The organism is Undibacterium sp. FW305-107 (assembly GCF_058788535.1).
The window spans coordinates 57,672-106,615 of record NZ_JBYTAV010000016.1; the positions used below are offsets into that span (position 1 = coordinate 57,672).

Annotated in this window: 45 protein-coding genes and 1 riboswitch (1 of these 46 only partly in view); of the genes, 24 read left to right on the forward strand and 21 right to left on the reverse strand. The window is 50.8% G+C overall.

Annotated elements, in window-relative coordinates; translation table 11 throughout:
- The 6 genes from tkt to AC3WQT_RS26690 all read left to right on the forward strand — a co-directional run.
- Window positions 1-1,302, forward strand: the 3' portion of a protein-coding gene (gene tkt, locus AC3WQT_RS26665) for a transketolase (protein WP_492708713.1). It extends 702 nt beyond the left edge of the window; only the last 1,302 of its 2,004 coding nucleotides appear in the window; the start codon falls outside the window, past its left edge; the stop codon is at window positions 1,300-1,302.
- Between the two features lie 34 nt (window positions 1,303-1,336).
- Window positions 1,337-1,936, forward strand: coding sequence for a GNAT family N-acetyltransferase (locus tag AC3WQT_RS26670; RefSeq protein WP_492708715.1), 600 nt, complete (start codon window positions 1,337-1,339; stop codon window positions 1,934-1,936).
- Window positions 1,937-2,009: 73 nt separating this feature from the next.
- On the forward strand, window positions 2,010-3,023 hold the full coding sequence (gene gap / locus AC3WQT_RS26675) for a type I glyceraldehyde-3-phosphate dehydrogenase (protein WP_422639180.1): 1,014 nt from the start codon (window positions 2,010-2,012) through the stop codon (window positions 3,021-3,023).
- A gap of 126 nt (window positions 3,024-3,149) precedes the next feature.
- The gene (gene lepB, locus AC3WQT_RS26680) at window positions 3,150-3,830 is read left to right on the forward strand and encodes a signal peptidase I (RefSeq protein ID WP_492708718.1); all 681 of its coding nucleotides are present in this window, start codon (window positions 3,150-3,152) and stop codon (window positions 3,828-3,830) included.
- A gap of 181 nt (window positions 3,831-4,011) precedes the next feature.
- Window positions 4,012-4,443, forward strand: coding sequence for a BON domain-containing protein (locus AC3WQT_RS26685; RefSeq protein WP_492708720.1), 432 nt, complete (start codon window positions 4,012-4,014; stop codon window positions 4,441-4,443).
- Window positions 4,444-4,612: 169 nt separating this feature from the next.
- Entirely contained in the window at window positions 4,613-5,074 is a 462-nt protein-coding gene (locus AC3WQT_RS26690) for a cache domain-containing protein (RefSeq protein WP_492708721.1), read from the forward strand.
- Between the two features lie 77 nt (window positions 5,075-5,151).
- Here AC3WQT_RS26690 and AC3WQT_RS26695 read toward each other — a convergent pair whose 3' ends face one another.
- Window positions 5,152-5,931 carry an IclR family transcriptional regulator gene (locus AC3WQT_RS26695; protein WP_492708723.1) on the reverse strand — a complete coding sequence of 260 codons (780 nt, stop codon included), beginning with the start codon at window positions 5,929-5,931 and terminating at the stop codon, window positions 5,152-5,154.
- A 252-nt stretch (window positions 5,932-6,183) separates the two neighbouring features.
- Between AC3WQT_RS26695 and AC3WQT_RS26700 the strand changes: the two genes are divergently transcribed.
- From AC3WQT_RS26700 to AC3WQT_RS26775, 16 genes are all read left to right on the forward strand, one after another.
- Window positions 6,184-6,582, forward strand: coding sequence for a diacylglycerol kinase (locus tag AC3WQT_RS26700; protein WP_492708725.1), 399 nt, complete (start codon window positions 6,184-6,186; stop codon window positions 6,580-6,582).
- Window positions 6,583-6,591: 9 nt separating this feature from the next.
- On the forward strand, window positions 6,592-7,629 hold the full coding sequence (gene cobT, locus AC3WQT_RS26705; RefSeq protein WP_492708727.1) for a nicotinate-nucleotide--dimethylbenzimidazole phosphoribosyltransferase: 1,038 nt from the start codon (window positions 6,592-6,594) through the stop codon (window positions 7,627-7,629).
- Between the two features lie 27 nt (window positions 7,630-7,656).
- Window positions 7,657-8,424 carry an adenosylcobinamide-GDP ribazoletransferase gene (locus AC3WQT_RS26710; protein ID WP_492708729.1) on the forward strand — a complete coding sequence of 256 codons (768 nt, stop codon included), beginning with the start codon at window positions 7,657-7,659 and terminating at the stop codon, window positions 8,422-8,424.
- 1 nt (window position 8,425) lies between these two features.
- Window positions 8,426-8,974: a histidine phosphatase family protein gene (locus AC3WQT_RS26715; RefSeq protein WP_492708731.1), complete on the forward strand. Its 549-nt coding sequence runs from the start codon at window positions 8,426-8,428 to the stop codon at window positions 8,972-8,974.
- A gap of 56 nt (window positions 8,975-9,030) precedes the next feature.
- A complete protein-coding gene (locus tag AC3WQT_RS26720) occupies window positions 9,031-9,375 on the forward strand; it encodes a PilZ domain-containing protein (protein WP_186954230.1) in 345 nt (114 codons plus the stop codon).
- Window positions 9,376-9,480: 105 nt separating this feature from the next.
- Window positions 9,481-9,718: riboswitch (cobalamin riboswitch) on the forward strand.
- A gap of 178 nt (window positions 9,719-9,896) precedes the next feature.
- Window positions 9,897-11,753, forward strand: a complete 1,857-nt coding sequence (locus tag AC3WQT_RS26725; protein ID WP_492708734.1) for a TonB-dependent receptor domain-containing protein — start codon at window positions 9,897-9,899, stop codon at window positions 11,751-11,753.
- A gap of 131 nt (window positions 11,754-11,884) precedes the next feature.
- Window positions 11,885-12,940 carry a FecCD family ABC transporter permease gene (locus tag AC3WQT_RS26730; protein WP_492708789.1) on the forward strand — a complete coding sequence of 352 codons (1,056 nt, stop codon included), beginning with the start codon at window positions 11,885-11,887 and terminating at the stop codon, window positions 12,938-12,940.
- Entirely contained in the window at window positions 12,940-13,713 is a 774-nt protein-coding gene (locus tag AC3WQT_RS26735) for an ABC transporter ATP-binding protein (protein WP_492708736.1), read from the forward strand. Before AC3WQT_RS26730 ends, AC3WQT_RS26735 begins: the two co-directional genes overlap by 1 nt.
- 22 nt (window positions 13,714-13,735) lie before the next feature.
- Window positions 13,736-14,374, forward strand: coding sequence for a cob(I)yrinic acid a,c-diamide adenosyltransferase (gene cobO, locus AC3WQT_RS26740; protein ID WP_492708738.1), 639 nt, complete (start codon window positions 13,736-13,738; stop codon window positions 14,372-14,374).
- Complete coding sequence (locus AC3WQT_RS26745; protein WP_492708740.1) at window positions 14,368-15,693, forward strand: cobyrinic acid a,c-diamide synthase CobB; 1,326 nt, start codon at window positions 14,368-14,370, stop codon at window positions 15,691-15,693. The genes cobO and AC3WQT_RS26745 overlap by 7 nt, the downstream gene beginning before the upstream one ends.
- Window positions 15,694-15,701: 8 nt before the next feature.
- Window positions 15,702-16,280: a bifunctional adenosylcobinamide kinase/adenosylcobinamide-phosphate guanylyltransferase gene (cobU, locus tag AC3WQT_RS26750; RefSeq protein ID WP_492708742.1), complete on the forward strand. Its 579-nt coding sequence runs from the start codon at window positions 15,702-15,704 to the stop codon at window positions 16,278-16,280.
- Window positions 16,274-17,227, forward strand: coding sequence for an adenosylcobinamide-phosphate synthase CbiB (cbiB, locus tag AC3WQT_RS26755; protein WP_492708744.1), 954 nt, complete (start codon window positions 16,274-16,276; stop codon window positions 17,225-17,227). The genes cobU and cbiB overlap by 7 nt, the downstream gene beginning before the upstream one ends.
- Complete coding sequence (gene cobD, locus AC3WQT_RS26760) at window positions 17,220-18,272, forward strand: threonine-phosphate decarboxylase CobD (RefSeq protein WP_492708746.1); 1,053 nt, start codon at window positions 17,220-17,222, stop codon at window positions 18,270-18,272. Before cbiB ends, cobD begins: the two co-directional genes overlap by 8 nt.
- 161 nt (window positions 18,273-18,433) lie before the next feature.
- Entirely contained in the window at window positions 18,434-19,309 is an 876-nt protein-coding gene (locus AC3WQT_RS26765) for a cobalamin-binding protein (protein ID WP_492708748.1), read from the forward strand.
- Window positions 19,306-20,115, forward strand: coding sequence for a cobalamin-binding protein (locus tag AC3WQT_RS26770; RefSeq protein ID WP_492708750.1), 810 nt, complete (start codon window positions 19,306-19,308; stop codon window positions 20,113-20,115). Before AC3WQT_RS26765 ends, AC3WQT_RS26770 begins: the two co-directional genes overlap by 4 nt.
- A gap of 34 nt (window positions 20,116-20,149) precedes the next feature.
- Entirely contained in the window at window positions 20,150-21,571 is a 1,422-nt protein-coding gene (locus tag AC3WQT_RS26775; protein WP_492708791.1) for a cobyric acid synthase, read from the forward strand.
- Here the strand turns inward: AC3WQT_RS26775 and AC3WQT_RS26780 are convergent.
- The 5 genes from AC3WQT_RS26780 to AC3WQT_RS26800 all read right to left on the reverse strand — a co-directional run bounded on the left by AC3WQT_RS26780 (window position 21,568) and on the right by AC3WQT_RS26800 (window position 26,258).
- Window positions 21,568-21,975, reverse strand: a complete 408-nt coding sequence (locus tag AC3WQT_RS26780; protein ID WP_492708752.1) for a hypothetical protein — start codon at window positions 21,973-21,975, stop codon at window positions 21,568-21,570. The genes AC3WQT_RS26775 and AC3WQT_RS26780 overlap by 4 nt on opposite strands.
- Window positions 21,976-22,051: 76 nt before the next feature.
- Window positions 22,052-23,647 (reverse strand): PepSY-associated TM helix domain-containing protein, encoded by a 1,596-nt coding sequence (locus AC3WQT_RS26785; RefSeq protein ID WP_492708754.1) that lies wholly within the window; start codon window positions 23,645-23,647, stop codon window positions 22,052-22,054.
- A gap of 11 nt (window positions 23,648-23,658) precedes the next feature.
- Entirely contained in the window at window positions 23,659-23,952 is a 294-nt protein-coding gene (locus AC3WQT_RS26790; protein WP_492708756.1) for a hypothetical protein, read from the reverse strand.
- On the reverse strand, window positions 23,942-24,208 hold the full coding sequence (locus AC3WQT_RS26795; RefSeq protein ID WP_492708758.1) for a hypothetical protein: 267 nt from the start codon (window positions 24,206-24,208) through the stop codon (window positions 23,942-23,944). Before AC3WQT_RS26795 ends, AC3WQT_RS26790 begins: the two co-directional genes overlap by 11 nt.
- A gap of 97 nt (window positions 24,209-24,305) precedes the next feature.
- Window positions 24,306-26,258: a TonB-dependent receptor domain-containing protein gene (locus tag AC3WQT_RS26800; protein ID WP_492708759.1), complete on the reverse strand. Its 1,953-nt coding sequence runs from the start codon at window positions 26,256-26,258 to the stop codon at window positions 24,306-24,308.
- A gap of 309 nt (window positions 26,259-26,567) precedes the next feature.
- Between AC3WQT_RS26800 and AC3WQT_RS26805 the strand changes: the two genes are divergently transcribed.
- Window positions 26,568-28,202 carry a flagellar assembly protein A gene (locus AC3WQT_RS26805; RefSeq protein ID WP_492708760.1) on the forward strand — a complete coding sequence of 545 codons (1,635 nt, stop codon included), beginning with the start codon at window positions 26,568-26,570 and terminating at the stop codon, window positions 28,200-28,202.
- 51 nt (window positions 28,203-28,253) lie between these two features.
- On the opposite strand, the gene AC3WQT_RS26810 is transcribed toward AC3WQT_RS26805, so the two are convergent.
- The 15 genes from AC3WQT_RS26810 to AC3WQT_RS26880 form a co-directional block, all read right to left on the reverse strand.
- A complete protein-coding gene (locus AC3WQT_RS26810) occupies window positions 28,254-28,946 on the reverse strand; it encodes a tetratricopeptide repeat protein (RefSeq protein ID WP_492708762.1) in 693 nt (230 codons plus the stop codon).
- Between the two features lie 38 nt (window positions 28,947-28,984).
- The gene (locus AC3WQT_RS26815; protein ID WP_492708764.1) at window positions 28,985-29,671 is read right to left on the reverse strand and encodes a hypothetical protein; all 687 of its coding nucleotides are present in this window, start codon (window positions 29,669-29,671) and stop codon (window positions 28,985-28,987) included.
- A 2-nt stretch (window positions 29,672-29,673) separates the two neighbouring features.
- A complete protein-coding gene (locus AC3WQT_RS26820) occupies window positions 29,674-30,312 on the reverse strand; it encodes a CatA-like O-acetyltransferase (RefSeq protein ID WP_492708766.1) in 639 nt (212 codons plus the stop codon).
- Window positions 30,313-30,384: 72 nt separating this feature from the next.
- A complete protein-coding gene (tal, locus tag AC3WQT_RS26825; protein WP_492708768.1) occupies window positions 30,385-31,320 on the reverse strand; it encodes a transaldolase in 936 nt (311 codons plus the stop codon).
- Between the two features lie 33 nt (window positions 31,321-31,353).
- Window positions 31,354-32,412 carry a selenide, water dikinase SelD gene (gene selD / locus AC3WQT_RS26830; RefSeq protein ID WP_492708770.1) on the reverse strand — a complete coding sequence of 353 codons (1,059 nt, stop codon included), beginning with the start codon at window positions 32,410-32,412 and terminating at the stop codon, window positions 31,354-31,356.
- A gap of 155 nt (window positions 32,413-32,567) precedes the next feature.
- Window positions 32,568-34,019, reverse strand: a complete 1,452-nt coding sequence (locus tag AC3WQT_RS26835; RefSeq protein WP_492708793.1) for a DEAD/DEAH box helicase — start codon at window positions 34,017-34,019, stop codon at window positions 32,568-32,570.
- Window positions 34,020-34,437: 418 nt separating this feature from the next.
- Window positions 34,438-35,631 (reverse strand): cellulose synthase complex periplasmic endoglucanase BcsZ, encoded by a 1,194-nt coding sequence (gene bcsZ, locus AC3WQT_RS26840; RefSeq protein ID WP_492708772.1) that lies wholly within the window; start codon window positions 35,629-35,631, stop codon window positions 34,438-34,440.
- A 69-nt stretch (window positions 35,632-35,700) separates the two neighbouring features.
- Entirely contained in the window at window positions 35,701-36,495 is a 795-nt protein-coding gene (gene fabI / locus AC3WQT_RS26845; protein WP_110257315.1) for an enoyl-ACP reductase FabI, read from the reverse strand.
- A gap of 333 nt (window positions 36,496-36,828) precedes the next feature.
- Complete coding sequence (locus AC3WQT_RS26850) at window positions 36,829-38,151, reverse strand: metallopeptidase TldD-related protein (RefSeq protein ID WP_492708774.1); 1,323 nt, start codon at window positions 38,149-38,151, stop codon at window positions 36,829-36,831.
- Window positions 38,151-39,524, reverse strand: a complete 1,374-nt coding sequence (locus AC3WQT_RS26855) for a TldD/PmbA family protein (protein WP_492708776.1) — start codon at window positions 39,522-39,524, stop codon at window positions 38,151-38,153. Before AC3WQT_RS26855 ends, AC3WQT_RS26850 begins: the two co-directional genes overlap by 1 nt.
- A gap of 234 nt (window positions 39,525-39,758) precedes the next feature.
- On the reverse strand, window positions 39,759-41,459 hold the full coding sequence (locus tag AC3WQT_RS26860; protein WP_492708778.1) for an ABC transporter ATP-binding protein: 1,701 nt from the start codon (window positions 41,457-41,459) through the stop codon (window positions 39,759-39,761).
- Between the two features lie 9 nt (window positions 41,460-41,468).
- A complete protein-coding gene (locus AC3WQT_RS26865; RefSeq protein ID WP_492708780.1) occupies window positions 41,469-42,584 on the reverse strand; it encodes an ABC transporter permease in 1,116 nt (371 codons plus the stop codon).
- 9 nt (window positions 42,585-42,593) lie between these two features.
- Window positions 42,594-43,532 (reverse strand): ABC transporter permease, encoded by a 939-nt coding sequence (locus AC3WQT_RS26870; protein WP_423008417.1) that lies wholly within the window; start codon window positions 43,530-43,532, stop codon window positions 42,594-42,596.
- A 51-nt stretch (window positions 43,533-43,583) separates the two neighbouring features.
- Window positions 43,584-45,416: an ABC transporter substrate-binding protein gene (locus AC3WQT_RS26875; protein WP_492708781.1), complete on the reverse strand. Its 1,833-nt coding sequence runs from the start codon at window positions 45,414-45,416 to the stop codon at window positions 43,584-43,586.
- A gap of 76 nt (window positions 45,417-45,492) precedes the next feature.
- Complete coding sequence (locus AC3WQT_RS26880) at window positions 45,493-47,277, reverse strand: ABC transporter substrate-binding protein (RefSeq protein ID WP_492708783.1); 1,785 nt, start codon at window positions 47,275-47,277, stop codon at window positions 45,493-45,495.
- A gap of 1,092 nt (window positions 47,278-48,369) precedes the next feature.
- Here AC3WQT_RS26880 and AC3WQT_RS26885 point away from each other — a divergent pair.
- Window positions 48,370-48,944, forward strand: a 575-nt coding sequence (locus tag AC3WQT_RS26885; protein ID WP_492708785.1) for an energy transducer TonB, incomplete at its 3' end; no start/stop codon positions are given.

A 48,944-nucleotide genomic window follows, 5' to 3' on the forward strand; every position in this document is an offset into this window, starting at 1 on the left:
GCTGCTGCCAAAACATCTGACAAACCTACCTTGATCTGCTGCAAAACAGTAATCGGCAAGGGTTCACCAAATATGGAAGGCACGCACAATGTGCACGGTGCCGCCCTGGGCGACAAGGAAATTGCCGCCGTACGCGCGCACATCGGTTGGGAATACCCGCCATTTGAAGTACCGGCTGACGTTTATGAAGCCTGGGATGCCAAGGCAGATGGCGCCAAAGCCGAAGCTGAATGGAATGTACAATTTGCAGCCTACACTGCCCAGTTCCCACAAAAAGCGGCTGAACTGACACGCCGCATGAATGGCGACTTGCCAGCCAACTTCGATGAAGTGGTGGCGAATGCAATTGGATCCTGTGTAGAGAAAAAAGAAAACATCGCTACCCGCAAGGCTAGCCAGAATGCGATCCAGGCATTTGCACCATCGCTGCCAGAATTCCTCGGTGGTTCTGCTGACTTGACAGGCTCCAACCTGACGAACTGGAAAGAATGCGTGGCAGTTCGTGGCAATCAGGCCGGTAACCACATCAATTATGGTGTGCGTGAATTCGGCATGAGCGCGATGATGAATGGTATCGCCCTGCATGGCGGTTATATTCCGTTTGGCGCAACCTTCCTGACTTTCTCTGATTACAGCCGCAATGCCATCCGCATGGCTGCGTTGATGAAGATCCGTACCCTGTTTGTATTCACCCATGACTCGATTGGCCTGGGTGAAGATGGTCCTACGCATCAATCTGTCGAGCACGTATCCAGCATGCGCCTGATCCCTAACCTGGATAACTGGCGTCCATGCGACACGGTGGAATCTGCCGCTGCCTGGGCACATGCAGTCAAACGCAATGACGGCCCATCGACCTTGATTTTCTCTCGTCAGAACCTGCCTTATCAAGAGCGCAGTGCCCAACAAATCGCTGACATCCAGCGTGGTGGCTATGTCTTGCAAGACGCGGCTGATGCCAAGGCTGTATTGATTGCCACCGGCTCGGAAATTGAACTGGCTGTCAAATCTGCGGCTGAGCTGGCACAGCAAGGCATTGCCGTGCGCGTGGTGTCCATGCCATCGACCGATGTGTTTGACCGCCAGGACTCTGCTTATAAGGCTGCTGTTTTGGGCAAGGGCTTGCCACGTATTGCCATCGAAGCCGGTGTCACAGACTTCTGGTATAAATATGTAGGTTTGGAAGGCGCGGTTGTTGGTATCGATACTTTCGGTGAGTCAGCACCGGCAGGCGTCCTGTTCAAGCATTTTGGCTTCACTGTTGACAATGTCGTTGCCAAAGTAAAAGCGACACTGGCTTAAATAAGATTAAGTAAGATTCAGCAGGAAGACGGAATTGACAGACATTACTGTGAGCAGCATCAAAGAGGTCAGCCTGCGTCGTGCTACTGTAGACGACGCAGAGGCGATTGCTGCTGTACGTGTGGAAAGCTGGCAAGCTACTTACCGGGGCATGATCCCGGATAATTATCTGGATGAAATGCGCGTGGAAGACAGCATGCTGCAATGGCGGCAAATCCTGCAAGCCATGTCGCAGGCAGAAGACCGCATCTGCGTGTATGTGGCTGAGAGCGAAGGCCATATCATCGGCTTCGCTTCCGGTATGATGCTGCCTGAACCCAAGCTGGGCATGCAGGCTGATCTGACTGCAGTATATCTGCGACCAGCCTGGCAGCGGTCCGGCATAGGCCGCCGCATGGTACAGAAAGTTGCGCGCACCTTGCAGGCGCAAGGCGCAGAGAGTTTGCTGGTGTGGGTCATCTCCGGCAATTCCATCGCCCGCAATTTTTATGAAGAGCTGGGTGGTGCGCTATTGATAGAACAGGCATTTAGCTGGGATGGTATGGATTTGATGGAAGTGGGTTACGGCTGGCGCGATTTGTCGGTGCTGATGGCATCTGTCAATGCCATGCGTACTCCTTCTTCACTGCACTGATTGTCTCTGTGGTGAGAGGTTTACAGTTTTTTTATTTGTATTTATTGTTGTTTAGTCCTTTGGAGATAAAACCATGACGATTCGCGTCGCAATCAACGGCTATGGCCGTATCGGCCGCAACATCCTTCGCGCTCATTACGAAGGTGGCAAGTTCAAGAACGAGATCCAGATCGTTGCGATCAATGACCTCGGCAATGCAGAATCCAATGCCCACCTGACCCGTTACGACACAGCCCACGGCAAGTTCCCAGGTACAGTCACGGTCGAAGGCGACACCATGATCGTCAATGGTGACAAGATCAAGGTATTTGCAGAACGCAATCCAGCCAATATCCCTTGGGGTGAATTGAATGTCGATGTCGTGCTGGAATGCACAGGCTTCTTCACGACAAAAGAAAAAGCTTCTGCCCATCTGGCTGGCGGCGCGAAAAAAGTCATTATCTCTGCCCCAGGTGGTAAAGATGTAGATGCAACCATCGTCTACGGTGTTAATCACAATGTATTGAAAGCCACTGACACAGTGATTTCCAATGCATCCTGCACGACCAACTGCCTGGCACCTCTGGCCAAGCCTTTGAATGATGCTATCGGTATCGTCAACGGTTTGATGACGACTATCCATGCCTACACTAATGACCAGGTATTGACAGACGTCATGCATGAAGACTTGCGTCGCGCCCGTTCTGCCACCATGAGCATGATCCCGACCAAAACTGGCGCTGCTGCTGCCGTTGGCCTGGTCTTGCCAGAACTGAATGGCAAACTGGATGGTTACGCCATGCGCGTACCAACCATCAATGTATCTGTCGTTGACCTGACTTTTGTTGCTGCCCGTGACACGACAGTGGCAGAAATCAACCAGGTCTTGAAAGATGCATCCGAAGGCGCCCTGAAAGGTATCCTGGATTACAACACGGCACCTCTGGTTTCTGTGGATTTCAACCACAATCCAGCTTCCAGTACCTATGATGAAACATTGACAAAAGTTTCTGGCCGTCTGGTTAAAGTATCGAGCTGGTATGACAACGAATGGGGCTTCTCCAACCGTATGCTGGACACCACTGTTGCACTGATGCATGCAAAATAATCTGCTGGCCAGATAGTTTTTGCATCACAACTAAAAATACCCCGAACTTTCGGGGTATTTTTTTGTCTATACAGGGCAAGGGTAATTTATTGATTTATATTTTTTGCTTGTCATTGGGAGATTGCTGTGAAGCTCAAGAAACTGTTAGCCGACAATAAAGGTTTCATCGTACTCATGCTGGGCATGGTTTTTGTGCGCAGTGCCCTGGCTGATTACTATATCGTGCCTACCAGTTCCATGTATCCGACCCTGCTGGAAGGGGATCGTGTCATTTGTGACCGTCTGGCCTATGATGTCAAGTTACCATTCACCGATGTCATCCTCGCACATGTCTCTGATCCACAACGCGGAGATGTGGTGACCTTTACTTCGCCAGCAGATGGTGTGCGCCTGATCAAACGCCTGGTTGCCGTGCCGGGTGATGTGGTGGAAATGCGCGAAGAAAAGCTGTTCATTAACGGTGTTGCCGCCAGCTATGAGCCTATAGCGCCGCGTAGTGACGACCATCTGACACCAAAACGCGAATACAAAGGCCAGCAACTAGTTTACAAAGAACGCCTGGGCAGCCTGCAACATGACATGATCGTCATGCCAGAGCGCGAAGCACTGCGCTCTTTCGCTCCCGTCAAAGTCCCGGAAGGTGAATATATGATGCTGGGAGATAACCGCGACAATAGCCAGGACTCCCGCTACATCGGCCTGGTCAAACGTGAGTTGATCACCGGACAGGTAAAACGCCTGATGTACTCACTGAATGGGGATCAATATTATTCGCCACGGTTTGATCGCTTTGGGGCAAAAATCTAGTACCTTATCAATTAAGTTGGAAAGCCAGTGCTGTGTAAAGTACTGGCTTTTTTTATGTGGCAAGCACATCCAATAAAAATTAGTTAATATGCAAATGCCTGTTCAGACAGTTTTGCATAAGGTACACACTAATGGGGGGATTTGCATGTGGCTAAAAGAATCTAAACACCGCCTTGTACTTATGGCTGTACTTGCTCTGTGCGCCAATCCAGCGATGTCTGATGAAGCACGAAGCAACTACTTCAACGATCCTTTCCTCAAAGTTACCCAATTCATCAGCGATTGTGCTGTGCCCGAAGGTCCTTTATTGACCGAGGCGCAAGCCAGGTCAGAAGCGCATTCCAGAATAGAACGCGGCACCAGTTGCTATCAATCAGGTCAATGCCGCCTGCCCAATTCCTATTTGTACGATCAGGAAATTATTCCCAGGGTAAAACGTGCAATAGAAGCGGATGGTCGTTTTGCTGAAACCAGTATCTGGATAGAGGGGCAGCGTCGCTTCGTCACCTTGAAAGGCTGCGTGCAAACAGCTGGTCAGGCAAAAGAACTGGAAAAACTGGTGCGCCGCCTGGACGATGTGGAAGGTGTTGTAAATTTGCTTAGCTATAAATAGCCGTATTGCACTATGCTGTAGTGGCACTGATTGCAAAGAAAGGCAAATTTATTGCGCCGCACAGTGACTATTACTGGACTGGATAGCGCAAGTCATGAATGATTGGTTCTGCAAAGCAATAATTACCACGCGCCGATATAAACGGCTCTATAAAACAAGGAGATGAGTCATGAAATTGATAAGCAAACTGTTTCTGCTGGCAGTAATGGGTTTCTTTATGGCCGGGTCTGTGATGGCCAGTGATGAGCGCGGCACCACTGCGCAAGCGCAAGCCATGGTAAAAAAAGGAATTGCCCATATCAAGAAAAATGGCAAGGAAAAAGCTTTTGCAGACTTCAATGATGCATCCAACAAAGATTTTCACGACCGTGACCTGTACTTGTTTGTATATGACATGAATGGCGTCAACTTGTCACATGGTGCCAATCCCAAGATGATAGGCAAGAATTTGATAGATTTGAAGGTAGAGGGTAAGCCTATTATCAAGGACATGGTGACAGCGCTGAAAACCAAGAATGACGGCTGGATAGATTATCAATGGCCAAATCCTGTGACCAAAGCTTTGGAAACCAAATCCAGCTATTTTGAAAAGATCGACGACTATTTTGTCGGCAGCGGTGCTTACAAATAAGACTCGAAGCAGTTGAATTGCAGATAAAAACCAGTGCTGTGAAAAGCACTGGTTTTTTATTTGGATAATGCTTCTATTCAGAATGTGCCGGTATAACCCAGGGTGAGTGAAATTTGTCTGGCTGTGTCGGTCAGGTTGCTCAGCCATTCTTCTTGCAAGCGGTCTGCTGGTGCTGAGATAGACAAGCCTGCAATCATTTTGCCGCTGTCGTCATGTATGCCTGCTGCCATGCAGCGCACGCCCAGCTCCAGTTCTTCATTGTCCCTGGCATAACCGTTTTCACGCACAGCCGACAATTCTTTTTCCAGTTTGGCGAGGTCAGTAATCGAATTTTTATTGTGACCAGCCAGGCCGGTGCGTGTTGCATAAGCGCGTATGGCTTTGGGCTCATCCAGCGACAAAAACAATTTACCGGTTGAAGTCAGGTGCAATGGGGCACGACCACCTATCGCACGGACCACCTGCATGCCTGAGCGCTCAGAAAAGGCACGGTCTATGTAGACGATTTCATCGCCCTGGCGTACCGACAGATTGATAGTCTGGTTGGTCTGGCGATGTAAGGCACGCATGAATTCCAGCGCCGCTTCGCGTACGTTCAAACGGCTTTTTACTATATTCCCCAACTCCAGCAAACGCATGCCGAGGCGATAAGATCCTGTGTCTGCACGGTCAACAAAGCGGGTAAGCACCATATCGTTGAGAATGCGGTGAGCAGTGGAGGGATGTAAACCAGTGACAATGGCCAGTTCCTTCAGGCTGACCGGGTCCTGGTAACGTGACAGGGCATCCAGCAAGGACACCATGCGTTCTATTACCTGGATGGAAGTTTTATCAGAGGCGGGCGTATCGTTTTTCATATTATGGTTGGTGCGCTGCAATATATAAGTTATACCATAATGTGAAATGAACGTCACGGCTTCGTCGTCAAAATACAAAATATGCCCCAAGATGGTGTGTCGGCGCGCTGTCAGCATGCAAGAAATTGATTTGCAATAAGTAAATCTGCTTGTTCCTGACTTGGAGTCCTGTAAAATTCGCCAGCTGAGTGAAAGCTAGCTGGCTGGCCTTCATCTGTAATACTGTTTAAGTGTGTGGTTTAAGGAAGAAAAATGTCTGAAAAAGAACAAGAAGTCAGTGAATTTAAAAGCAAAAGTGGCTTGCGCCGCATATTTTCGGCCTTCCTTTATTCCATAGATGGCCTGTGTTCAGCCTGGAAAAACGAACACGCCTTTCGTCAGGAACTGGTACTGGTCGTTACCGGTTCCATCATCGCCCTGTTTTTACCAGTTTCAGCCTTTGAAAAACTGATGATGATTGCTGTACTGATACTGATCTTGATCGTAGAGTTGATTAACTCAGCAATTGAAGCCGTGGTTGATCGCGTTTCGCTTGAGCGCCACACCTTGTCCAAAAACGCCAAGGACTTTGGCAGTGCCGCTGTCTTGCTGACGGTGCTGATCGCACTGGCTACCTGGGTAGTGATTTTGCTTGATCGTTTTTATTATTGATCGCCTGACATGCTCAATTCAAACATAGTCGCAACCGCTAATTCTGCTCTTGAAGCAGAACTCACTTCCGCCATCAATAATAAGACCAAGCCTCTGGGTAGTCTTGGTCGTCTCGAACACCTGGCTGCCCAGATAGGTTTGATACAGCAAACTGCACAACCAGAATTGCGCGAACCCGCCATTGTCGTGTTTGCGGGTGATCATGGTGTGGTGGCAGAGGGCATATCTGCTTTCCCTCAGGACGTGACCTGGCAAATGGTAGAGAATTTTTTGGGCAATGGAGCCGCGATCAATGTCTTTGCGAGACAGAATGGAATCGCTCTGCATGTGGTGGATACTGGCGTCAACCATGAATTTGGCCCGCGTGAAAAACTGCTGAGCATGAAAGTCGCCAATGGCACGCGTAATTTTGCCAAAGAGCCGGCAATGACTGCTGCTCAATGCCAGATCGCGATGAAAAATGGTGCTGAACTGGTGGTCGGCCTGTCTGGCAATGTGCTGGGATTTGGCGAGATGGGTATAGGCAACACCACTGCGGCGGCTGCCCTCATGCACAAGCTGACGGGGGTTCCTGTCGCGGAGTGCGTAGGTGCAGGCACAGGTTTGTCTGCCGAAGGCATACGCCATAAACAGGCTGTCATTGAAGCAGCCGTGACCTTGCATGCAAATGTAGACGAGCCTGCAGATGTGCTGGCTACCTTTGGTGGTTTTGAAATTGCCACCATGGTCGGCGCCATGCTTGCAGCGGCAGAGCGCCGCATGGTCTTGCTGATAGATGGTTTCATCGTCAGCAGTGCCTTGCTCGTCGCTGCCAGGATGCAGCCAGCCATACTCGATTACTGTGTGTTTTCACATCAGTCGGATGAAAGTGGCCATGCCCGCATGTTGCAGGCCCTGGAGGTCAAACCTGTGCTGCAACTGGACTTGCGTCTGGGCGAGGGTACGGGGGCAGCGCTGGTGTATCCTATGGTGCAGGCTGCGGTCAACTTCCTGAACCAGATGGCGACTTTTGCGTCAGCACAGGTTAGCGAAAAAAGTAGCGACTAAAAAATCACCAACACTGCGGGAGCTGGCTTGCATCAACTACGCTTATTCTTCATTGCCCTGCAGTTTTTTACCCGTATTCCTGTACCCGACTGGGTAGGGTTTGAGCCTGACTGGTTGCGGCAGTCTTCACGCTATTTCCCGGCAACAGGCTGGATTGTGGGGGCAGTGTGTGCAAGTGTCTATGCAGCCGCTGCACAATTGTGGCCACATGCGGTGGCGGTGGTGCTATCTACTATTGCAGGCATCTTGTTGACAGGCGCTTTTCATGAAGACGGTTTTGCCGACGTCTGTGATGGTTTTGGCGGTGGCATGACGCCAGAGCGCGTGCTGGAAATCATGAAGGATTCACGCGTTGGTGCCTATGGTGCCATTGGTATTTTACTGATGCTCGTCCTGAAGCTGGCTTTACTCATCAGCTTGCCTGTTTCGATAGCTGTACCTGCCTTGCTGCTCGCACATCCCTTGTCGAGGCTGGCTTCATGCAGCCTGATCTGGCTTATGTCGTATGCGCGACATGAAGGCAAAGCCAAGCCTCTGGCGCAGGAAATGCATTCCGGTGAATTTCTCGTCGCCTGCCTGACTGTGCTTTTGCCGGGTGCAGCACTAATGTACTTCTTTCCCTTCCCATTGCATTCGCTGTTATTGTCGCTGTGCCTGATGTTATTGCTGACCTGGCGCATGGCGCGGCTGTTCCAGCGCAGGATAGGCGGCTTCACCGGTGATTGTCTGGGGGCAACCCAGCAAGTGGCAGAAGTGGCTATCTACCTTGGTTTGCTGGCTTTTCAGGTGAACTGATATGCGCCTGCATTTACTCCGGCACACCAAACCGCGGATAGCAGAAGGTCTGTGCTATGGGCAAACAGATGTCGATGTCAACGAAGCGGACTGTGCTGCACTGGTGCGAAAGGCATGCAGTCAGTTGCAGCCAGGTTTACCGGTATTTTCCAGTCCTTTGCAGCGTTGCACACGTCTGGCCAAACTATTGCACGCCCAGCCCCAGTTTGATGATCGCTTGAAAGAACTCAATTTCGGTGCATGGGAAATGCAAGCCTGGGATACCATTCCAAGACATGAAATCGATGCCTGGGCAGCAGACCCTGCCAGCTATCAGCCCGGTGGTAAAGAGTCTGCCATAGACCTGGCGCAACGCGTCATAAGCTGGTTGGATGATAAGCGCGCATCTGGCTTGCCGGAAGCCATCGTCGTTACCCATGCGGGCGTCATGCGCATGTTGCTGGCCTGGCAGGACACTATGGTGGCTGAAGAGTTGGCAAACGTGGTATGTGCACAAAACCTCAGCCTTGCCTTTGGTGAATATAAGGAAGTGCTGGTATTTCACACTTAATACAGATAGTATTTACGCAAGACTGACAAGAAAACCATGTTTCCCATGGTCATCGAATGATAGAACTCAGGAGATCCCCGCGTATTACCGTGACCTGGCGTGCAGGTGTCAAATTGCCTGACGGTAAATTGGTTCTTGCCAAACTGGTCAACATCTCGGCCGAGGGTGTACTCATACACACAACCGAAAACCTGATTCCGCAACGTAGTTATCCCATGCTGATAGAAATTCCTGGCATCTTTCAGGAATCCCAGATTTATAAGGTCAGTTGCAAAGGTACTGTCAGGCATGCCATCCTCAGTGGAGAGGTCTATCATGTAGGCATACAACTCTCAGAAATGTCGCAATTGCACACTGAACTGGTGACTGCCTGGATTTCCAAGACTGCCCATCTGAGCTGAATCGGGGCCCTTATTGACATAAATCTGCTTTGTTTTCAATAAGTTAATAAACTGAGCTGCGTCAGCTTTTAAACCTTCCAAACTTGCGGCTACCCCCATCTGTCTATAGAATGGCGGGGTTTTGGTGCTCGCGGGTATATTCATATCCGCGGTTAAACGGGAAACACTAAGCTATTGCAAAAGTGTGCTGCCCCCGCAACGGTGTACAAGTTGCTGCGAATTTAGAAGACTTATGTCGTTCACACGCAGCCAGCCATTTTCCAATACCACTGTGCTATGTGCATGGGAAGGTCAGATGGTGATACTTGTCAGCCCGGATACCGGCCAGAATAAGTGAAGCAATACGGACGGGGAAGTTTCGTGAAACAGAAACGCATTCATTGCCTGGTATGGTGGGGTGCGAAATCCTGACAGTGCAGGCTGCCTGTATGGCCCTGTAGCTGACGTCAGTGTCCTTATTGCTTTGTTCAAAGTAGCCTGCGGGGACGTCGGCCACTTGCTCCATTTTTTTCTGAATTATCATGACATCTGTATTCAAACCGCTCGCCCTCAGCCTGGCTATTGCCGCTGCATTCCCATCCACTATTGCTTTTGCACAAACCGCTGCTGTAGGTACTGCTTCCAGCGTGATCATTACTGCGGGCCGCCAGACACAAGCTGCCAAAGACGTACTGGCTGACAACGTCGTCATCACGGCAGAAGACATCGCCAAATCTGGTGCTGCTTCTATCGTTGATCTGCTGCAGCAACAGCGCGGCATAGAAATCGCCCGCAACGGTGGTCCTGGCACGACAGCTTCCGTCTTCATGCGTGGTGGTAATAATGCGCAAAACGTAGTGTTGATTGATGGCGTACGCATAGGCTCGTCCACTACCGGTGGCGCTACCTGGTCTTCCATCCCATTGTCACAGATAGACCGTATTGAAGTCGTGTATGGCCCGCTGTCCAGTCTGTATGGCGCAGATGCCATGGGTGGTGTAATACAGATATTCACTAAAAAGGGTACTGGTGTTCTCTCTCCTACCGTGTCGGCTGGTTTGGGTAGCTACGGCACTCGTAAGTTGCAGGCAGGTATTACTGGCTCTGTTGCCAGTAACCTTAGCCTTAGTCTGAATGCTGCGCACGAAGAGAGCGATGGCTTTTCTGCCAGCAAACCGGGCGCAGGCACATTCACTTATAACCCGGATAAAGACGGTTACAAGATGGATAGCTTCAATGGTCGCCTGGTGTGGGAAATCAGCAAAGGCTATGAACTGGGGGCCAGTGTTTTACATAGCCGCAATAATGCACAGTTTGATGCAGGCACGGCACAAGATGACCGTAATATCTCGACCTTGAAAACCATCGCCGTTTTTGGCCGTGGCAAGTTCACTGATTACTGGTCCGCTTCCCTGCAATATGCAAAAACTGCTGACAAGGGATATACCGACGCATCCTACGGCAAGAGCCAGATTGATACTCGCCAGGACAGCCTGAGCTTCCAGAATGATATCCGTATCGGTAAAGACGTATTGCAACTGATCGCTGAAACACGTGACGAAAACGTTGAAACCACCACTTTGGCTGTCAACGGCAAGCGCACGACGAATTCTTTCGCAGCATCTTATGTATTCAAGCAAGATGCCCATCTGGCCAGCGCCAGCATTCGCAATGACCGCAGTTCACAATATGGCTCCAATACCACAGGCAGCGTAGCATATGGTTACCGCTTCACTGACGCCCTGCGTGTCAATGCCAGCTACGGCACCAGCTTCCGTGCGCCGACTTTCAATGAGTTGTATTACCCAGGTTATGGCGTCGCGAGCAACAAGCCAGAAAAAGCAAAGAATGCAGAAATCGGCGTGTATTTTGAGCAGGGCGATACACAGTTGAGCGCGGTGTATTACCAAAACAAGGCAACGGATTTGCTGGTCAGTACCAATGTCTGCCCTATAGAAAAAGCGACTCATCAATTCGGCTGTGCCTATAACGTCAATAAGGCAACTTTGTCTGGTTTGACAGTGGGCGGTACAACTCGTTTTGCTGACCTGACACTGCGTGCTTCCATCGATATTCAGGATCCTAAAGATGATACGACAGGTAAACGCCTGGCTCGCCGCGCTAAACAGCATGGCACTTTGGCGGCAGAATATGCCTTTTCGAATGCAAGAATTGGCGTAGAAACTATCTACTCTGGTGACCGCTTTGATGATGCCAACAATACGAGAGTATTGGGTTCTTATAATTTGCTGAATTTGTATGCGACATACGAAGTAGCAAAAAATACGACTGTGCTGGCACGTTGGAATAATGCCTTGAACAAGGACTATGAACTGGCAAGAAATTATTCTACCGCCGGTTCCAATGTATTTGTTGGCGTGAACTACGGCTTTAAGTAAGCTTGACAGCGATATGATGAGCATTGCTGGATAACTCATCACATCGCAAGCTGATTGCATGATGTGCAGGCCATGGCATTTTCCATGGCGCTGAGCATCAAAACCTGTTTTACCTTTGGACCAGACCGATGATGGCGTCTTTTTTTTCTGCACGACAGCGCAAGCAATCCCCCAGGATGGCGGTCGCTCAACGTGCTGGCCTGGTTCTCCCGATTTTATTGGCTGCTGCTTTAGGCAGTGTATTGATTGCCTGCGCCTGCGGCTCAGTATCCCTGAGTTTTGCCGAGCTTTGGCAGGCCTTGCTGGAATTATTACGCGGCCCGCCAACCACCTTGCCCGGCAGCTTGCTGGATTTGCGCCTGGGTCGTGCGCTGACCGGGTTTGTTACAGGTGCCACGCTGGCGCTTGCTGGCGTCATGATGCAGGCGCTATTGCGCAACCCGCTGGCTGACCCTTATGTGTTGGGCATATCTGGTGGCGCATCTGTTGGTGCGCTGGCGACCATCTTGTTTTTCGGTGCATTCTGGCTGGTAGATGTGGCTGCTTTTGCCGGTGCGATTACCGTTGCGCTCTTGTTATTTGGCCTGGCTTACCGCGACCTGCGCGGTGCGGGTAGTACCGATGGCAGCGCGCCTATCCTGTTACTGACCGGCGTCATCGTTGCTACTGGTTGTGGTGCCATCATCACTCTTATGCTGTCGGTTGCGCCAGATAGCCGTTTGCGCGGAATGGTGTTCTGGATGATAGGTGATCTCTCGAATACCCAGTCACGCTATCTGCCCTGGTTGATACTCGGTGCCATCTTGCTGTTCGTCATGCGCAATGCGCGTTCGATTAATGTCGCAGCCATGTATGCCGATAATGCCAGTACTCTGGGTGTCAATATTGGCCGTCTGCGGCAACTACTGTTTTTATGTTCTGCCTTGCTGACCGCCAGCGCAGTCAGTAATGCAGGCAGTATAGGTTTTGTCGGTCTCATCATGCCGCATATCTGCCGCTTTGCCTGGGGGCCGGATCACCGCTTGCTGGCACCTGCTGCGACCCTGGCTGGCGGCTGTTTCCTGGTGTTGGCAGATACAGTGGCCCGTACCGTGGTCGCACCACAGCAGTTGCCGGTTGGCGTCATTACTGCACTGGTAGGTGTGCCGATGTTCCTGCTGCAATTGCATCAGTTGCGGAGGCGTTGATGGATATCCGCAACCTGAATTTATCGGTAGGCAAGCGCGTGCTGGTGCGTGAACTCAACTGGCAAATACAGCCAGGTGAATGCTGGTGCATCATAGGCCGCAATGGTGCTGGCAAAAGTACCTTGCTACGCACGCTTGCCGGTTTGCGCCCGATAGAAAGTGGACAGATTTACCTGCGTGACAAACCACTGCAAGACTGGTCATTGACAACCCTGGCCCGTCAGCGTTCTTTCTTGCCGCAGGGCAGGGTAGATGCCTTTGGCTATTCTGCACTGGATACTGTGCTCAGTGCCCGTCATCCTTACCAGGATGCACATTACTGGGAAAACAATGACGACATGGATCTTGCCATGGTTTCCCTGCGTGAAATGGATGTCGCTGACCTGGCAGAGCGTGATGTGCGCAGTCTGTCTGGTGGCGAAAGACAGCGCGTCGCGATTGCTGCTTTGCTGGCCCAGGATGCGAAGTGGATGCTGCTGGATGAACCAGCGAGTGCACTTGATCTTGGACACCAGGTCAGCGTCATGCAATTGTTTGCCAGCTTGTGCAGTAAAGCAGATGCACAACAAAACAAGGCTGTCGTCATGGTCAGCCATGACCTCAACATGGCTTACCGGATTGCCACTCATGCCCTGTTGTTGATGGGTGATGGTGGCTGGCAAGCCGGGCCTGCTGACGACATATTCAGTGCTTCCCAACTCAGTATCTGTCTGGGACACCCGATAGAACGCTTCACACATGGCGGGCAAACCATATTCCTGCCGAAAAACTGAAAAATAAAGACAGACAATCATCATGACAAGTTCAATGCCACCAAAGCCGGACACAGAGACTGACAATATCAATACCCGTCATGAACGCCGCATGCAGCGAAAAAAAGCGATGATGGATGAAAAGATAGAAAAGGCACAGCGCAAGACCGGTGTCTTGCTGGTACATACCGGCAATGGGAAAGGTAAAAGTTCCAGCGCCTTTGGTATGGTCATGCGTGCCATGGGACATGGCATGAAGGTAGGTGTCGTCCAGTTCATCAAAGGGGCGATGTCCACCGGCGAAGAAATTTTCTTGCGCCGCTTTCCGGATGAAGTCGAATTCCATGCCATGGGCGAAGGCTATACCTGGGTCACACAAAACCGTGAACGCGATATGGAAAAAGCCGCCGCAGCATGGGAGCAGGCAAAACGCTTTCTGAATGACCCGACGATAGGCCTGGTGGTGCTGGACGAACTCAATATCGCCCTCAAATACCATTACCTCGATTTGCAGATGGTCATTGATGATCTTGATGGCAGGCCGGAAATGCAGCACGTCGCCGTCACTGGTCGCGGTGCCTTGCCAGAGATTATTGCGATTGCCGATACCGTCACAGAAATGAATGTCATCAAACATGCTTTCAAAGAAGGCATCGTGGCACAGGCGGGCGTGGAATGGTAAGGCCCAGCGCCAAGGTTGTACTGATCTCGGCCATCGCATCAGGCCAGGGCAAGACCACGACTACCGCAGCACTGGCACGCAAGCTGGTGAAGCTGGGCAAGACAGTACGCGTATTTAAAACCGGACCGGACTTTATCGACCCCATGATGCTGGAACGCGCTTGTGGCTCAGCCGTGCATTCACTGGATTTGTGGATGGTAGGGCAGGCAGATTCTGAAGGCATGCTGGCACGCGCTGCGCTGGATGCTGACGTCATCCTCATCGAAGGTGTCATGGGCCTGTATGACGGCAATCCCTCATCGGCTGACCTGGCGCGCGCCTTTGGCGTGCCTGTTGTGGCGGTACTCGATGCCTCTGCCATGGCGCAGACTGTCGGTGCACTGGCCATGGGACTGCGTGATTTCGGTCCTGTGCATCTGGCTGGCGTCATCGCCAACCGCATCGCCTCTGAAGGGCATGCCAACATGGTGGCGGCGGCCATGCGTGATATACCCTTGCTGGGCAGCCTGCACCGTCAAGAGCAAGCCTTACCAGAGCGCCATCTGGGCTTGGTCTTACCACAAGAAGTGGATAGCATTGAAGCCATACTTGATACCATGGCCTACAGCCTGGACCTAGACATGCAAGCCTGGGATGCTTTGCCGGATACCAGTTTTGAATTGCAGGACCACCGATCACTGCATATCTCTCAGCATGTATCTCAATCAGCCACCAACCTGGCAGGCAAGACCATCGCCATCGCGCGTGATGCCGCATTTGCCTTTATCTATCCAGCCAATATTGAATGCCTGATAGGACTGGGTGCAGAGCTGGTTTTCTTTTCACCTTTGGCAGATGAAGCAATACCGCCGCAAGCAGATGCCCTGTATCTGCCTGGCGGTTACCCTGAATTGCATGCAGAGACGCTGACGCAGGCCAGCAACTGGCTCACATCGCTGCACGCCGCCCATGCGCAAGGCATGCCTATATTGGCAGAGTGCGGCGGCATGATGGCGATCACCGAAGGCCTGGTGGATCAACAGGAACAAAGCTGGTCCATGGCGGGTATCTTGCCAGGTAAAGTCATCATGCAAAAACGGCTGGCAGCGCTGGGTGCGCAAGCCCTGGCTACACCGCAGGGTGAATTGCGCGGGCACACCTTTCATTACTCGCGTTTTGAAACTACATTGACTGCCAATAGCCATACCATCAAGCATTCCACCCAGCAGCAGGGTGAAGCTATTTACAAGCTCGGCAATGTGTGCGCTTCTTATTTTCATGCCTACTTTGCTTCCAATCCTGCGGCAACGGCAGCATTGTTCTCAGTTGAAACATCATGAGATGCGATATGAAACCCGCACACTGTACCAGCCTGATTTTTGGTGGTGCGCGTTCGGGCAAGAGTGCGTTTGCCGAACAACTGGCAAGCAGACTCAGTGACGGTAAACAACAGGTGCTTTACCTGGCAACTGCCAGGGCAGGCGATACGGAAATGCAGGAGCGTATTGCCCATCACCGTGCACGCCGCCCTAGAGACTGGGGCACGCTGGAACAAAGCCTGGAGCTGGGTGCGACCATCATGGAGCATAGCCGGGCAGACAATATCATCCTGGTCGATTGCCTGACGGTGTGGTTATCGAATCTGCTGTTTTCAGAAGAGGCAGATTTTCCTGAGATAGGTCACATCACGCCGCCGCCACAGTTTGCCTTGCAACGCCAGGCTTTGCTGGATGCACTGGTACAAGCACCGGGGCAAATTATCCTGGTATCGAATGAAGTGGGCATGGGTATTGTTCCCATGGGTGCGGTTTCGCGCTGGTTTGTCGATGAAGCAGGGCGCTTGAACCAGGCAGTAGCTGCCGTCGCAAACAATGTAGTCTGGGTGGCTGCCGGTTTGCCACTGCATTTGAAAGGCCAGCCATGCTGATGCAAGAGGGCCTGGTCATGGTGTTATGCCTGCTGCTGGGTATTTTGCTGGACCTGGCGCTGGGCGAAGTGCGTCAATTTCATCCTCTGGTGGGTTTTGGTAGTCTGGCTAATGCCATAGAGCGGCGATTGAACAAGCCAGCAGTCAGCCGCTGGACCGGTGCTTTGGCATGGTGTCTGGCGGTTTTGCCACTGCTTGCATTAAGTGTGCTGGTACTGCTGTTGGCCCAATATTTCAACGATTGGCTGGCTGCTATATTGCACATCGTATTGCTGTATTTTTGCCTTGGTTTGCGCAGTCTGCATGAGCATAACGCTGCCATCGCTACTGCTTTACAGGTGGGTGATTTGCCAGAAGCGAGAAAGCGCACTTCCTATATCGTCAGTCGCGATACAGAGGAAGCGGACGAGGCTTATCTGGCCAAGGCCAGTGTCGAATCCGTACTCGAAAATGGCTGCGATGCTGTCTTTGCCACCTTGTTCTGGTTCATCTTGCTGGGTGGCCCCGGTGCAGTCTTATACCGCCTCGTAAATACTCTCGATGCCATGTGGGGTTATCGCTCCACGCGCTTTCTGCGCTTTGGTTGTGTTGCGGCACGCATTGACGACATCATGAACTGGATACCCGCGCGTCTGACTGCATGCACCTATGCCGCATTGGGCAAGACCCGTCTGGCCTGGCAATGCTGGCAGCGTCAGGCACCCGGCTGGCCCAGCCCTAATGCTGGCCCTGTGATGGCCTCCGGTGCTGGTGCGCTTGGCCTGGCGCTGGGTGGTGCGGCCAGTTATGACGGTGTGGCAGAAGTTCGTCCACCGCTGGGTGAAGGTGATACAGCAAAGGCCACAGATATTTTGCGTGCCCTGCGTCTGGTAGAGACTGGTGCTGCATTGTGGTGTGGCATAGCCTTGCTGGCAGTCTTATTTTTGAGTGGAGTCATCCATGCTTGAACACGGTGGCAATCTGCGCGATGCCGTGCGCCATTTTGGCCGTCCGCTCGAAGACTGGCTGGACTTATCGACAGGCATTAATCCTCATTTTTACCCGGTACCGCAACTGGCAGCGAATGCCTGGCACCGCTTGCCTGAGTATTCTGATGCACTGGTGCAAGCGGCGCAGACTTATTATCGCGCACCACAGATGCTCGCCGTGGCGGGATCACAGGCGGTGATACAGGCCCTACCACGCTTGCGCCCGGCGGCGCGGGTCGTCGTATCGGCTCCAAGCTATGCTGAACATGCTTACCAATGGCGGCAAACTGCTCATGCGGTGACAGAATGCAGATACGCAGAACTGGACGCAGCCGTCGAACAGGCAGATGTTGTGGTGTTGTGTAATCCAAATAATCCTACCGGTGAATTTATTCCGGCAGATCAGCTTTTGCGCTGGGCTGCACAACTGGCGGCACGCGGTGGCTGGCTGGTGGTTGATGAAGCTTTTGCTGATACCGTACCCGATATCAGTGTCGCTATTCATGCAGACCAGCCTGGTCTGATCGTCTTGCGATCAGTTGGCAAGTTTTTTGGCCTGGCTGGTATTCGCCTTGGCTTTGTGGCTGCTGAAAAAAATCTGTTACAGCAATTGGCAAATTATCTTGGCCCCTGGAGTGTCAGCGGACCTGCCCAGCAAATTGCCATCGCCGCCTTGAATGATCAGCAATGGCAGGTGCAGACAGCGCAACGCTTGCAACTAGAAGGTGGACGATTGCGCCAACTATTGAAGTTGCATGATATACGTTCATCAGGCACTGACTTGTTCCAGTGGTGCAGTCATCAAGACCTGAACAATAAATCAGAACAATTGTGGCAATTCATGGCTGAACGTGGCATCTGGCTGCGCTGGTTTGCGCAAGGGTCACACAGGCCGCACGGTTTGCGTTTTGGCTTGCCGGGGAGCGAGGCGGGGTGGTTGCGGCTTGAGACCGATCTGGATGATTGGTCGAAAATTCAAAACCACTCACCACAGAGGTACGGAGGAATGAAAGAATCCTCTTAGGAAATCTTCGTTTCGCAGGCGAATGGCATGTCACCCTACGCGGGCCGCTCGAATTCCCTGCTACACCACAGAGTATGCACAGAGGAAGTGCATAAGACAGTGCGTTTTATCTTTGAGATTGGAGTGATATGTTCAGGCTTTTGAGTTTTGTAGTCATTACGATGACCACAGTTCATGCGCAGGCTGCCATTACGGTGACTGACGATATGGGTAATCAGGTTACTCTGGCCAAGCCTGCACAGCGGATTATCAGTTTGTCGCCGCATGTGACAGAAATGATCTATGTCGCAGGTGCGGGGGACAGGATTATTGGTACGGTCAAGTACAGTGATTACCCAACTGCGGCAAAAAATATCCCGCGGGTTGGGGACAATCGTCAACTGGATATTGAACGCATACTGGCGATGAAACCGGATTTGTTGATCGTCTGGATGCACGGTGCCTATGAACGCCAGTTGGAGATACTGCACAACTCTGGTATCCCTTATTTTTTCAGCGAGCCGCATAAACTCGATAATGTGGCGGAAACCCTGGTCAAATTTGGCAGTCTGTTTGGTACTGAGAAGCAGGCACAGGTTGCCGCCACAGAGTTCAGGCAGCAGGTGCAACAACTGAACAGTCAGTACCAGAATAAAAGCAAGGTCAAGGTCTTTTATCAGGTATGGGGCAAGCCACTCTATACACTCAATGACAGCCACATCGTCAGTGACGCAATCCGTAACTGTGGTGGGGAGAATATATTTGGCAAGTTACCGACTACCGCACCCGTGGTAGGCACAGAAGCAGTCTTGCAGGAAAATCCTGAAGTCATCATCACTGGCGACAGCAAAACCCAGGCGGTGAGCGGTATCGAGCAATGGAAGACTTTCCCTACCTTGCTGGCAACAAAAAACAATAATCTGATATCGATAGAAGGTGATCTCGTCAACCGCTCTGGCCCGCGCATTATCGAAGGTGCCAAGTTGATTTGCCAGGGACTTGAGCAAGCCAGACAGAAGCGCGATAAAACTGTAGCACCACCACAAGGGAAGAAATGAATTCAGCCAGCCTGTATCAACGTATAGCCTGCCTGTCTACCGAGGCGGTAGAAGTCTTGTATGCCCTGGGGGCAGAAGACTATGTGGTTGGCATCTCCGGCTACACCACCAGGCCGGCCCGCGCACGCGATGAGAAACCCAAGGTCAGTGGTTTTTCGTCTGCACAGATAGATCGCATCCTGGCTGTCAGACCTGATCTTGTGATTGCCTATTCAAATATGCAGTCAGAACTTTCGCGTGAACTGATCAGTGCGGGTATAGAAGTACATGCCTTCAATCAGCGTGATGTTGCCGGTATTTTGCATATGATCAAAGTATTGGCGAACCTGGTCGGCAAGCAGGAGCAGGGGGTTGTGCTGATCGCAGAACTGGAATCGCAAATTGCGACTATCAAACAGCAAAGCGCAGGCTGGACACGCAGACCAAAAATTTATTTTGAAGAATGGAATGATCCTCTGATGTCCTGCATAGGCTGGGTATCAGAACTGATCCATATTGCTGGTGGTGAAGATGCTTTTGCTGACCTGGCTCAGCACCATAGTGCCAAAGAGCGCATTATTGCCGACCCGGTAGAAATCATACGGCGTGCACCAGATATCATCATCGGTTCCTGGTGTGGCAAAAAGTTCCGGCCTGATAGCGTGATTGCCCGCGAAGGCTGGGATCATATTCCCGCGGTGCGAAATGGCAGGGTACTGGAAATAAAATCGGCAGACATACTTTCTCCAGGCCCATCCGCGATACAGCATGGACTGGTGCAATTGCATATACTGATTGCTGAATGGCAGTCCGCGCAAAACTCTTGAACAAGAATTTTATTCCATGAAAATATCCACGCTAATGGTGCAAGGCACGACTTCTGACGCTGGCAAAAGCACGGTGGTCGCAGCCCTGTGCCGTCTGTTGTATCGCCAGGGCGTCCGCGTTGTTCCCATGAAACCGCAAAACATGGCATTGAATAGTGCCGTCACGGTAGACGGTGGCGAGATCGGGCGTGCCCAGGCCTTGCAGGCGCTGGCTGCGGGTTTGCCTGCGCATACAGACATGAACCCGGTCTTGCTGAAGCCTTCTTCCGATACCGGCGCGCAAGTCATCATCCATGGCAAGGTCAGGGCAGACATGGATGCGCGTGATTATCATCAATACAAAACTATTGCCATGGGTGCGGTGCTGGAGTCTTATGGTCGCCTGCAACAGCAATATGAGGCGATTATCGTTGAAGGTGCTGGCAGCCCGGCAGAAGTGAACTTGCGTGACCGCGATATCGCGAATATGGGTTTTGCTGAAGCCGTAGATTGTCCCGTCATCCTGGTGGCCGATATAGACCGCGGTGGCGTGTTTGCCCATTTCGTTGGTACCCTGGATTGTCTGTCTGAGTCAGAACAAAAACGCATCATAGGCTTTGTCATCAACCGCTTTCGCGGCGATATCCGTTTGCTGGAACCTGGTCTTGAATGGCTGGAGAAAAAGACCGGCAAACCTGTATTGGCTGTCCTGCCTTACCTGCATGGTCTCCAACTTGATGCTGAAGATGCGATGCAGTCCAGCCAGGGCAATGCTGGCAAGTTCCGCATCATCGTGCCTGCCATACCACGCATATCTAACCATACTGATTTTGATGCACTACGTGCTCATCCCGATGTTGATCTGCAATTCATAGGCCCGGACAGGGCGATCCCACCTGCCGACCTGATTATCCTGCCTGGCAGCAAAAACACCCGCGCCGACCTGGCATTTTTGCAGGCGCAAGGCTGGCAACCAGTGCTGGAAAAGCATTTGCGCTATGGCGGTAAGGTCATAGGCATTTGTGGTGGCTATCAAATGCTGGGGCAAATCATCAGCGACCCGCATGGTGTAGAGGGGCAGGCCGGTGATTCTGATGGACTGGGCCTGCTGGACATCAGCACCGAGCTGACGCAAGAAAAACGTCTGCAACAAGTAACAGGTGTCTGCGCATTCAATGCCAGCAATGCACAAGTCAGCGGCTACGAAATCCATATGGGCATCACCTATGCCAGTAATGAAACGCAACCAGTATTCAAGATCAATGGCGAAGACGAAGGCGCACGTTCACCCGATGACCTGATACTCGGCACCTACCTGCACGGCTTGTTCGACCACCCAGAAGCCTGCGCTGCCTTGCTGGCCTGGGCAGGTCTGGAAAGCGAGCACAAGGTCGATCTGGCTGCTTTGCGTGAACTTAGCCTTAACAGAGTGGCAGATGCCTGTGTGCCGCTGCTGGATGCCTTGCAGCGCCTTTAATCAGTTACTGCCTGTTTTTCAACAGGCAGTAACTGCGCAATCCCAAAAGCGATTTCAAATACGGTGAAGGCCAGTATGATCTGGCTGGCTCCATGAGCAACCGCATATAGCTGCCACATGCTGAACAGGACGCGCCCTGCAGCGTCATAGCGGCCATATTCCATGCGCGTGTCACGCAGGCGCAAAATAGCCCAGATGGTGACGATAGATCCCAGCAGATTCGCCATTAGCACATGGGCTGCAGCGAAAGCGGGGAATTCGCCTGCGATACCGAGGCTGCTATTGAGTTGCGTCAGGCTTTGGTGGATCAGGGCGAAACTCCAGGGCGTGGCAAAACCTATGGTGACGATCAGGTCATACCAGGCGCTGGCGCGCACGATGCGCAGATAGTTTTTCAGTTGCATAAGTCTCTCCGGGATTAGGAGAGATCATGTTGAACCCTGGTGTTTACTCCAGGGTCAAGCTAAATATGAAAATATGTCAGGTGCTTGCCTGTAAAGACCAGACACTATCCTTTGCTTCATCCCTGATGCGCTTGCCTGTCTTGCGTGCCGCGTAGATAAATGCCAGCGCCATTGCAATGGCAACCAGTTCCACACCAAGGCCAGTGCTATAGGGTGCAGATCGCAAGGCCATGAATCCAGAGCTACAAGGAATGGATAGTGCCGCAATCACGCACAACCATAACAAATCCACTGAAGAACGGGCAGCTCCACGCAGATATGCCCAGGCCAGTGCGCCGAGGAAGACGCTGTAATAGACGAATAAATAGACGAAATTGATATTCTTTGCCGTGGCAGAAAATAACTTGCCTGCCACCAGGGTGAAGCATACGCCTGCCACTGTGCCCAGGCATACACCAACCGTGCCAGCAGCCATTAACCTGGTAGACAGGGTTTGTACGGGAAGTGCCTGATTTGGGCGTTGGACTTTACGACGTTTTTCCAGCCACAACAAATTACCCGAATAAAACAGGAAAGCACCACTCAGGCCAAAAGCGAAATACACCCAGCGCATCATGTCGCCGCCATAACTGCCGAAATGGAGAGAGAAGAAGGGGCCTACGATGGCGCTCCAGGTACTTTCCTTGCCCGGTAACATGCTGGCATTGATGACGACACCAGTATAGGGATGCACGATGAGGTAGCCCGCTTCTGGCCCTTGCACCAGATAGCGTGGGTTGACAAGTGCCACCCTGGCCATAGGGCGTGGGCTTTCCAGGCCAAAGAACTGTATCTCTGAAATTCTCGAATCACCTGCTTCAGCCTTGACCTTGCTGATGATACTGGTCAGTGGCAGCATATCTTTGGCCTCATAGGGTTTGGCGGCCGCTGCCGGTGGTGTACCAAACATGGCCTGGTTTTTATAGACTATTTCTGCCAGACTGTCGTAAAACTGGTCATGAAACGCAAATACAATGACGGTGACACTGATGACAATATGGTAGGGCAGGCTGGTAATGCCAATGATATTGTGGGCGTCAAGCCAAAAGCGTTTGCGGTTCTTGCCAGGGCGCAGGGCAAAGAAATCCTTGACCAGGGTAGGCAGTAATAAAATCACGCCGGATACTAAAGCCAGGAAATACAAGATACCTGCCACGCCCATGAGATAGCCACCCAGGTATTCATCCCCAATTTCTCCAGGTATCCCGCCCGTCCTGTGCAGCATGTCTATCATTTGTGCGAGTATGGATGGCAATTCTTCTTTTGCCTGCAGCTTACCCGTTTCATCAAGGCTGGCAGTCCATTGCCTGGCTGAGAAATCCAGCTCACGTCCGGGTCTGCCTGCGGTCCAGGTCATGGTCGCAGCAGTATTGTCATCATGTCCCAGGTGCACGCTGAAACCCTTGCGCGCAGCAGGGTACTGTGTCAACGCCTGTTGCGCCAGACTATTGATGTGCCGCTCGCTCGTCACTGCTGCTAGTGGTTCTGGCGGGCTGACCCATCGATCGAGTGGCTGCTTGAACATGGTCAGGGCACCGGCAAAAAAGCCGATGAACAGCAAGAGGCCTGCACTGATCCCTACCCAGGTATGCAGGGTTTGATAGACACGCAAGATGTCACTTCTGATTTTCATTGACTATTCGACTAAGTTTTTACAAGAAACAGCAAAGCATAGGCCAGCACATTGGCAATCAGCAGCCCTGTCAATGCGCGCATGCCTGTACGCGCCAGATAAATCAGGCTGAGTATCAGCATCCATACTGGCGCGATAAGCCACATGACGAATTGCACTTTTTGTGGGGCAGCGATGCCGCCCGGGCCTACCCAGGCAAACAAGCCAGATATCGCCAGAGCCAGCGTAAAGCCCAGCACCAGGCCAGATATGGTTTTAGTCCACCAGTCAGCGCGGATAGGAGCTTTTTTTGCTTTATTCTCCATGTGTTTTCTTTTTCTTGAGTAAGGAGAAAAATGGTAGCAGGCCCAACACCAGCATGGTAATCACCAGCCATGCAAAAATCGCAGTGGCGATGCTGAAAGCCTGCCATCCGCAATACAAGGCCAATCCCATGAGCAGGCTGGCAATTGCAAGCGCGATTTTTGTTGGCAAAGCCTTGGTCAGCCAGGCCTGATGCCTGTGGCTCAGGTACAGCAGGACAGAGGCTGTCAGTGTTAGCAGAAAAAACAAAATAGACACAAGACTATTCCCGTTTGAGTAGGTAAAACAATGTTTGCAGCAAAAAGCTGCAGGCACGACAATGCCTGCAGCTTTTCAGTTAGCACACGTAGCGCACTCAGAAAGTCAGTGTGGCACTGACGTAATAATTGCGGCCTAATTCAAAGTAAGCAAAGTCTTTGCTCTTTTGTTCCAGGTTCACATTAGTCAGGTTTTTTACACCCACACGCAAAATCAGATTGTCTTGCAGGCGGGCAGACAGGTTCCAGTCCAGGCGGGTATAAGCTGGCAGTTCCTTGGTTTCATAGAATTGGCTGCCTATGTAGTGTGCGGTCAGGCCTGTTTGCAGACGTTCAGTCGCTTTCCAGTTGACGCCCAGTTTGGCGACATTGGCAGGACGGTTGTCCAGCTTGGTTTCCTTGCCTGCCTCATCTGTGTAGTCAGCTTTCAGATGAGTGTAGTTAGCATTGATGGAGAAGGAGGAGCTCAATTCCACATCGCCTTGCAGTTCTATACCGCTGGTTTTTGCTTTGGCAATATTGATCCAATTCCTCGTATTTTTAACACCGTCATAATTGGCAACAATCATGGCATCGACATCATTTTTGAATGCCACTGCACTCATGTTCCAGCCTTTTTGATGAACTTCAACGCCAGCTTCAAAATTAGTGCTGGTTTCAGGTTTCAGGTTAGGATTGCCAGACAGATAGCAAGCACCGCCGCAACTGACTACACTGTATTCAGGACTTAACTGATAGGCATCCGGTGCCTTGAATGCCTTGCTGATACCGCCTTTCACGGTGACAGCATTGTTGACCTGGTAAGACAGGTAAGTCTTGGGGGAAAAATGATTGCCGAAGGTATTGCTGTCATCGATGCGTCCGGCGAGTGTCAGATGCAAGTCCCTGGTCAGGCTGATTTCGTCTTCCACAAATATCGCAGAGCTGCGTGTACTGATTTCACCAGTTTTTAAATAAGTCAGCGGGTCTTTGATTAACTGGCGGCGTAAATCGACGCCAGCAGTCAGTCCATGGATGCCCAGTTCTGTATTGGCATACACTTTTGCGTAGGTATTTTTTTCTTTCAGCACGCGCTGTTGTGGCTTGTTATAGCGACTGTTGAAATCATCTATTGTCGTATCTTCCTGATTCAGGAAAGCAGTGGTCGTACCCCAGTCCCAGGACGCCTTATGGCTGATGCCGTAGGTATAGCGAGTGATTTCCTGTTCACGATAATCCCTGGCTTCATAATTCCATTCAGGAAAATAGGCGTAATAAAACAGGGCGCGCGGACGTTTGTCCTTGTTGTAGCCAAAATCAAAGTCCAGGGACTGGTTGTCCGACAGCTTCAGCGTTGTTGTCGTCACCAGGTTTTGCGATTGTTTTTTCTCCAGACGGGCAGGGCGGGTAGGATCAGAAGCTGTTGTGCTGAACCAAGGCTGCCTGTCGTAGACTTCGCCAGAAATAGCCATGCTGAGTTGGTCATTGAAGGCACCGCTGGTTGCAGCACCTATGCGGTATTGATCGCCTTGCTCACCAGTCGAGACCTTGCGATATTCGGTATTGAATGTGCCTGTCCATGTTTTGGCAGGCGTCTTGGTAATGATATTGATGACACCACCAATCGCGTCAGAACCATACAAGGCAGCCATGGGGCCACGCACGATTTCTACGCGCTTGATGCTGTTCAAAGGAATGGAACTGAAGTCAAAATCACTGCCGCGCCATAAAGCGCCACCAGAAGAGACGCGCTTACCATTGACCAGCATCAAAGTATATTTTCCACTCAATCCACGAATCTGGATTTCATCACGGCCTGTGCCATCGGTTTGGTTGTTGACACCAACCGTTTCACGCAATAAATCTGCCAGGCTGTTTACTGGTGATTTTGCAATATCTTCAGCTGTTACTACAGTAGTAAATGCTGGCGCGGATGCGATGCTGTGATTACGTAGCGTCGCAGTCACGATGACCTGTTGAGCATCGATGGGTTCCTGGGCAGCGGCATATACTGCTGGTCCACTCGCCAGGTTGGCCAATAAAACAACGATCAACTTCCTTTTGAAATGCATGGTTTCCCCTTTTTGTTAAGGGCGTGATATTAATGCAAATAAATATTAAATACAAATGATTCTCATTTGTATTTAATGAAAATCAATGTTTGCGCCAAGCATGAGTAAAATATCCTGAACTGATGTTGGATCTGGAAGATGTCACCAGGCAGTTGGCCGGGTTTTGATTTGTGCCTTGGTAGTGTATTGATGGCTGGAGCGCCTCATTATGAAATCAGTTCTAGCCTTGTACTTGCAGCCGTGGCATTCTGGTATACGCAGCAAGCAAGTAAATATTCTGAGGGCGGATGTCAATGTAAAGGAAGCATTTTGAGTGAGTCGCTTTCTAATTCGATAACACTATCGTTTTTTATCGAAGAACCTGACGGCATACTGTATGCGCAGTACGCACCGGCAGAGGCGGCTGCGCCTCCGGATTTGAGCGATCTGGAAAATGAGCTGCAAGGCAGCGAGCATGCAGGCTGCTGCATCGATAATTCTGCTTTACTGGCTTTCGCCAAACTTTGCCGTGACAGCAAAGAAACACAAAAATTGCAAATAGGTCAGCGCAAGGATGCCGAGTTTATTCTGGATGTTGCAGAAGATTTATTATCCGCCAGCCTGACTCTGATTCCTGCCATGGGTGGTAAATCAGTAGGCACTGCAGTCAATGACGCATTGCGTGAACAGGGCATTATCCATGGGATATTGCATACAGAGCTGGATGCCGCATTGGCAGCAGGTATATGCGAAAACTTGCTGATTGCTCAGGGGGATGCCCCGCGCCAGGGTGTTGCTGGTCGCCTGGAACCTTTGTTTGGCACGCATAAAAGCGAAATTACTCAAAGGGATGAACTTGCCGTCATCAAGTTTCGCGAACTCAGCCATTTGCTTCTGGTGCATGTCGGCGATGAACTGATGCGACGTATCCCGCCAGTGCAGGGCAAGTTTGGCATGAATATCAGAGGTCAGGTGGTATTGGCCAAGCCGCAGCCAGACATGGCTTTTGGCACTAACCTGCAGGGTGCAGCACCGTCGGCAACGGACCCGGATTTGTTGATGGCGACCAATGCAGGTCAACCTGTCGTTGTTGGCGATGGGGTTATTGTTAACCCGGTGCTGCAAGTGCCGGATGTGGATTTAAGTACCGGCAATATCAGTTTCGAGGGCACCATTCATGTCGATGGAGATATCAAGGCAGGGATGATTTTGAATGTGACGGGAGATGTCATTGTCAATGGCCTGGTTGAGGCTGCCGATATTGTGGCCGGTGGCAATGTCGCGGTAAAAGGTGGCATCATCGGTTTGGCGGAAAGAAAACCGGGTACACAAAATCTCAGCGGCACCACCTCACGTATCAAATGTGGTGGTTCGGTGCAAGCCTTGTTCGCTGAAAATGCCCACATTGAAGCTGGCGACAGCATACAACTGGAACAAAATGCCAGGCAATGTGAGTTGATCGCCAGAAAAGAAATTATTGTTGGCAAACCGGGTTCCAGTGTAGGCAATATCCTGGGTGGCAGGACACAGGCTACACTGATGGTGAGTGCCGTATCCCTGGGTTCTACCGCTGGCACACGCACACAAATCCAGGTGGGTTTTGACCCCTACAAGGATGCACAAATTCATGCCAAACAATACCAGATAGGGCGCAAGGCGACTGAGCTGGATCAACTGATCAAGTTGCAAGCTTTTTTCGCTACCAATCCGCAAAAGGCAGCAGGTGGCGTTGGTGAAAAGGTAGAAGCCAAGCGCCGGTATCTGCTGGAAGAACTGGATGCTCTGGAGAAGGAACTTGATGAGCTGGAGGCCGAGCAGGAGCTGATAGACAAGGCCAGCGTGAAAATCATCAAGAAAATCCACGAAGGTGTAGAGATACAGATAGGCAGGCAGAAATGGCAAGTCAAGGAGGACTCTGGTCCCGGCAATTATCAAATACACGATGGGCATATTGCCATCATCTGAACTGTATTACCTGGCAGTGTGGCTTGAGGATAGAAGGCGAAGCTGCCAGAATTATTCAGTTGCTTTCTGAGGCTTCCAGTCTTTTGCCAATGCCTGTGCTTCCGCGACTTCTTCCTTGCTCATTTTGGCAGCCACATATTTTCTGAAGACTTCGCTATCGTCGTAGTCTCCCGCCAGGCTCAGCCATTTATAAGCTTCGACCAGGTTCGCCGTGACACCTCGACCTTTCAGGTAGAGCAAGCCCAATTGATACTGGGCGCTGGCATTGCTTTGATTTGCGGCTTGCTGGAATAATTCCCTGGCCTTGTTGTAGTCACGTGCCACGCCTGTGCCTGTTACATACAAAATACCCAGGCTATATTGGGCATCGGCATAACCCTGGTCGGCGGCCTTTCTGAACCATGAAGCAGCGATGCCGTGGTTGGATAGCATGCCTTTGCCCTTCGCATACATGCGCCCCAGGTTCACTTGCGCCCTGACATTGCCTTTGATGGCAGATTGTTCGAACCAATTGAATGCCTGCTTGTAGTCTTGCGCAACGCCTTCGCCATTTAAAAACATCAGGCCCAGATTGAACTGGGCATCGGTATTGCCCTTGGCCGCGGCAGTCTTGAATGATTCAAGTGCCGAGGTAAAATCACCTTGTCCGTAATAGCTGACGCCATCTGTGAAATCGTCAGCGCATGCCTTGCCCGTTGCCAGCATGCAAGCCAGTATGAGGATGGCTGGATTAAATTTGCGCATGATGTGTTCCTTGGGAAGGGGTGTTAGTCTTACTTTGGTTAATTCGCTGGTTTAAGAGTCCAGTCACTATTGCTTTGCTTTATGTGCATCTTTGCTTTCTTGAAGGGAATCTGTATGTCAATATTACCTTGCATCTGACTCCTGAAACATAAGCCTCCTTTAGCAGGTTCAGTATAGCGCGTACTGAATTCAGCGTCGGCATAAAGCGTGACATGCATGGAGGTGTTCATTTTGACCATGCAAGCCGTATCAGGGTTGACCCATATCTTGATGCTGATTTGTTTACCGGCCCCGTCATCACTAAGCAGAAAAACGCCAAGATTCTTTCCATCGAGATTTTCATTTTCAAGGCGTTTGACTTTGACGTCTTCTTCAAAAAGACTGGACTTGAGTTCATCCAGCCCTGTTAGCATCTTGTTGATAGCATCGGCAGATTTTTTTTGCTCGGGCAGGGCTTGCCAGTTACTATCAGTGCTGACGCTTGAATATTTGGCTTCCTGCTTTTCCCAGCCATTCAAGGTAGATTTGATATAACTGGTCTTGCTGGCCTGTTCTTTGCGTTCTGCGTCAAGTTGGGTTTTTATCTCTTTGGGAACCCATTGATTTGTCGCCTTGTACTGTGCCAAGGTTTTGTTCCAGAGGGGATCTGTTTCCGTAGCGGTACTTGCATTTGACAAGCTTGCCAAGCTGAACAAGAGCAGAGTTTTTGTGATGGATGTCATCATGCTTATTTGAGCTTGCCAGATAAACCGGCTTCCAGAGTTTCAATAAATTGGTGTACGTGATAGGCGTCGACCAGCCCGTGATGGACAAAAATCGCAATCGGCAGCATCAGGCGCTGACGCTGTTTGAAAAATTTCCCCACTGAGATTTTGGGCACACTGTCCTTGCGATCATATTGCCGTGCATGTGTCAGGCCGGTAAAGCTGATCCAGGGGATGGCAGAAAAATGGATCACGTCCTCACGTGCGCATTCATCATTGAAACAAAGGCCGCTGCTGTTCTTGACTTTATCCATGGCGATGTTTGCCCCGGTGGTGAAAGCGGCAAAATCTTCTTCATAATAAATGGGGCAAAACCCAAAAGTATGATCGGCGCGCTGCACGGTTGCATTCGCGTGTATTACTTCATAATCAAACACCTTGCCATCTTCTATGCGATAGCGCATAGCATCGGTGCGCATGATCGCGCGTAATATCTGATGCAGATAAAACAGGAAGAAGGAGTGTTGTTCATTCTTGCAATGCTGATAGGCCCAGGTGCAATCCACATTCAGGTTCAGGCCATGGAAGGGTTCATCCATCTGGGAAAAGAAGGCGTAATGTTCGTGCCGGTTCCATGTTGTGATGTCTAACTGCTTTTTCATATCCGGGTCATTCAAAATAAAAAAGGGCAGAAAATTCTGCCCCTTCATCATAACCTGCCAGATGGTGTTGATTCAACGCATTGCGGCAATCATCTTTTCCAGCTTGACGGTATCGGCGCAGAAAGCACGTATGCCTTCGGACAGTTTTTCTGTCGCCATCGCATCTTCATTGAGATCAAGACGGAAAGTTTTTTCATCCATGCTGACTTTTTGCAGGTCAGAAGAAGCCGCCAGTTCCTTGCTCAGTTTTTGCGTGACATTGCTATTACTGTCGCTGAGTTTTTGCAAGAGATCAGGGCTGATGGTCAGCAAGTCACAGCCAGCCAGTTCCAGGATTTGCGAAGTATTGCGGAAGCTGGCACCCATGACTTCAGTGTTGTAGCCAAACTTGCGGTAGTAGGTGTAGATTTTTTTGACAGACAAGACGCCTGGGTCATCTGCACCAAAGATTTCCTGGCCAGTCTTATTCTTGTACCAGTCATAGATACGGCCTACGAAAGGCGAAATCAGTTGTGCGCCAGCTTCAGCACAGGCAATCGCTTGTGCCAGGCAGAACAGCAGGGTCATATTGCAGCGTATGCCTTCTTTTTCCAATACTTCGGCAGCGCGTATACCCTCCCAGGTAGAAGCAATCTTGATCAGGATGCGCTCACGCGGTATGCCTGCGGCTTCATACATCGCGATCAACTGGCGGCCTTTGGCAACAGTACCAGCTGTGTCGAAAGACAGGCGGGCATCGGTTTCAGTTGAAACGCGGCCAGGGATGACTTTTAAAATTTCCAGACCAAAAGCAATCAGCAAGTGATCAATGGTTTCATCAATTGACTTGCCTGCTGTGTCCTTGACGGCTTTTTCCAGCAAAGGCAGGTATTCCGGCTTTTGTACGGCTTTCAGGATCAGGGATGGATTAGTCGTCGCATCGCGTGGGGCATAAGCCTGGATAGCCTGGAAATCGCCAGTGTCAGCGACCACAGTGGTGTATTGCTTGAGTTGTTCTAATTGGTTCATGGTATTTGCAAAAGTAGGGGCAAAATCAAAAAATCAGGGCAGGACAGTAATTAAAGGCTCACCTGTAACAATATCACCAATCACAGCAGCTTCCAAGAAGCCGCCCTGGTGGAAAATTCGTAAAACATCGTCTACTGCAGCCGGATCGCAAGCGACCAGCAAGCCGCCTGATGTTTGTGGGTCGGTCAGCAAGGCTTGTTGGGCAGGGTTGATCTGTGCATCAAGTGCGATAGCCTGACCATAGGCAGCCCAGTTACGGGCCGAGGCACCAGTGATGTAGCCTTGTGTTGCCAGTTGTTCTACATTGGTCAATAAAGGCACTGACGACATATTTACCTGTGCTGCCAGTTTCGAGCCGCGGCAGACTTCCAACAAATGGCCAAGCAAGCCAAAGCCGGTCACATCGGTCATGGCATGTACGCTATCCAGGGCAGAAAGTGCCTGCCCTGGCTTGTTCAGTTTGGTGGTGCTTTCTATCATGGTGGCATAACCAACTTCGTCCAGCACTTGTTTTTTGAGTGCGGCGGACAAGATGCCTACACCCAGCGGCTTACTGAGTATCAGCTTGTCGCCCGCCCTGGCATCAGCATTGCGTTTGACCCTGGATGGATGAATCAGGCCCATGACGACCAAGCCATAGATAGGTTCGACAGAATCGATGGTGTGACCACCCGCAATGGGTATGCCAGCTTCGGCACAGATGGTTTCACCACCTTGAATAATTTTACCTATGACTTCCAGCGGCAATTGATTGATGGGCATGCCAACGAGGGCCAGTGCCATGATGGGTGTGCCACCCATGGCATAGATATCTGAAATCGCATTGGTGGCCGCGATGCGACCAAAATCATAAGGATCGTCGACGATGGGCATGAAAAAATCGGTGGTGGCGATCAGCGCTTGCTCGTCATTGAGTTTGTAGACGGCTGCATCGTCTGCCGTTTCTATGCCCACCATAAGGGCGGGTGGAACTGGGAAACCTGAAGATTTTTTCAATATTTCAGCAAGTACGCCAGGCGCAATCTTGCAACCGCAGCCGCCACCATGCGAGAAAGAGGTAAGTCGGACGGAGGCGTCAGTTTCTTTACTCATGAGGCTTATACTTTTGTGTTGGTCAGAAGCTGAGGATTATACGACGGACCGGTGAGTATAAAAAAAAGCGACCACCAAAGTGATCGCTTTTTCATGATATTGCTTATGCAGCAATGTCTATGTTGCTTGCTCTACTGAGTAAAGCGATTGGCAAATCAGTAGTCGCCAAATGTACGACGTGCGCCGCTATCGTTAGAACGGTTGCCTTTGTAGCCGCCACCTTCTTTGCGTGGGCCAGCGCTGGTGCCTGTAGATGCACCAGCTGGTTTGCTGAAGCTGCGTTGACCTGGCTTGTTGTTGCCGTAGCCACCGCCACCGCCGGTTTTACGGGCATCGCCTGGTTTCCAGCCGTTAGGTTTGCGGGCTGCAGAGCGAGCTGGTGCTGCAGATTTCTTAGGCTCAAAACCTTCGATAACATCAACAGGGATCAATTGCTTGGTGAAGCGCTCGATACGTTTGACGTGCATGCCTTCAGCATGGTTCACCAGGGAAATCGCCAGACCTTTACGACCGGCACGGCCAGTACGGCCAATGCGGTGGACATAATCTTCCGGGAACTTAGGCAAATCGTAGTTGAATACGTGCGTAATTGCAGGAACGTCGATACCACGGGCAGCAACGTCCGTCGCTACAAGTACACGTACCTGGCCACGGCGCAATGCGTCCAGAGTGCGGTTACGTGCGCCTTGATGCATGTCGCCATGCAGGGCAGCAGCAGCGAAGCCAGCGATGTTCAAACGGTCAGCGATGGTGTCTGCATCACGTTTTGTGGCTGTAAATACAACAGCCTGGTCAACGGTAGTGTCGCGCAGCAGATGATCAAGCATGCGATTTTTATGGGACAGATCATCCACAAAGTGTACGCGTTGCTGGATGTTTTCATGCTTGCTGGCAGAACCGGCGATCTGGATGACCAGGGGCTCAGTCGTGATGCGTTTAGCCATGTTACCGACTACGCCATCCAGTGTTGCAGAGAACAACATGGTTTGACGTGTAGGTGGCGTAGCAGCAACGATTTTTTCGATATCGTCGATGAAACCCATGTCCAGCATGCGATCAGCTTCATCCAGAACCAGCATTTGCAGTTCAGAGAAGTCGATTTTGCCAGATTCCATATGATCAATCAGACGGCCAGGTGTGGCCACCAGGATTTCTGGATTGCGGGACAGCAATTGCATCTGTTTAGGATAAGGCATGCCACCCAAGATGGACACGGCCTTGATACGGCGGGAATAAGCGCTGTATTTGTCAGTTGCTGTAGTAACTTGCAAAGCCAGTTCGCGGGTTGGCGTCAACACCAGCATTTTTGGTTTTGCAGCAACAAAACGTGGTTTGTCACCACGTGAACGGGCAGCCTGACGTTCTTGATTAGGGGTTTTGCTGCTGGCAGCGTCGTAGCTGACAACTTCAGCAGTAACCAGTTTATGCAAAGCAGGCAGCATGAAAGCGGCAGTTTTGCCGGAGCCGGTCTGGGATGAGACCATCAGGTCACGACCTTCAATCGCGGCAGGGATTGCCTGTTCTTGTACCGAAGTTGGCTTGGTATAGCCAGAGTCAGTCAGAGCGCGGATGATGTTGACGTGTAGACCTAGTGCTTCAAAACTCATGAATTTCTTTCGTGATTGGGACATTTGCAAAATGCGGCAGCAATGCCAAGCTCACCGGCGATAGGGCCAGTTTGCAGCATGTTTTGCCGGAACGTTGCTTCTGTCCCAGTATAAATTAGCGCGTTGCTAACGAACGCGCGCAACAATGCAGCGCCAACCAAACGAAATGAACACAGAAAATCCAACAAGGGACGACAATGAAATTTCGGCACAAAAGCTTTGCGCCGGGATGATGTCTATGGATTACTACCAGACATGCGAGGCGGGAGGGCTTTTACATGCACCATCCTGAGGATGTGCACAGGCTTGCGATGCTACTTGGTTCTGCGCCGAAATTTATATTGCAGCGCAAAAAACGAAACTATACAGGATTTTTCAGGAAAAAGCAGCCTGTTTCGAAGAAAATCTTGCACTAGCCTCAAAATAAACGCCAGCAAAAGTGCTGCCAGTAAAAGTCTGCTTCCCCTCGCGCGTCAAAACGGAAGCGTTTTTCTTGCCAGCCCAGCGCAAACAAGGAAAGCACCTGATCATAGTAGGCATCTGCCTTGATGGGCTGTGCCTGCAGGCGTAACTGCTGTTGCACTATGGTTTTTTGTACTCCTTGTGCGTGCAGGAAGGGCAGTAGTGCTGCGCTAAAGCCACTGGAGCCAGTGCCATTGATCTCACCCGTCAGGATGTCGATATATTCTGGTGGATAGCCTTTGTTATCCACCAGCTGGGCCATGGGGCGCAGCAACTTCAGCAAATTTGCGCGTTCCGCATCCTGGCTTGCCATCATGCCAGCCCACAGATAAACACGGATGGCATTGTATGCACCCTGGCCCTTTTCTACACCCTGGGTATCAGGGAGGAAACCTTTTTGCGCATCATAAATGATCCAGTCAGCGGCATAACCCTTGGGGGCGCTGCCAGCAATCAGACGCACCGCCGGGGCAATCATGCGCTTCCAGCGTTCATCGCTTTCTCTTTGTTCAAACCAGCGCAGCAAGGGCAGGGGCAGGTAGCTGGCGTTGAGTTTCCATTGATTGCTAGGCAGATTGAAGCCGGTCGGTGCTGGCAACAAGCTTAAGCCCAGTCCAGGCAGTTCTGCCGTTTCTTCATTCAATATTCTTTGTGCCAGCAGACTGGACAGGGCGGCGTAACGCTTTTCTTTCCAGACTTCTCCGGCTACACCCAGGCTATAAGCTATCCACAGGTCTGCATCCGATGCAGGATTTTTATCGATGACGCCCCAGCTATTGTCTTCACGCTGACCCCATTGCCAAGCCGGCAGACGCGCAGTCAGGTCGCCTGCAGCCAGGTTATTTTCAGTCCAGGTTAATACGCGCTGAAATGTGGCTTTATCGTTGGCGCTCAGGGCAAAAAACAGGGCATAGGCCTGACCTTCAGATGTCGTTGGTTTGCGTGCACCGCTATGGTCGATCACGCGGCCATCGTCAGCGACAAAAGCTTTTTTGAATTGTTCCCAGGCTGGCCACGGGTCATTGCAGGATGCTGCCAGTGCATTGCCTGAATGTAGAGGGAGCAGGCTGAATATCAGCAGCAATAAAGTGCGCGCAAGAAGGAAAGTGCTTTGTGGGATATTGGGCATGGTGAGGAGTGCTTCATTCATGCCAATAGTATAAGGCTAGTACGGGATACATGTGCAAGCATCCCGTACCATCTTTAAATCCTGGACTGCTTACTTGTCGTAAGAGTCTGCGTTTAAGCCCATGACATGCGAGAAGCCGCCATCGACGTAAGTGATTTCGCCAGTAATACCATTTGCCAGTGGTGACAGCAGGAAGGCAGCAGTATTACCCACGTCTTCGATAGTCACGTTACGGCGCAGTGGTGCGTGCTCGGCAACAAAGCCCAGCAGTTTGCCAAAGTCCTTGATGCCACTGGCCGCCAGGGTTTTGATAGGGCCGGCAGAGATACCATTGACGCGTATGCCTTTTTTGCCCAGGTGTTCTGCCAGGTAGCGTACCGATGCTTCCAGCGATGCCTTGGCCATGCCCATGGTGTTGTAATGCGGGATGGCGCGGATAGCACCCAGGTAAGACAAAGTCAGCAAGGCAGAATCTTCGCGCAGCAGTGGCAGCGCAGCTTTTGCCATTGCCGGGAAACTGTAAGCAGAAATGTCATGCGCAATGCGGAAAGCTTCGCGGGAGAAACCATCGAGGAACTCGCCGGCAATCGCTTCACGCGGCGCAAAGCCGATAGCATGAACCAGGCCATCAAGTTTGTCCCAGGATTTGCCCAGATCGGCAAATACCGCTTCAATTTGTTCGTCGCTGGCGACGTCGCAATCAAAGATCAGTTTGCTATCAAATTCAGCAGCAAAATCAGTAATCCTGTCTTTGAAACGTTCGCCTACATAGGTAAATGCCAGTTCAGCGCCTTCGCGTTTGCATGCCTGGGCGATGCCGTAAGCGATGGAACGGTTGGACAGCAAACCGGTGATCAGAATTTTTTTGCCTTGCAGAAATGCCATGTTGACTCCAGATATGACCGCAATATGCTAAAGACGCTCAGTAAAAAGTTTGTCTATAGCTTTGTTTATTGCGCTGTGGGTTTTTATAACTTGTTGTTTCTACACCAGATTTTGTTCCTGATGTGGAATGCTTAAATTGCAGCCTTTTCCGCAACAGGTCGGAATTGTAGTTGCTCTCACCGAAACGGGCAAATGCTAAGTTCGCTAATGCTTATCTGCGCTAAAGATGATGTGTACTTATCATCATAGAGACTATATGGAAAAATGCAGTATTTTGCATGAATGCGTTGCAACATCGCTTTTCATGACACCAAAATGCTGCATATTGCCATGCTAAAGGACGAAGCTCATTTCCTTCAATAGCGCTCCAGGTAACACCGCACCACCCGTATGCCGTTCACCATAAGAGCGGTCATCCATGATGACTTCGGTTTCCTGGCTTAGTGCCAGCAAGTTTTCACCCAATATCCTGAACAGGGAATCATCAAAGCGCATGACATTCAAGGGGGCGATTATCTCGCCATGTTCTACCCAAAAACTGGCAAAGCGTGTCATGCCGGTGATGCGACAGGTAGCACGATCAGAAAAATTCAAATACCAGAGATTGGAGATATAGATACCCGTACCCAGTTCTTTAAGTATGTCGGCATTTGCCAGCGTACCTGCGCGCATGATCAGGGATTTTGCTGACTCATCCTCCGGTGCACCGTTGGTCATCAAACCAAACTCCTTGGCGCTACGCGGTGAAATCATGCTGCCACTTAGCTTGCCAGCTTGTATCAGGGGTATGACGTCAGGCTTGAGATAGCCTTGTGCCTGGAAGCCTGGTTCAAGGCCTGCACGGCTGTCTTCCGTAATATCCACCATGGCATGCATGCTGGCTTCGCCTGATTGCAAGCGACGCAGACAGCTATGTCGGGTGCGCAAAGACTTTTCGGACAGACCGCCCCAGTTCAGCATCATGATCAATTCATTCAATGCCGTTGGGCTCAGATAAGCCCGGTAATTGCCTGCCGCAACGGTGACAGGTGGTCGCGCCAGCAAGGCCAGCTTTTCGCGGGCATCGGCAAATTTCTTCAGGAATTCAACCTCATCCCAATTGAAGCCTGCGTAGTTGGATTTGACAGCCTTGTCTGTTGAATGAAACAAGCTCCAGTCAAAATTGACATTGCTGGTTTCATACCAGTTGCGCTGACCATAAGAGTTGGCAAAGCCGCGATATTGCGTACCTGTGGTCAGCAAGCCCACCATGTCCACATCTTTTGCAGCAGCCAGTATCTGTTCCAGCATGCTGGCTATTGGTGGCAGGGAAGACGGGAGGATTTGTATGCTGTTGTTAACGTCAGTGGCAAGCATGAGGTGCGGATCTGCTGGCAAATCTGGTAGTTGCGCACGCAAATCTTCAATCGCGGCATTGATTGTGGGTAAATCCATTTCCTTGTTGCCGCTGAGATTGAAGCTCATTGCAGCATGGGTTTGCCCCTGTATCAATTGCAGGTTCAGTATCAGTTGTAAGACATGGCCAGGCTGGCGTATGGCACTGTGATTAAAGCGCACGAAATCGCTGGATTCTGCCGACAACCAGGTGGTGCTGGTTTCATTTGCTGCCAGTTGCGTTTCTATGTGTGCTGCCAGAGATAAAAAATAATCTTGCATCAGGCTTCGCCTCCAAATACTTCCACCTGATCGAACAGGCAGGCAGGTGAAGCGTGACCCACGCGTATCACCTGGGAGGGTTCACCTTTGCCACAGAAGGGGGTACCCATGATAGCCAGGGTGGATGCATCTCCGACCAATTTCAGCGAACGCCAGAAGCTTTCTGATATACCGCGATAATTGGGATTCTTGACCAGTTCCTGCAATTTGCCATTGCGTATCATTTGTCCAAATTCACAGCCGAACTGGAATTTATTGCGGGAGTCGTCGATGGACCAGGACACATTGGTGTTCATCAGTACGCCATATTCGACGCTGGCTATCATTTCATCCAGACTGCTACTGCCTGCTTCGATATTCAGGTTGGCCATGCGGTCTATGGCCGGGCGGTTCCAGTCGCAGGCGCGTGAATTGGCGACACCTGCCATGCCAGCGCGAGCCTGGGAAAGCGCGCTGCCCAAAGGTTTTTCCAGTATGCCGTTTTTGATGATCCAGGTTTTTTCTGCGGTACTGCCATCATCATCCCAGCCAAAGCTGGCAAATTGCTCTGCGCGGCTGGGGTCATAGGTGACATTGAGTAATTCAGAACCATACTGGAAATGACCGAACATGTCGGGCGTGACAAAGCTGGTGCCAGCGAAATTGCGCTCGTCACCCAAGATGCGGTCCAGTTCCAGCGGGTGACCTATGGATTCATGAATTTGCAGCATCATCTGTTCTGGCATTAGCAGCAAATCCATGCGGCCACTGGGGCAGTTGGCTGCATGCAATAGTGCCAATGCTTCCTCTGCAACGTGTTTGCCTGCGCCATGAAAACCGGATTGCTGCAAAACTTCCATGCCGCCCTGGCGGCAAAAACCATTGTATTGTCCACCCAGGCTACGGGTCTGGGTTTCTAGTCCTTCATTGGCGGTGACGCTGAGATTAGGGATGAGGTAATTAAATTGTTGGTGTACGTCTGCACCTGCGCTGCTGATAAATAGTTGCTCGGTTTGCGTCACGCCTATGGATGCACTCCAGTCCACAATCTTGTTGCTGAAATGCGATGCGGCAGATTCCTGCATCAGCAAGGCGATCAGGTCTTTTCTCGGCCATATTGTGGCAAGGGGACTCTGGTATTGGCCAACTACTGTCGCTTGCTGGATTTTGCTGAAATCGGTTACTGTTTTTCCGGCACTGAGTCTGGCCCAGTGTAAGGCATGCTGCATTGCGGTATTCAATCCATTGCGGGATAAATCGCTGGTTGCGGCATAGCCATAGCCACCGTCATGAATGACAGTCAGCATTGCGCCATGGCTACGTGCATTACGCAAGGGTTGCAATACATTCTGTCTGACCAGCAATTCTTCACTTCGCTCATCCACGATGCGCATGGAACAAAAATCCACAGCGGGCATTAATTCCCTGAATAAACTTCTTAATGCTTCCAATCCTGGCTCCAGTGAATTTGCTGCATATGGGATATGCAGGAGATTGTGCCTGTTTCGTCACGCCGCAGGCTAATGCCATCTTGCCAGTGTTTGCAGGATTGGTCAAAAATATAAGTGTAAGGGGATTTTTCAAGCAGGGGAGTGCGAACCGGCAGACAGCCGGTTCGCGGGTACAGTTTAATGTTGCAAGCCTTTTGGTATGGCGTTCAGCAAAGTCCTGGTGTATGCCTGAGTCGGGTTCAGATACAGATCATCTGAATTCGCCAGTTCAACGACCTTACCTTTATTCATCACCATGACCTGATCGGCAATATATTTGACCACGGCCAGATCATGCGAAATGAAGATGTAGGACAGACCAAATTCTTCCTGCAAGTCTTGCAGCAGATTCAATACCTGGGCCTGCACAGATACGTCCAGTGCTGATACCGATTCATCACAGACCAGCACTTCCGGTTTCATCGTCAGGCAGCGTGCAATCGCGATACGCTGACGTTGACCACCAGAAAATTCATGCGGGTAACGGTGGAAGGCGATAGTTGGCAGGCCGACCTTTTCCAGCAATTGATAAGCCATGGCAGAGCGTTCGCTGTCGTTGGCGCCAATGTTATGGATATGCATGGGTTCCATTAAAATCTGCCCGACTGTAAAGCGCGGATTCAGTGATGCATACGGATTCTGGAAAATGATTTGTATGCGGCGCTTGTAGTGATGGAATTCCTTGTTTGACATGGACAAGATATCCTTGCCTTCAAACAGGGCCTGGCCAGAGGTAGCCTGATGCAGACGCATCAGCGTCAGGCCTACCGTGGTCTTGCCTGAGCCTGATTCACCCACCACACCCAGGGTCTTGCCGCGTGCCAGTTTGAAAGAAACACCTTCAACAGCCTTGAATTCTTTTTTGCCAAAGAAACCTTCGCGGGAGTAAAAGCTCTTGCCCAGATCCTTGACTTCCAGCACGATTTCTTCGCTGCCATTGAGGCCACGCGGGCGCTGTTTTTGATCAACCAGAGCGCCGTTATTGTTCATGAAGTCAGCAATCACCGGCAGGCGCCATGGTCGTGTATCCAGGGTAGGGCGGCAGTGCAATAGCGCCTGGGTATAGGTATCTTTCGGGCTTTCAAAGATTTGTTCTACTGTACCCGCTTCGCGGATTTCGCCATTGCGCATGACAATGACATGGTCGGCAATTTCACCGACCAGTGCCAGGTCATGGGTGATGAACAACACTGACATCTTATGCTTGATACGCAGAGCGTCAATCAGATCGATGATTTGTTTTTGTATGGTGACGTCGAGAGCTGTAGTCGGTTCATCAGCAATCAGCAATTTGGGTTCGCAGGCAATCGCCATCGCGATCATGACCCTTTGCTGCTGCCCGCCAGACATCTGACTGGGGTAGGCATCGATCTTGTTTTTTGGATCGGGGATGCCGACTTCTTCCAGCAATTCTATAGAACGCTTGCGGGCTTGTTTGGCATCCATACCCATGTGCAGGCGCAAGACTTCGCCTATCTGGAAGCCAACGGTGAACACCGGGTTGAGCGATGTCATCGGCTCCTGGAAGATCATGGAAATTTCCTTGCCGCACAGATCGCGTCTTTCAGCGATGCTGAGTTCCAGCAGACTGCGGCCTTCAAAAATGATCTTGCTGTCAGCAGCAATACTGGATGTATCTGGTGGCAGCAAGCCCATGACGGCGAGTGAGCTGACTGACTTGCCACTGCCTGATTCACCGACCAGGGCAACGGTGGAATTACGTGGTATTTCAAAGGAAATACCCTTGACGGTTTCCACGCTATCCTTTTTATTGACGCGGAAAGACACACGCAGGTTTTCTACTTTCAGCAAAGCTTGATTTGGGTTTTCTTGACTCATGATCTGTCCTTATTTCAACTTAGGGTCAAGCGCATCGCGCAAGGCATCGGTGAACAATGAGAAGGCTGTCACCAGCACGGCCATCGCTGCGGTTGCGGCAACCAGTTGCCACCATTTACCCAAAATCAATTCATTCTGTGCTTCATTGAGCATGCTGCCCCAGGACACGACGCCAACCGGCACGCCAAAGCCCAGGAAGCTCAGGATAACTTCGGATTTGATAAAGCCAACAACAAGGATAGATACCTGAACCAGCGCCACATGGCTGACATTCGGGAAAATATGAACAAACATCTTACGCCAGTGCGAAGCACCGATGGCATCTGCTGCCCACACGTATTCACGCGCCTTGTGCTTCATGTATTCAGCACGGATCAGTCGGAATGGACCGGTCCAGCCAGTGAAAGCCAGGATCAGGATGATGGTGGTCACGCCTTTTTGCTGCAATACAGCCGCCACTGACAATATCAACAGCAGATAAGGGATGGAAGTGAAGATGCTGTAGAACCAGTTAAAGAAATCATCAACTTTGCCGCCAAAGTAACCGGCCAGTGCACCAAACATGGTACCCAGCAGGGTCGCCAGGAAAGCCGCGACCAGACCAACAACGATGGAAGTTTCTGCACCCTTGATGGTTTTCTTGATGATGTCATGCCCCCATTTGTCAGCACCAAAGGGCAGGGTAGTCAGGCGTTCGCCCACGACGGCCTTGCCGGACTTGGCCAGCTCAGCGCGGATTTCTGCCATTTCCTTTGCCAGCGGGTCAGGGATGCCGTAATCATTGACGATGACGGCCTGGTCAGCATCTGGTTGCTTGCGCAACTCACGGATGATGTCCGCCAAAGGGTCGAGTGGATTCTCTGGCGGTGGTGCTTCAGCTTCTGCTTTGGCGATTGTACCCGTATCTGCCCCCACAAAAGTAGGCGGCGCATAGCTGACACCGCTTTCCTGCTCCCAGTCAGAGGCGATGACACCGGCTGCGGACAGCAGCAGAGTAATTAAAAAGGCAGCCACGATGCCCATGGCAATCATGGCGACCTTGTCAGCGCGTAAACGCCGCCAGGCCAATGCCCACAGCCCTGGTGAAACTGTTTGTACAGTTGGATTTGTGATAGTCGTGCTCATGAATGATCCTTATTTCAACTGTACGCGTGGATCAACCGCCTGGTACAGCAGATCGGTCAACAAATTAAAAAACATGGTCGCTGCAGCGACATACACGGTGATCGCTTTGATCACGGGGAAGTCACTGCGTTCCACCGCCAGTATTACTTCACGGCCTATGCCAGGGATAGAAAAGAAACGCTCGATCAGGAAGGCACCAATCAGCAAGGCTGGCAGGTTGGACATGACGTGGGTGATGATAGGTATCGATGCATTGCGCAAGACGTGTACCCATTTCACGCGGCTTTCGCTGACGCCTTTGGCGCGTGCAGTGCGCACATAATCCTGGTTGACTTCATCCAGCACAAAGGTGCGGAACAGGCGAAGGTTAGGTGCCACGCCTACGGCCAGCGCAATCAGGATAGGCAGAGCAGAGTACTTGAACAGGTTTTCAGCGAAATGATTGCCCCAGCCCTGTACCGGGAACATACCCAGTTTATAGGCAAAGAAATACTGACCAACGATAATGTAGACCAGGATACTGACCGACATGCCGACCGTACAGGCAATCATCACAGAACGGTCAGTGAATGAGCCGCGTTTGAAGGCTATTGCCAGTGCCAGCGCAATTGCAATCAGGGTTTCGATAATTGTGAGTGGTATCAAGACAGTCAGCGAAGGGCCGAGACGTGTGCCTATGATGGATGATACGGCTTCACCAGTACTCCAGCTATTGCCAAAGTTGAAGGTGACGATCTGCTTGATGAAAATCCATAGCTGTACATAGTAAGGCTGGTCTATACCCAACTGGGTGCGGATGTTGGCAATCTGTTCGGCATTCGACATCTTGCCTGCCAGGATGTAGGCCGGGTCGCCACCTACCCAGTTGAACAGGAAAAACACCAGCAGGATGACACCCAGCATCGTTGGTGCCATCTGCCATAAGCGGCGCAGTATATAAGCGGTCATGTTTGTCTCTCGGTTTTCAAATTTCAGTTAGTCTGCGGCTCATTTTTTTGTCTATTTGTTCTTGTCAATGTCTATCTGCATCCATTCTATATGCATGATGGGATGTTTTTTATGACCTATCACACGTGGCTGCGACAGCATCATGCGATGGCGGGCATAGCCCAGGCGTTGCGCTGCATACAGTTCCATGATGCGTGTCATCTTGTGGTACAGCAGATCGCGCTCTGGCCCCGGTGCCAGTTTTTGTGATTGTTCATACAGCTTGTCGTACTCGGGGATGGTGACGCAGCCATTATTATTCATGTGGATGTTTTTGCCGTAAAACAGCTGCATGAAATTATCACCATCGGGATAGTCTGCTATCCATGGTGAAATGCGTTGCATCAACTGGCACTGCTTTTCAGCTTTGAGGATTTCAGCAAAGGGACGGAATTCTGCACGCATTCTGATGCCTATGCCGTCGTAGGATTTTTTCCAGACTTCAGCCTGTAAATGGCCGCGTGATTCGGTTTGGGCAGTGTGGACAATTTCCAGTGGACTGCCATCGGGCATGGTGCGATAACCATCTTTGCCTTTTTTATAGCCGAACTTATCCAGCAAGGCATTGGCAGCGGCGGGATTATATTGAATGCTGCTTTTGTAGTTGGGGTCATGTCCTACTACGCCAGGGGGAATAGGGTATTGCAACGGTATCGCGTGACCATTATCGACGATGCGTATTTCTTCTTCTACATTGTGTGCCATGGCCATGGCGCGGCGCAGGGCGACTTTCTCCTTGCTCAGACCACCAAATACCGGGTCTTGCATATTCCAGTAATAGATAGTCAGCTCAGGGTCGACGATGCGCGACATCTGTATACCGCGTTTGACAAATTCAGGCTTCAAATCAGGGCCGTTCAATACCTGGGGTGCCAGGCCGCCGTATAACTGGAACAGATCAATTTCATCTTTCTGGAATGCCAGCAGGCGCGACTGGTCTTCCAAAATCACATTGACGACAACGCGCCCGATTTGCGGCATGCGCTTACCTTTCATGGCAGCGATGATTTTCTGGTCATTTGGGTCAGCGCTGGCCTGGAAATCCCATATCGTCGTATGGAAGTCAGGGTTGGCATCCAGTATCATTTTGGAGCCACGTACCCACTCAGTCAGTTTGAACGGGCCAGTACCTACCGGGTTTGCCATGGCAGCACCCTGTACATCCTGGTATTTTTCTATGACCTCGCGTGCAACGGCAGACATGGCGGTGTAGGCCAATATCATGGGCAAGTTAAAGTCCGGGCGCGTCAGGTGTATGCGCAAGGTATATTTATCGATGACTTCCAGTCCGGGTACTTTGGCTGAATAATCAAACTTGCCGGATTTTTTTGCCTGTGCCGCCAGTTGATCCAGGCCCGCGATCTTGTCCTCAAGCAGCCAGACGTGGGTGGAAGCGATTTTCGGGTCCATGATGCGCTTGAACGAGTACACATAGTCATCGACCGTCAGTTCACGTTTTTTACCATTGAAAGCTGCATCAGGGGTGAAGTAAATACCTTTCTTCAGCTTGATAGTATAGGTTTTACCATCGGCAGAAATCTCTGGCATGCCATCGGCTGTTTCGGGAATAATTTTCGCCGGGCTCGCCAGGTAGTCATAAGTAAACAAACGCTCAAAAATCGCCTCATTGATGGCGTTAGAGTATAAGTCACGGGTCGCGGCGGGATCAAAGCCGGTTTCAGCAACCGGGAAGATGGTGCGCAACACTTTTTCCGGATCAGCAAATTCAGGTTTGGCGGCATGTGCCTGCAAGGGCAGGGTAGATGACATCAGACCGGCAAGTGCCAGGCATATCGCCATGCCTGTTCTGGTCAGCTTGTGCTGAAACGGATGAGTGGACTTCATTAACAAATTCTCCTGCTATTTTTGTGCGGTGATAATAAATAGAACGTAGACTCAGTCTGGTACTGATGAGTTCAGCTTAATGCTTTTCTACATCAATAAACGCCCAGTCTGAATGCAAGATGGGATGTTTTTTATAACCAGTGATCCAGGGGCGATATAGCCAGCTGCGAATGCGGGAGGTATGTACTATCCATGGTGTATCAGCTTCCACCTGACGGTTCATCTGCGCATACACTTTATTGCGCTCGTCACCAAGAGGCAGGGATACCGCTTTGCGGAATAGTGCATCATAGGCGGGTGATTCATAACAGGCATGGTTGCCAGCGCCTGCTTTGGGGCCGTACAACAATTGCAGGAAGTTTTCACCATCAGGGAAGTCGGCATTCCAGGCACCGCCCCACATATTTAACTTGCAGGCCGAGGCAGCTTTCAGATTGTCCGCAAAATTACTGACTGGGAATTCGATACGTAGCCCGATTCTGTCAAGACCGCGCTTGTAAATTTCGGCTTGCACTTTATAGATGGCGGCTGGCTCCACGGTTTTTTTGAGGACAAGCGGGCTGCCGTCAGGATTATTTCTGTAGCCATCCGGGCCACGCTTGTAGCCAAAGTGATCGAGTAATTTGTTGGCCAGCTTGATATCGTAGGCGAGACTGCTGCGGTAGGAGGGGTCATAGCCGACTATATCTTTGGGAATGATCATCTCTGAGCGTACGGCTTGCCCCAGTCGCATCTGGGCGATTTCGTCTTCATAGCTATAGGCCATGCCTACGGCGCGGCGCAGGGCAATTTTTTCCTTGGTGTAGCCGCCGACCACGTGGTCGCGCATATTGAAAATTGTGAAGGTGATACCTGCGTCAGTAACTCTGTCCATCTTGATGCCCTGGTCTTTTAACTCAGGTTTGAGTGCTATACCGTCCAGTGCTGCTGTTGCCGCGCTTTGCGGCAGCTTATCAATATCAAGTTGCGAATCCTGAAACGCCAGCCAGCGTGATTGTTCTTCTTCTATGATGCTGATATCGACTTTGCCAACCTGGGGCATTTTTTTGCCCTTCATTTGCTTGACGATTTCTTCATCGCGGGCACTGCCTGTCGATTTAAAATCCCAGGTGTAGCCACGGTACTCTGGATTGGCGGTCAGTACGATTTTGCTGCGGGGCAGATACTTTTCAATCATGTACGGGCCAGTGCCGACTGGATGCAGGCCGGTCTGGTCGCCATAGGCCTCTATCACTTCTCGTGCTACAGCGCCAAAACCGCCGTAGGCGACGACATACAGAAAATTGTAGTCCGTTGCTGTCAGCTCTATTCTTAACGTGTATTTGTCAATGGCCTTCAGGCCGGCAACCGGTGCATCATAGTCAAATTTGCCAGATTTTTTTGCCTTGGCAGCGACATCATCCAGGCCAACAATTTTGCCTTCTATAAAGCTGGCATTGGGTGAGCGGTTGACTGGATCCAGCACGCGCTTGAAAGTGTAAACATAGTCGTGCGCGGTCAGTTCATGTTTTTTACCCTTGAAAGCAGGGTCAGGTGCGAAGTAAATGCCGGGTCTGATCTTGAAAGTAAAAACTTTTCCCTGCTCGGTTACTTCTGGCATTGCCTCTGCCGCAAGAGGCAAGAGGCGGGCAGGGCGTGCCAGATAATCATAGCTAAGCAAGGGTTCAAAGATTGCTTCACTGACCCAGCCAGAATAGAAGTTCTGGGTTTTTGCCATATCGAAGCCATCATCGGCAGCTTCAAAGGCTTGCCTGACTATTTTATTGAGGTCTGCAGGATTAGCTGCTTGAGCCATCTGCGAGGAAAATGAAGCCAGCAGCATGGTGAAAATGCAAGCAACTCCCTGGTGACGCATGAACATTTTTAAACCTCATCATCTGGTAACGCAAATTGGCTCTATTTCGCGCTGTTAAGCATGGATCAGGCTCGCTTAGCAAAGCGCTTTGATTCAATGGCCAAATCCTGGAAGAAACACTATCTGAATAGATTAATTTACATATTGCAGGTGCAAATTAATTTTGCTCACGATTTATCAGGCAGCTTCTTTCGCTTAAGTTTCAAAAAGCCGTAACCATAACGCAAGAGCCGTATCGATGGGGAATGGAAAGAAATTTTTATTTCATGCTGGATTGCTGCAGTGTGACAATTCTTTTCAATTTCGTTTTTTTGAGTGCATTTTGGCAATGATTGCGCATTATTAAGGGGATTGTGATGTTGCCATGCACCATCGTAGTGCAGTATTTCAACGCAACTTTAGATAGTTTGATGCTTGAAAAAAGCCTCAAAAAAAATTTAATTCTGACGAGTGGCAGTATGGGCAAATTTCTCAATGTAATGAAGTGTAAAAAAAGCTGCAGTGGAATTATTTATGCTGCATAGCACAAGAAATTAGGTTTCCTTTACGGGTGTTTTTTTGGCAAAATGCGCCATGTTGTTTTTTTGACGGAGCGGCAGCTAAAGCACTTGACAGTTTCCAAGCATAAGTGGTTTTATGCGCCTTCGGAAAAAAATCTGACGGCTAAATTTACATTTTCCCTATGGTAAGTTGGTGCTTTTTTACATAGGAAGTATTGATAGTCGATCTGAGCCATGTGTAATGACTGTAGTGCTGCGCTTTGCAGCAAGTAATAGTAGATTTTCTGCTCTGATATCGGTGATAGCGCTACTTGTGAGTCTATGAATCTGGTAATGGAAATAGATCATATTTTTTATTACTTGATCAATTGCAGGTGTCGGCAGTAGAAACTGGTACTTTGGTTGCAGGCAAAATTAAATAAGTCAGTTTTAGGAAAAACCTCGATTTATATTTTGATGAGTCTGCAGCTTATGAATTTATAAGTGGTTTTGTATCGGTATGGTTTTTTATTGATACACAGCATTTATAATCACTTTTTTGTTTGAGTTGTTTTGACTTGCGTCAGACAGTTGACCTTGTGGTAGTGGAGGAGCAGTAATGGATTTTTCAAATCGCCAGCAAGAGCCGGGGAAGAAGTTTATAGGCTTAGGGCTGGTTATCGCATTTCACGTACTGGTGGTGTATGCACTGGTATCAGGATTAGCGCGCAAGGCCATGGAAGTGGTGATCAAGCCAGCAGAAGTCAAGCTGGTGGAAGAAGTAAAACCACCACCACCGCCGCCAGACACCCCGCCACCGCCACCACCAAAATTGTTGGCACCGCCCCCCCCGTTCATTCCGCCACCGGAAGTTCAGGTACAGCAACCGGTACAACCGGCCCCGACCATCAGCGTCAAATCTGAAGTCAGGCCAGAATCGAATGTGATACCCAAGGCAGTGGCAGCACCGACCCCGGTTGCCGACACCAAAGCAACAGGCCCGTCGATAGTGCCAGGCGTGATCGACTTCAACGTTGCAGGTTGCAAACCGGAATATCCGCGTGCCTCCCTGCGTAACGAAGAAACCGGCACCGTCGTCCTGTCCGTCCTGATTGGTGCCGATGGCACCGTCTCCGACGTCAAGATCGACAAATCCAGCGGCTTCCGTGGTCTCGACAATGCGGTGAAATCCCA

Coding starts and splice junctions, on each gene's coding strand:
- AC3WQT_RS26855 (WP_492708776.1), bottom strand. CDS start 39,524: ATGCGCATCGTGGATGAGCGAAGTGAAGAATTGCTGGTCAGACAGAAT.
- AC3WQT_RS26785 (WP_492708754.1), bottom strand. CDS start 23,647: ATGAAAATCAGAAGTGACATCTTGCGTGTCTATCAAACCCTGCATACC.
- AC3WQT_RS26810 (WP_492708762.1), bottom strand. CDS start 28,946: ATGCGCAAATTTAATCCAGCCATCCTCATACTGGCTTGCATGCTGGCA.
- AC3WQT_RS26725 (WP_492708734.1), top strand. CDS start 9,897: ATGACATCTGTATTCAAACCGCTCGCCCTCAGCCTGGCTATTGCCGCT.
- cobD (WP_492708746.1), top strand. CDS start 17,220: ATGCTTGAACACGGTGGCAATCTGCGCGATGCCGTGCGCCATTTTGGC.
- fabI (WP_110257315.1), bottom strand. CDS start 36,495: ATGGCATTTCTGCAAGGCAAAAAAATTCTGATCACCGGTTTGCTGTCC.
- AC3WQT_RS26700 (WP_492708725.1), top strand. CDS start 6,184: ATGTCTGAAAAAGAACAAGAAGTCAGTGAATTTAAAAGCAAAAGTGGC.
- AC3WQT_RS26860 (WP_492708778.1), bottom strand. CDS start 41,459: ATGAGTCAAGAAAACCCAAATCAAGCTTTGCTGAAAGTAGAAAACCTG.
- bcsZ (WP_492708772.1), bottom strand. CDS start 35,631: ATGAATGAAGCACTCCTCACCATGCCCAATATCCCACAAAGCACTTTC.
- AC3WQT_RS26685 (WP_492708720.1), top strand. CDS start 4,012: ATGGCTGTACTTGCTCTGTGCGCCAATCCAGCGATGTCTGATGAAGCA.
- AC3WQT_RS26695 (WP_492708723.1), bottom strand. CDS start 5,931: ATGAAAAACGATACGCCCGCCTCTGATAAAACTTCCATCCAGGTAATA.
- cobO (WP_492708738.1), top strand. CDS start 13,736: ATGACAAGTTCAATGCCACCAAAGCCGGACACAGAGACTGACAATATC.
- AC3WQT_RS26765 (WP_492708748.1), top strand. CDS start 18,434: ATGACCACAGTTCATGCGCAGGCTGCCATTACGGTGACTGACGATATG.
- AC3WQT_RS26775 (WP_492708791.1), top strand. CDS start 20,150: ATGGTGCAAGGCACGACTTCTGACGCTGGCAAAAGCACGGTGGTCGCA.
- AC3WQT_RS26780 (WP_492708752.1), bottom strand. CDS start 21,975: ATGCAACTGAAAAACTATCTGCGCATCGTGCGCGCCAGCGCCTGGTAT.
- gap (WP_422639180.1), top strand. CDS start 2,010: ATGACGATTCGCGTCGCAATCAACGGCTATGGCCGTATCGGCCGCAAC.
- AC3WQT_RS26850 (WP_492708774.1), bottom strand. CDS start 38,151: ATGCAAGATTATTTTTTATCTCTGGCAGCACACATAGAAACGCAACTG.
- AC3WQT_RS26720 (WP_186954230.1), top strand. CDS start 9,031: ATGATAGAACTCAGGAGATCCCCGCGTATTACCGTGACCTGGCGTGCA.
- selD (WP_492708770.1), bottom strand. CDS start 32,412: ATGAGTAAAGAAACTGACGCCTCCGTCCGACTTACCTCTTTCTCGCAT.
- tal (WP_492708768.1), bottom strand. CDS start 31,320: ATGAACCAATTAGAACAACTCAAGCAATACACCACTGTGGTCGCTGAC.
- AC3WQT_RS26870 (WP_423008417.1), bottom strand. CDS start 43,532: ATGACCGCTTATATACTGCGCCGCTTATGGCAGATGGCACCAACGATG.
- AC3WQT_RS26880 (WP_492708783.1), bottom strand. CDS start 47,277: ATGTTCATGCGTCACCAGGGAGTTGCTTGCATTTTCACCATGCTGCTG.
- AC3WQT_RS26815 (WP_492708764.1), bottom strand. CDS start 29,671: ATGATGACATCCATCACAAAAACTCTGCTCTTGTTCAGCTTGGCAAGC.
- cobU (WP_492708742.1), top strand. CDS start 15,702: ATGAAACCCGCACACTGTACCAGCCTGATTTTTGGTGGTGCGCGTTCG.
- cobT (WP_492708727.1), top strand. CDS start 6,592: ATGCTCAATTCAAACATAGTCGCAACCGCTAATTCTGCTCTTGAAGCA.
- AC3WQT_RS26790 (WP_492708756.1), bottom strand. CDS start 23,952: ATGGAGAATAAAGCAAAAAAAGCTCCTATCCGCGCTGACTGGTGGACT.
- AC3WQT_RS26690 (WP_492708721.1), top strand. CDS start 4,613: ATGAAATTGATAAGCAAACTGTTTCTGCTGGCAGTAATGGGTTTCTTT.
- AC3WQT_RS26875 (WP_492708781.1), bottom strand. CDS start 45,416: ATGAAGTCCACTCATCCGTTTCAGCACAAGCTGACCAGAACAGGCATG.
- AC3WQT_RS26745 (WP_492708740.1), top strand. CDS start 14,368: ATGGTAAGGCCCAGCGCCAAGGTTGTACTGATCTCGGCCATCGCATCA.
- AC3WQT_RS26770 (WP_492708750.1), top strand. CDS start 19,306: ATGAATTCAGCCAGCCTGTATCAACGTATAGCCTGCCTGTCTACCGAG.
- AC3WQT_RS26730 (WP_492708789.1), top strand. CDS start 11,885: ATGGCGTCTTTTTTTTCTGCACGACAGCGCAAGCAATCCCCCAGGATG.
- AC3WQT_RS26715 (WP_492708731.1), top strand. CDS start 8,426: ATGCGCCTGCATTTACTCCGGCACACCAAACCGCGGATAGCAGAAGGT.
- AC3WQT_RS26735 (WP_492708736.1), top strand. CDS start 12,940: ATGGATATCCGCAACCTGAATTTATCGGTAGGCAAGCGCGTGCTGGTG.
- AC3WQT_RS26800 (WP_492708759.1), bottom strand. CDS start 26,258: ATGCATTTCAAAAGGAAGTTGATCGTTGTTTTATTGGCCAACCTGGCG.
- AC3WQT_RS26865 (WP_492708780.1), bottom strand. CDS start 42,584: ATGAGCACGACTATCACAAATCCAACTGTACAAACAGTTTCACCAGGG.
- AC3WQT_RS26835 (WP_492708793.1), bottom strand. CDS start 34,019: ATGAGTTTTGAAGCACTAGGTCTACACGTCAACATCATCCGCGCTCTG.
- cbiB (WP_492708744.1), top strand. CDS start 16,274: ATGCTGATGCAAGAGGGCCTGGTCATGGTGTTATGCCTGCTGCTGGGT.
- AC3WQT_RS26820 (WP_492708766.1), bottom strand. CDS start 30,312: ATGAAAAAGCAGTTAGACATCACAACATGGAACCGGCACGAACATTAC.